Genomic DNA, 57,671 nt, shown 5'->3' with positions numbered 1-57,671 from the left:
GTTATTTCTTCACTAATAGGAGATTTGGTTCGAATGGAACTACCCAAATCGCCAGACAGTAGGTTACCCATAAACATGCCGTACTGTTCGTATATTGGCTTGTCTAAACCAAGTTGTTCTCGTAGAGCATCTTTCGTCTGCTGAGTTGCCTTTTCACCGAGAATCATTTCAGCTGGATCTCCGGGAATGGCATGTATAATAAAAAATACAATAATGGTCATACCAAGCAGTACTGGAATGAGCATGAGCAGTCGCCTTATTACATAAGCCGCCATCAGAATTCACCCGCTTTTCAATAATGAGACAGGAGCAGTAGGTAACGACCTACTGCCCCATCTGAGTTCGTAACTATTCTATCGTAATATTCGCGTAAGTTTCCGATCCTGTTGGAGATGGTGTGAAGCCTTTTAGCCCTTTCTTAGCAGCTAATAATGGTGTTGAGTGAACGAGTGGAATCCAAGGCGCATCTGCTTTGATAATTTCTTGTGCTTTCTTATATCCCTCAGCACGTTTCGCTTGATCAGGTTCTGCCTGAGCCTTAGATAAGAAGGTATGAAGCTCCTCATTGATATAGAAAGAATAGTTATTGCTTCCGATCGTTTCCTTATCTAGAAGCGTGTATAAGAAGTTATCCGGATCACCGTTATCTCCTGTCCAACCTAGCATGAATAGATCCTCTTTCTCACCCTTCTTGGCGTCATCAAGATAGACTCCCCATTCAGGTGACTCAATTCTTGTCTTGATTCCAATCTTAGCAAATTCAGATTGCAAGTATTCAGCAACCTTCTTGCCATCTGGCATATAAGGACGTGATACTGGCATTGCATAGAATACGAGTTCTTTATCATAACCGTTCTCATATCCCGCTTCTTTCATAAGCGCCTTGGCTTTGTCTAAATCATATGGATAATCTTTGACTTGGTCATTATAGCCAAGCACTGACGGCGGCATTGGATTGACCGCTGGAATTGCTAGACCGCTATAGAAAGCTTTAATAATAGATTCCTTATTCACAACATGATTAAGGGCTTGACGAACTTTGGCATTATCAAATGGCTTCTTTTTCGTGTTAAAACCAACATAGCCTACGTTAAATGCTGGGCGTAGAATTTTCTGTAGGGCTGCATCTTTTTCTACTTCACCCAAAGCACTTGGGTTCACATCCTCCATCAAATCGATCGTTCCAGCTTTTAATTCATTCAGTCTAGCGGTGTTGTCTGGAATGGATTTGATGATCAGTTTATCCATCTTCGGTAAACCCTTGACCCAATAATCTTTGTTTTTCTCAAGAGTAATGGCTTCGTTACGTTTCCACTCAACAAATTTATAAGGTCCTGTTCCAACTGGGGACTCCTTATACTTGTCTTTCTTCTCCTTAATGGCTGTCGGACTGCCAATACCAAAGAATGTCATGGCGATATTCTGTAAGAAAGGGGCTTGTGGTATGTTCATTGTGAACTCAACTGTTAACTCATCAATAGCTTTTACCTCTTTAATCGCACGTGTACCTTCATTTCCAAACATACTGTCGTAGTATCCAAACACTTCCTCAGCTTTGGCGTCAAGGAAGCTGAATTCACCCTTTGGATTTGACCAACGATTGAAGTTAAACACAACTGCTTCTGCGTTAAAGTCAGTTCCATCATGGAACTTAATTCCCTTATGTAGCTTGAACGTATACTTTAAGCCATCGGGAGCAACTTCAGGCAGCTCAGCTAATCCTGGAATGACTTCTGTCGTACCTTCCTTGTACTTCAGGAGTGTCTCCGTAATCTGGTGGGCTACTTTCGCTGATTCACCATCAGTTACTACCGAAGCATCAAGTGCAACGGAATCGCCTCCGCGTCCTACTACTAATGTGTTTGAACCACCGCTACCTCCGCTTGAGCATGCCGACAATACCACAGACATGACGAGTACAAGCGATAAAGCTGTAAATTTCCATTTTCTCACTTCATGACCCCCCCTATTAATAAACTCATCTATATTTATATAACGATTAACTAACTGAATATTCAATTAATTAGTTATATAGATGACATGCTACTGTATGCCTAGCTCCAAGCTCTTTCCACTCGGGACGAGCGGTCTTACATATATCCATTACTGACGCACAGCGTGTATGAAAGGTACAGCCTTGCGGAGCATTAGAAGGACTAGGTACATCCCCTCGCAGAATGATTCGCTCCTTTTTCACGTCTGGGTCAATACTCGGAACTGCTGATAGAAGTGCTTGGGTGTAGGGATGCTTAGGAGATTCATATAAGCGATCCTTGTCAGCTAGTTCAACTAGCCTGCCTAAATACATGACACCTACTCGATCACTTATATGCTTCACGACACTTAGATCATGCGCAATAAAAATATAAGTTAGATTAAATTCCTGCTGAAGCTCCTGCATTAAATTAAGCACCTGCGACTGAATGGATACGTCTAGCGCAGATACAGGCTCGTCTGCAATGATCAGCTTGGGATTAACTGCGAGCGCCCTCGCAATTCCGATGCGCTGCCGCTGACCACCCGAGAACTGATGGGGGAAACGCTTTGCGTAAGAAGCATGCAGCCCCACAACCTCTAGTAAATGCATAACACGTTCTTTACGCTCTTTGGCATTACCTATCTTGTGAACAATGAGTGGCTCTTCCAATATTCGTTCTACGGTATGCCTTGGGTTAAGCGAAGCGAATGGATCTTGGAATACAATCTGCATATCTCTACGCATCCTGCGAAGCTCTTCAGAAGACATCCGCGTAATATCCTGACCTTCAAAAAGCACTTGCCCTTCCGTTGGTTCAATCAATCGTAGAATTGAGCGACCTGTCGTTGATTTACCACAGCCACTTTCACCAACAAGTCCTAATGTCTCGCCTTTCTTTACAGAGAAGGATACATCATCAACAGCCTTGACCTGACCAATTTCCCGACTAAGGACACCGCCCCTGATCGAGAAATATTTTTTTAAATGGCTCACTTGAAGTAGATCCTGTTCCACGGCCATCCCTCCTCATTCAACATGCATCCAGCAACGACTTTGATGTCCTTCATCTACTATAACCAGTTCTGGCATACTAGTGTGGCATCGATCCATTACGAACTCACAGCGAGGCGCGAATCGACAACCCTGTGGCATATTCCTTGGATTAGGTACATTACCAGGTATCGAGTACAACTTATCTCGCGTCACATCCATACGTGGCACAGATTGAATCAATCCTTGTGTATAAGGATGTTTCGGATTCTTGAGAATCGTACGAGTCGTCCCCTCTTCTACAACCTTACCAGCGTACATAACTACAATACGATCACACATTTCGGAGACGACACCTAGATCATGAGTAATCATCATAATGGCTGTGCCTGACTCTTGATTTAGTTGTTTCATAAGATCTAATATTTGGGCTTGTATCGTGACATCGAGCGCAGTTGTTGGCTCGTCAGCAATGAGTAATTCAGGATCACAAGACATAGCCATTGCGATCATCACGCGCTGCCTCATACCACCTGATAGTTGATGCGGATACTCGTCCACAATGGCTTCAGGACGAGGAATCCCTACCTTACGGAGCATCTCAATCGAATGCTGCCTGGCTTCCTTCTTATTGAGGCCGCGATGTAAGCGAACCGTTTCACTAATCTGATTGCCGTTAGTAAAAACAGGATTAAGCGAGGTCATCGGTTCCTGAAATATCATGGCAATCTCATTACCTCGAATCTCTCGCATCCGATTCTCTGATAAATCCGCTAGATTCTCTCCCTTGAACTGAATGGAACCGTTTACAATTTTTCCTGGTGGATTCGGCACTAAGCCCATTACAGATAGAGACATAACACTTTTGCCACAACCGGATTCCCCGACTATTCCTAGTACTTCTCCCTTACGAATGTGGATATCGACCCCATCAACCGCTGGAACTCTACCACGATCCGTAAAGAAATGCGTCTGTAACCCTTTAATTTCTAGTAGAGGTTCTGACATATGGGCACCTTCCTCAGTAATTCGATTAACAAGAACAACCAATTTGACCATCCTAATCGACGAATGGGATTGAATCAATAAATTGAATAACCCAACAGGTTGTTATCAATTTGTAAAAATGTTTATTTTATAAAAATATCCCAAAATATGTATCAGTCCTTTCGTCTAGTTTATGGCATAATATCCCAATTAGTCAACTGTGAAATTATTTGTTACTAGGTTTTATAACCTGAGCAATATAGATTTTTTCACACAAATAAAAAGACTAGCGTTTTATTATATAATAAAGCACTAGTCTTAAATTCAATTAACGGCTTTGTGTAGATAGAATGGTTACAACACTGAATCCTGCAATAAAGGTTAAGATGCTTGATAGGATGAATCCAATGCTAGTAGGTAATCCAGGAAAAACAACTGCAATCGATCCAATAACTAATCCAATGATCACAGCATAAGTCATGTGACTAAAGTGCGCTAATAAATAACGAATCGCTTTGCTACTGAAAATAAAACCTACAATCACACCTGCACCAATGACTGCTATGATTGGAAAGTTGAGTGTCGACAAAGCATTAATAGCTGTAGGATAAACCCCAAGCAGTAATAATACGAATGATCCACTTATACCAGGTAGAAGCATCGCCATACTACCTAACCATCCAGCTAGAAACAACCCCACTCCCGTTAGAACTGAACTTAACGACGTAATCGGTTCACCCATTTTATCTGGACTGAAAAAGGCCATCGATGCAACTAGTGCAGCTGCAATAATCAGCAGCACAACATGTTGTGCTTTAAAGTTACGCTTCACATCTACTTGCTTAATCAGTAGTGGCAAGATCCCGATGATTAACCCAAGGAAAAAGAACTGTGTCGGCTCAAAATAATGACTTAATAAATAATCAATCAGTTTACTTAATAAGAGAAGAGCTGCCCCAACCCCTATGCCGAGTGGCACTAAGAATCCGATATGTTTCTTCCACTCTTTGCTGAAAAATCCACTTATAGCATCAAGTAAGCGATCATAAATCCCTAATATAACCGCGATCGTCCCTCCGCTTACACCCGGAATTAAATCACTGATCCCCATTACGATACCACGATATATATTTTTCCACTCCATGTTCGTTGAATGCCTCATTTCTTCTATTCACATGTTGTATATTGCAATTCACAAATGGTCAATACCTTTAAAACCTAAACGCCATCCAAAATCATAACCGCTTCACCGCTATCAATCTCACCATTCAACCGAAATCCGAAGGATTCATAAAGTCGCTGAGCGGGTATATTGTCATAATGAAGACTAAGTCGAATTGTATTACACTGATATATTCGTTTGATCCGTTCAATTAGATGTGGCATGATGGCTCTGCCGTATCCTTTACCTTGAAAATTATGGTCGATCATAAAGCGATCTAGCCATACATCGCCTGTCTCGTGATCAATGCCATACATGGCATATCCGATTAGCATACTCTCATCATACAAGCCTACTGATTGCCATTCTGGCTCAAATCTCGATTGCGCAACAGAATAAGCATTATCCTCAATGAAAGCCTCTTGATCTTGACTGACAGTAAGTACTACGACTGCACGCCAATTTTCTTCGGTTACTTCACGTATATGAAGCTGCATCTTTTCAACTCACCTTCTCAGAAACGGTTTGACTCTTTAAGCTTGGCTTTACTACTTTCAGTGTGACAAACAATACGCCAGCAAACACGAATAACGTAATGCTCATTATGACAACAGTTGCTCGAACGGATAGGATATCCGTCAATACACCACCCATAAATGGACCAACCATCATACCAACAGCATGAAACATGTTGAATAATGCATATGCTGATCCATATTCACCGCTACCATTACCATTTGAATCGACAAGTTGTCCTAGCGTTGGTAGGGTTGGTGATAACGTGAAACCTACCGCAGCACCAGCAAGGATCATTGCAATGATTAGCTGCCACAACGAATTAGAATAAACGAGCAGTGGAATCGTCACAGCGATACAAAGCAAGCCGATTAGCATGATGATAAATGGATTGCGCCGCGCAGCAAGCATACCTGATACAGGTGCAATTAATCCATAAGCAAGCGACGTAATTCCGAACAAGAGACCGATCATCATCGGCGATAAGGATAACCGCTCAGTCACATCGAGCGGTAGAATAGGTTCTAACAGCGTAAGCGTTGTTTCTGCGAGCAGAATTACACCCGCGATAAACAAAATAGAGCGATTACGTAATAGGCTAAATGTACCGCCGCTACCTTTATTCTCAGATATGTCTGCGGTTTTCTCACGGACAGGCTCTTTCAACAGCAGTACGACGGCGATAATATTGGTGACTGTAAGGATGGCTGCTACGATAAAGGGAAGTTCATATCCCCCTACTTCGAATAACCAACCACCGATAGGTGCGCCCAGCAGCGTTCCCGTCGAGATGCCTGTCAGAGCGATGCCCATCGCAGCTCCCCGTGACTTGCCGGGGAATACATCAGCGAGTAGCGCAAGAGCTGTTGTCCACGTTGCTGCTGCCGCCACGCCTTGCACAAAGCGCGCTGCAATCAGAGTAAACATAGAATCCGCGATTGCAAACAACAAAGTAGAAATCGCTAGACCGATGAGGCCAGCGATTATCGGAACCTTCCTGCCCGAGCGATTAGTCCAAGCTCCAAAAAACGGCGTTGTCACAAACAATGCGACCGCATAGACGCTAAATAAGATACCAATCATCGTCGATGATGGTTGTAATAGATCCGTGATATACGGGATGATAGGGATAATCAGACTATATAGCAGCGTATCGATAAACAATATCGAAATAACGAGAATAAGTCCGATCCACTTTGTTTTGTTCATATTCATACTGACTGACATGTTAGCACCTCTTCTAACCGATCTGTTTCCTTCTAACGAGGGTAATCATCGCCTTAACGATACTCTAACTCTATACTTTATCTTCATTCCTAGGCATCAGCCCATATAACAATACTTCTACAATAGATGATAAAGCTTGTGTAACGGATATATGATTTTTGAGAAAAAATCGCTGATCCAGCGTCGAATTCGTAGCGTCGATAATGAGTTTCATGATGAGGTTAACGTTCATATCTCGAATGATGCCTTCACGAATACCTTGCTCAATCAGCACACGCAGCGTGTTCCAATCATCCTGAAGCGCATCGTTCACCTTCGTCCATTGCTCGGGGAAGTAACGTTTAAGCTGATCCAATATTTTGAGATCATAAAGTTCGTAATGATTCGGTAGTACAGTCATTACACCTTTAATTTTATCTATAAGTGATAATTCAGGATCCTCAACGATCTGAATCGTTTTCTCATCTGCTTCCCGCAATGTTTGCTCGATAATGTTATCCAGCACTTCAACCTTAGATGAACAATGCTCATATAAGGTACGTTTACTGATTCCAAGTCGGCCAGCTAGATCGTCCATTGTGAACTTGATTCCTTTATCATGAATTTCTTCAATGACTGCCTTCGTAATTCGATCTCTCATTATCAATCCTCCTAAGAATGTTTGAAGGTAAACTTCACAAGCATTTCCACTTGTAAACTATAAAAACAAAAATAGTTTTTTCAGTTACAACTCAATTGTATACCTTCTATTCCGATAAAATCAAGCTTTCCTGAATTACACTTATGATGTAGGTGAGCCATTTGGTCCTAAGAACCGCAGACCAGAGAGAGTGTATCGTGTATCTATTCACAAACTAAAAAGACGTTCATTTTGCAGAATGAACGTCTTCTTAGCAAGGCTATATTTTTACTATATGAGTAAAGGATTGGTTAGGTATCATAACAGTCCGTTCTCAAGAAGTACCAGAGAGGAGTCTAGGCATCCTTCATCCTTCATAAGATTCCAATCTCCCTATTGATCGCTTGCTTCTTGGCAAAGAACAGCCTCCGAGTTTGCGTTCCATGACAAGTACAAGCTATCAATTAGGGCTTGAAGTTTCTTATCAATTTGACCATTATCATATGCAGAACCTCTTTACTTGCAGTAGTGTGCTGGAGTTCACTACCACTTCTAGAACCTTGTCCTTAATTCGGTACAATAGTCGAATACTCATCAACAAGTGACAGCTCGTGAACACATCAACTAGCTTGTGTGCCCGCTAACTTCCCCCTTTTCAATAGAACTCAACTTCATGTTACCTTACTATACTATAAAGGATTTGTATGTGAAGTAATTTACAGAGTAGTTACAATTTATAATTAAAGTAAAATTAACGCCTCTACTTAGTTAGCTTTGACTTCATTGCTGCCACAAAAATACACGCCCAGCCTGCCAAGAACGCAACCCCGCCAAACGGCGTAATGGCACCGATAATCCCAACCCCCGTTATGCTAAGTACATAAAGACTTCCAGAGAATAATAGGATACCTGCCATTATCAGCCAACCTGCTGCAGAAACTAGCCGCTGATTACCAAGCCGATCTGCTAATAACGCAATTGCGATAAGCCCAAGCGCATGCATCATATGATATTGGATACCAGTCTCATAAACGGTTAGCATTTTGGGGCTAATACTTTCCTTCAAAATGTGTGCACCAAATGCACCAAGAGCAACAGACAAGAAAGCATTTGCACTCCCTAGCATTAAAAAACGTCTAAACATATCATTCACCTCATTAAAATTATATAAGCCAAGGTTTAACCTGTGGTCTTAGAAGCGATCTCCAATTTTTTTGTAGATATCAGTCTGTCTCTTTATACAGTAAGACATAATTTCCTGACGATACATTTCTTTAATACTCTTAAATTCTAATGCATAGCGTATTCGCTTACTATCCATCCATGAAGTGTTAACGATCTGTCCTGTGAATGGAACTATAATTTTCTTCTTGGGGGTCTCAATCTCAATTTCACCCTCCAGCGTATCTCCCATAGTAAATGGTTCCATATTAAAGCAATGGAATGCAACGCCTCCACCGCTGATATCATCGGTTACAAACTTCACCTTCTGCTTCTCATCTTCTTCTGTTCCCATCTCGAACCACAAATCTAGTGTAGCTGGCACGCGAAAATAATGCCTTCTTTGAACCTTCTCCACTTGATTCGGTTTAGGCTTAGGTAGCACGAATCGGTTATCCGTGAAAGCTAGCTTCGTCTGATAGACATATCGATTGTTCTTATCATCAAAGAAATAGACTGATACTTGCTGCACACCAGTAGGTACAAGCAGTTCATCTTGGTTTGAAGGATGCTGAAGTCTCAATTCTTGATCCGTAACTTTGAGAACGAGTGTCTGATACATGGTTCCTTCACTTGTTTCAATTTCTAATAGCTGATTATTCCATATAGGATCTATTTTCATACTTTTCTTCCGCCCTCTCTGAAAAACTATCTATAATGCTCGACTTATGGCGTCTATTACCATTTGCTTCTGAAATGGCTTTCAATCATTATTTTTGCCATTACAATGTCTACTCCTTTAAGTGACGCTAGATATATTGTGACTAAAGACCTAATTTAGATAATTCAATTTTATATATAACAGAATCAATTTTCAATGTTTGTTTTTTAGGAAAAGCCATTAATAGCAATATTCTCTACTTAAAAGTAGAAATCATGATAAAATAATTCGGAGTATTCAAACCTACTATTGATACAGAAAAGAGGATTTGTCGTGCATACCAAAAGCAATCAAACTACTGGATTTATCCTTGGTATTGGATTAACACTAGCAATTGCGATCGCCGCTAAGTTTCTTGCTAAGCTACCTTTCTTTAGTATAATGGGACAGCTCGTTATCGCCATTCTGATCGGAATCATATGGAGAGCCACACTTGGCTTACCCGCCCGAGCAACTGCAGGCATTACATTCTCTAACAAAAAACTGCTTCGCGTTGGTATTATCTTACTAGGAATGAGACTTAACCTGATGGATATCTACAATGCCGGTTGGAAAGTATTTATACTAGCTGTCCTTAGCATTGTATTTGCCTTCTTCGTTGTATATGGATTAGCCAAATTATTTAAGGTAGATAAGAATCTTGCGGTTCTTACTGCTTGTGGTACTGCGATCTGCGGCGCAGCCGCAATCGTTGCTGTAGCACCGCAAATCAAAGCCAAAGATAATGAAACCGCAATTGGAGTAGCAACCATCGCTATTCTAGGCACATTATTCACACTTGCTTATACATTTCTATACCCTTTCTTAGGGTTATCACCAGCAGGATACGGCATATTCTCAGGTGCTACACTACATGAAATCGCGCATGTTATTGCTGCTGCTGACCCCGCTGGTAAAGAGGCTGTCGACCTTGCTGTTATAATCAAGCTTACACGAGTTGCACTGCTGATCCCGGTAACGATCTTAATCGGAATCTGGGCAAGCAAGTGGGAGCGTGAGGGGTCTGAATCGAAGGCTCAAGACAAGCCATCACTCATATCGATTATGCCATGGTTCATCTTCGGATTCTTAGCAATGAGCGCAATTAATTCGCTTGGCATTTTCTCTGCTGCATTCGCTGATAACGTAGTAGTAATTTCCTATATGCTACTTGCAATGGCTATGGCTGGTCTTGGACTGAATGTTGATCTCAGCGCGTTCAGACGTCTTGGGCTTAGAACATTCACTGCTGGACTGATTGGTTCAATCCTGCTATCCATTTTCGGATTCATCATGCTATACATTCTACAGCTTGCATAGCCCATTTCTATTCGTATAATAGAATTAGATTCACTTAGGAAGGATGATACAACATGCCACAATTACTTATTAGGGGAATCAAGCCTGAGGATGTTTGCAAGATCAGCACGAAGCTCATTCAAGAGCTTGCGGATATTTGTGAATGTGACACAGAGAACATTATTTTGGAATGCATACATTCGACATCGATCTATAATGGCCAAATCGTTGAGACATTCCCATTCATTGAGGTTGCTTGGTTTGAGCGTGGAGCTAAAATACGTGATCAATTTGCCACTGCGATTACGAGGCATGTCATGTCCATTGACATACCAGAAGTTGAAGTAGCCTTTAGCGTATTTCGTGAAGATAGCTATTACATAAATGGCGAACGTTGTTTATAAATAAACACACAAAATCCCTGATCTTCTGAACACCAGGAAATCAGGGATTTTATTATAACATTAAATATCTTCCGACCCTTGTAACTAAATATATACTGAGCAAAAGCAAGATCAAATGGTTTATAATCGAACTATAAATCACAACATTCTAATTACATATACATCAAGCATATGGAGGTCTAAAAAAGATGAATTTTAATTTTGATGAGATAGTTGACCGTTCGAATACCCATGCATCCAAGACGGATGCCAAATCGTTGTTTAGTATTCCCAAAGAAGCGATCCCTATGTGGGTAGCAGACATGGACTTTAAGGTTCCTCCTGCGATTTCAGAAGCGATAATGAATAGAGCAGCACATCCCATATACGGCTACAATCTAAAGCCAAGTAGTTACCATGAATCTATTGTCGACTGGATGCAGCGCAAGCATGATTGGACGATCAAGTCTAATTGGATTATCAATGTACCCGGTGTAGTACCAGCTCTACATTATGCTGTTAGAGCGTTCCTAAAGGCTGGTGACAAGGTTATTATTCAACAACCTGTCTATCCACCTTTCATGGATGTAGTAAAATCAAACGGCTATCAGCTCCTCAACAATGCGCTCCAGCTTAAAGATGGTCGTTACACAATTGATTTTGCTGATTTCGAACAGAAGGCTAAAGATCCGCGTACGAAGCTATTCATTCTTTGTAGTCCGCACAACCCTGTAGGTCGTGTATGGACGAAAGAAGAGCTTACCAAACTCGCCGATCTTTGCATGAAGAATGATGTGCTTATTGTGTCTGATGAAATTCATCACGATTTAGTGCTACATGATCATAAACATATCTCGACGGCATCTCTATCACCGGAAATTTCTAAGATCACCATTACATGTACCGCTCCTAGCAAAACTTTCAATATAGCGGGATTGCAAGCAGCAAATGTCATTATCGAAGATCCGAAAATAAGGCGTGAATTTGCACTTGAAGTAAGTAAATCAGGCTTCCATGAGCTTAATGCATTCGCAATCGTTGCGGGTGAAGCTGGCTATCGTCATGGAGAAGAATGGCTCGAAGCATTAGTCACGTATATCGAAGCGAATAAACAACTCGTGATGCAATTTGTGAAGGATAAGCTTCCTATGTTAAATGTGATTAATTCTGAAGCAACTTATCTCCTCTGGATTGATTTCAGTAAACTGGGATTAGGTAATGTAGAGCTTGACCATTTCTTACGACATGATGCATTACTCTGGCTAAATTCAGGTTATACTTTCGGTGAGGGTGGCGAGGGGTTTGCGCGGATGAATATTGGCTGCTCCAAGCTAGTCGTCGAAGAGGCACTGAGTAGATTGGAGCAAGCCATTAAAGCAATTAATCCATAAACTGATGATGAAATTAATTCGTAACCGTTCGATTACTAACTTCTAACTCAGATGTACAGTATTTACAGCGGGCGGCTTTGACCGGCACTTCGGATAAACATTGCGGACATTCTTTGGTAAGTGGCTTCGGCGTTTCTGCTGGAGCCTCTTTCTTTCTAAACCGTGCCAGTTGTTTGAGCACGAAGAAAATGGTGAATGCTACGATTAGGAAATCGAGCATCGTGGAGAGAAATGCCCCATACTTAAATACTGCTGCATTATCATCTATAGCTTTTTGCAGCGTAGGGTACTCCTTCCCATTCAATGCTATAAACATATTTGCGAAATTAATTTTACCCATCAACAGACCAATTAACGGCATGATTAAATCATTAACAATTGACGTAATGACTTTGCCGAATGCACCTCCAATAATTACACCGACTGCTAAATCGATCATATTGCCCTTAAAGGCAAATTCTCTAAACTCCTTTAACATCTTCAGGTCCTCCTATAAAATAATTAAATATACCTCTATTATTCACATAATACTTGAATTCTAATAGGGTTACAATTTCAATATTTTACTAGATTGTAATAGTTGGCTTTTTACTCTAACTGTATTAAGATAAAATACGCTGAATAAATATACATCTATATACATCAGGAGATTAACTAACTATGGAGACAACTCAGAAAACCACATACTCAATCAAAAACCTACTATTATTTATTATCCCGTCTTTATGCGGCATTCTGTTATTTATGATCCCAATTAAGTGGAATGGTCAAATCACGATTCCAGTTGCTCTTTTTTCCAAATCGGTTCAGGATTTTCTCAGTGATTCAATCCCTACTATAATGACTATTCTCATCATTCTGGCATCCATTGGAAGCCTATTAGCTAAGCTGTGGAAGCCTTCTTTTATCATTAACAATCCCTTTATAAACAGCTTACTTAATGTAGCTCCGATCTGGGTAGTCGTACGCGTTCTAGGTTCCCTATTTGCAGTATGCGTATTGTTTCAAATCGGACCTGATTGGATTAGATCGGCAGATACGGGTGGTATGCTACTCTTCGATCTATTGCCTGTCTTATTTGCGGTATTTTTATTTGCTGGTATGTTCTTACCGTTATTACTTAATTTTGGACTGCTCGAGTTCTTCGGTGCACTCATGACCAAAATTATGCGTCCCTTATTTAAATTACCAGGGCGATCTTCAATCGATTGCATGACATCTTGGCTTGGTGATGGAACAATCGGTGTGTTGCTAACTAGCAAGCAATACGAAGAAGGATACTATACGAAACGTGAAGCGGCTATCATTGGTACGACTTTCTCAGCGGTATCGATTACATTCAGTCTTGTTGTACTCTCAACTGTTCATTTAGCCTATATGTTCGTTCCATTCTACTTAACTGTACTAGTAGCAGGAATTGTTGCTGCAGTGATTATGCCGCGTATTCCCCCTTTATCCAGAAAGGCGAATACGTATTATGAGAAGACAGGGCAAACCGATAAAGAGATCATGCCTGCGCATATGAATTCGTTCCAATGGGGTCTAGACAAAGCTGTTAACAGAGCACAGAAAAGCGCCAACCCTAGTGCGCTTATCAAAGAGGGCGTGCATAACGTTCTTGACCTATGGATTGGCGTAGCACCTGTCGTGATGGCGGTGGGAACGTTCGCTCTGATCGTTGCCGAATATACACCGATCTTCAAGTGGCTAGGAATTCCGTTTGTTCCACTATTAGAACTGATGCAGATTCCAGAGTCTGTTGCTGCTTCACAGACACTTGTCATTGGATTTGCTGATATGTTCCTCCCAACCGTCCTTGCCAGTTCAATTGAAAGCGAGTTAACACGGTTCGTTGTCGCTTGTGTTTCAGTAACGCAGTTAATTTATTTATCTGAGGTTGGTGGTCTATTATTAGGCTCCAAAATACCTGTATCCTTCAAGGACTTGGTATTTATCTTCATTCTACGTACACTTATTACTTTACCTGTGATCGTATTGATCGCTCACATGCTATTTTAAAATAAGCAGCATACCTCATCCTATTGGAAGGGGAATGCTGCTTATTATTTATATCATTAATCACCACTCGATTGATGACGATCGATCACGCTGCTTACCTTCACGAATATTCAAAGTGAGAATAAAACAAAGCAGTAATAAGACCAGCATCAGGTATACGGCATTGATCCAGGTCTCACTTTCACCTTTAATAAGCTGCATAGCGGCAATCACAATTACACCACCCAAATTACCTGTAAGCATCATAAGACCTGTTGCTTCTCCTGCATGCTTCTCCCCCGCTAACTGCTCTGTATAAGATAACAGCAATGCATAACCAGGCAAGAATACAAATCCGAGTAGAGCGCTTACAAGAAGTAGGATAGAATAGCTTGTTGCTGTACACAGCAAATATACCAGACCAATCGCAAATAGTGAGCTTACCCATAAGAAAGGCTTGCGTCTTCCTATTTTATCAGATATGCCTGGGATAATACTCGCACCAATGATACCGCCGATAATCAACATCCCACCAATCAGACCCGCCTTTTCAGCATCAATACCATTTGGTTTGAGAATCAGCTCAAGCCAGGAGGTTAAACCATTAAAGAATCCCATCGATAATAGAGCAATGACAGCTATTAATAGGAGCTGCCGATTACGAAGTAATGGAATATAATCACGCCAACTGATGCTGTTAGCCTCTGTTTGGTTATTGGCTTGATTATTTTGTTCATTAGGGTAAGCAACTAGCCAGAATATGCCCGCTGATATGACTGTGATTGCTGCAAAAATAACCATCGTCAGCTGAAATCCCGTCCAGTTCACAAGTAACGGTGTCCCCGCTAATGCTAATGCCATCCCAGCGAACATCCCTGCTGTTCCAATCCCTGTTGCCATTGCCTGCTGCTCACGACCAAACCAGTCTACAACTAGCTTCGAAATCCCATTCAGGACATAGGGCTGACCTATTGCAATTCCAATCTGACCTAGCATCAGTATGATAAAGCTTTGATCAAAAATACGCACACAAGCAAAGACAGCCATGATCATTCCACCTAGTCCAACTCCAAACCGATAACCACGCCTATCAATGACAATCCCTGCATGTATCGATAACAACACATAAATCAGTGGGAATACAATTAACAATAAGTTAATATCCCCCTCTGTCACGTTGTATTTAGATTCTAGCATGCTTATAAGGGGAGCAAAATTGAGCCACAGCATTTGGCTTATACCAGCTAACAAAGTAAAGCCAAATAGGACAGACCAGCGATTGGAGAAACGATGCTTCACAGCTGAACGGTTCAATACGATACCCCCTAGTAAATTGGTTAATTATGACAATATTTCGACACTTAGATGAATTATCCTTTTTATCCCAAATAAACAAAACAGTTTCATTATCTCCGCTAACAATAGTTTCCATAAAAAAAGCTCCACCGTCCTATTGGAACGGAGAAGCTGTCTTTTCAGTTTGTATATGGGAAGGCTTGCTTAGCCATGCCTCTGCTTTCTTACTAATAAACCAGGAAACAAGTGCAAAAATAACAATATATACGAGCTTGAGCGGATTTTCGATAAACTGTGTTACGTCATATCCTATGAAAGAAGCCATAAATACCATAATCGCTTTACCGAATAAGATGGCGAGGAAGAACGAACGAATTGGCATAAGTACGAGTGCAGCAGCTAAATTGATGACAACAAAAGGTCCGACAGGAAACATGCTAAGCACAAATACGTAATTAAAAGCATTCTTACGTATCCATTCCATTCGTAACTGCACCTTAGGCTTCTGAGCCCACCCTTGTATGAGTCGATGAGATCCAATTTTGCGTACGATCAGGAAAAAAACCATACAGCCGCTAACAATCCCGATTAGGGAATATAGAAACCCCAGCCACAGCCCATAAGCAGCAGCATTAGCACCAATAATAACTATAGTTGGTAAAGGGGGGACAAACGATTTAAGGAACGTAATAAAAATCCCAGGAAAAGGTCCATACGACCGATATTGCTCCAGTAAAAGCTGGATTGTATCCTCTGTAAAAAGCGATTTTATATCCATGATGTCCATATACAGGAAACAAACCTCCTAATGAATTTCATTCTCGATAATAGTATAACAGGAATGAAATTATTATAAAGAAGTTTGTCAACTATTACTTGCCAAATTATTCAGCTTCTTTCTATACTCTGTCGGTGAGCACCCCTCAAATTCGGAAAAGCATTTACTAAAATAACTTGCGCTAACAAAACCGACTTCTTCTGCAATTTGCTTTACCTTCAAGCTAGGATCTGCAAATAACGGTTTAGCCTTGGTAATACGCAACCGAGCTAAATATTTGACGAAGGTTAGATCAGTTACCTGCTGAAACCTCGCATTCAAGTAGTGCGATGAGGTACGCATTTGCTTGGCAACCTCATTCAACTTGATATTATCCGCGTAATTCTGTTCCAATTGCTGCATCGCACGTTCTACCATGCGTTCACCACTATCTCTTAAGCCATGATGCGGCAACAAGGTTTCTCCATGCTTATACAATTGTTCCGTCCATTGAGGATCGCAAGGATCGATATGGCAGCGCATTGCACTTCTAATAAATTGTGCGATGGCTTGCATAGTTGGATTCGGAATATTATTCAAGCCTTGTCGAATCAAATGACTCTGTAATTGATCTACGTTATTCATATAGGACATATAATTTTTATCTAAATAAGTATGGCTTATTTCAACCAACATTTGACCAAGCGATAATAGCCACTCTGATTCGTGTGGGTCTAACTGCTCTAGTGTCCAGTGTCTTTGTACACCTCTTGTAACCCGAAGGGCACCAAAATGAGATACCACTGCAAATTCATCCTGGAGTCTCTTGATTGAAGGACAACGATTTGTGGAAATCAATGTTACAGCAATTTGATGATGCTGTCCCTGAGTGAGCAATTCTTCTAATGCACCGATCAGTTCACTCATCACACGTTGACCAACCTCGTGTTTGTCACGATTCCATGCGCCTACTAGCGCTGTCTCTCCATCAGGCAACTTAAATAAAGTGGTATAGAAGGAATCGGATTGTGCAAGCTCGATCTCCTTCTGAAGTTGCTCCATTAAACTGTTCTGTAGTGCTGACCGCTCTGGCTCATCCAAAAAGCTATCAACAAACAGCTGTATCCCCCAGAACTCAGCTTGATGTACAAAAGCCTGTTCATCCTCCATAGAAGGATCCATAATACCTGAAAACATTGAAACGAGCGTATGCTCGAATTGTTTATGTGATCGTACACATTTCTCTTTGACTGAATTCCCGGCATGCAACAAGGCTGCTTCTAACTCTTGTGCACTTGGAGGCTTTAATAAATAATCAGATGCACCGAACTTGACTGATTCATGTGCACTATCATAATCAGAGAATCCACTGAGAATGATCCATTTAGTTGAGGGAGAGAGTTCCTTCCCTATCTTCATCATCTCAAGTCCATTATGCGTCGGCATCAGATAATCAAGCAGCACAATATCCGGCTCTCGCTCTTGCAATAGCCGGATTAATTCTTGCTCATTATCAGCTTCACCACATATTTCAAAAGGATGCGCCATTTCTTGGATCATGCTCACTAGACTAATTCTAGCCAGGTCCTCATCATCTGCAATTAGAATTCTCATCCCTACACTTCTTTCAGCCTTATTTGAATGAGTTTCTCATAAGAAGTAAAACTTCCATAAAGTCCCGAAGGGACAAGAATAGCATCACATGCTCTCGATTTCAAGTCTATCCTGAGTTCTTCTTATATCCAAACCTTGGATAGCCTCTTCAAGTAACCATTATGAGGGTTATATTACCCCAAAAACGACATAAATTTGAACATATCGTTCACATTTCTGTAGAGATCAAAAAGCGACAACGAGTTAACGCTGTCGCATATTAGAATCCGATTTAAATACCAGCGTAAATCCCCTTACATCGGTAGCTTAAGTAAGCACAGCGGCTTGGTTCAAAGCTTCAGCGGAAGTCGCAACCATTGAAGTTGAATTGCTGATCTCTGAGATCACAAGTGTTAAATCCTTGATTTCTACCTCTACACGCTCGGCTTCATTCATACTTTGCTCTAGCGAACCCATAATGCTATCAAACATTTCCTTAGTCTCCAAAGCCTCATCCTGTCCATGGATAACAAGCTCTTGTACATTCTTAATGGCTGTTACAACTTCAGCTGTGTATCTCTCAGATTGGGAAATAAGCTGATTAATTCTGCCTACTGTTTGTTTGGTGGATTCAGAAAGCTTCTGTACTTCATTTGCTACTACCGAGAATCCAAGCCCATATTCACCAGCGCGTGCTGCTTCAATGGCTGCATTCAAGGATAGTAATTTGGTTTGATTCGATATCTCTTCAACAGCTGTTACAATCCCTTTAATCTGATTGGATGAGTTTGTAAGACGAGTAACCGATTCCTTCATTAATTCAGAACTATCATGAATGAGTTGAATACGAGATTGTAAATCACTCATTTTACTCGTACCTGATTCAGCAAGCTGCTTAGATTCTCTAGCTTTGTCTGAACTATGTATGACAGATTCATTCATATGAACACTACTTCTCACTAAATCTTGAACAGATAGATTCGTACGTTCCGTTAAACCGACCAGTTCTTCACTAACGGACGTAATTTTCCCTTTTAGCTCCTGCTTTATGGCATTGTATTGCGACTCGCGAAGCTCGGTATTCTTACTTTCATAAGCTTCAAGCACCAGCTGTTGTTCAAAGTTAAGCAGCTTCGTTAAGGATTTGTCTATAGCTAAGCATTCATCTCTACTGGAGATATGGTGAGACAATAAATCAAGAAATGTATTCTGTAAGTTCTGAAAAGCACCCATATACCAGCGAGGTGCAAGCCCAATTCGTTGATGGACCTCCGCAATACGTATTCGTTTGTTAATAAACTCATCATCAATACTTCCACTAAACAGCTCGATAAGATGCTGACGTAATGTCTCTCTTAGCCGTTCCACCGTACTATGATCCGTAATGATGACTCTCAATTCCTCTACATCGATAACTGATTTATAGAACGAATTAACCGTTTCATCAATATGCTCCAGAATAAAGGGTTGGATGGTATGGAGCAGCTTCAGATCTTCCTCTGTAAGATCTATCATATTCAACTGCTCAGTAAACTTACGCTCAAGATTTACAGCAATCGATCCACTCCTAGCCTGAAAATCATGAATCGATTTCATAGCACCCGGTATATTTGAGCTATTCATTGAATGTTTAGCCTGCGTATTCCCCATGAGACGTGTAATAAAGTGAAATGGGCATTTTGACAAAAGTAATCCCTCCGATTTTATGTTAAGAATAGACAGCTTCGCTATCCTTATATGACTGTGATGTTCTGCACGATTACTAAACAATAAGTATACAATAAACTAGAACATAATACACAAGGCATAAATATCTGTAAATAAAATTAGTTATATTATTTTCATAAAAAACGTAATAACAAGCATATGTGACCCTATTGTTACGGCTAACCCGCTACAACTATTTGGTATGCCTAACCAGCAATAATAGACAGTTCTCCTATGGAAAGGAAAACTGCCTATCGACTCGCTTCTAATTAATGATTTAAGTTCTAATTAACGATTAAGCTTCACTATGACTCATGGATTCATCCTTGATGAGAAGTTCATTCTTCTCCCAACTCACAAAATGGTCATCCCAAACCACGTGGCATCGATCTTGTTCAACCTCGACCACCGTACCAACACTTCCGTCTAATGTGAATATCACCAAATCGCCAACTAGAAACATATACATTACCCCAATCTAAAGATGATTCCATGTCCACCCTTTGGGTATTCCCACTTAATATTTTCGTGCGGGCAGCCAATCCGGCAGCTCCCACATTCGTGACAGCCTTCATATCCCACATGCATACGAATGTCTTCCCATTTGTACACTTCTGCTGGGCAGAAGATCGTACACAGCTTATCAGGACAACTCGTTGCACAAACGTCAGCATCAAGAACATGAAGATGGGAATTCGTATCGGCTTTAAATCGAACCAAGTACTGCTTCTCTTCTATCGTCTGGCCTTTGGGCTGTTCACTCATTATTTCATCACCTTCCAAGCGCGATATAAATCACGAGCAATTTTGAATTTCTCCCCCGCAGATCCGATGTCACGCCAGATTTTGCGCTGTTTATCCTTCTTTGGTGTACCATCAACTGTGAACATTTGACTAGCTGCCTTGTTAACCATCGGAATATATTTATTAAAATAATGCGGGAATTTCTCAAAGTGATGAGTTGAATCTTTATACTTCTTAAGATCTGATCCTACAAAGCTTCCCATTAATTCCACTCGATAACTATCCAGCATACGCTCAGTGAAATCATTCGCTTGCTTCGCTTCCAATATCGTGTTTGCTGCAAGCACCCCAGAAGTCATTGCTAGATTCGAGCCTTCTCGGTGAATCGCATTCACCATTTGCGCAGCGTCACCAACAACGAGTACACCGTCTCCAACAATCTTCTGCATGGAGTGGTAACCACCTTCAGGTATCAGATGCGCTAAGTATTCCTGTTGCTCACTACCCTGAATGTATTTGCGAAGCATTGGATGCTGCTTCACGTAATCTAACAGCTCATAAGGCTTGATTCGGTGTTTGATAAGTCCTGACAACATTGCACCCACACCAATATTTAAGCTATCTTTGTTCGTGTAGAGCCAAGCTGTTCCTAGAATACCTTTGGTTGAATCTCCAAAGATCTCAAACGTACACCCTTGATTGCCTTCCAGATTGAAGCGATCTTCAATAATCGTTCGATCTAGCTTGAGAACTTCCATAACAGAGAGAGCAGCTTCATCTGTGCGAAGCTCCTTACGGAAGCCTAGCGATTTAGCAAGCAATGAATTAACACCGTCCGCAAGAACAACTACATCTGCATATACGTCACCGTCAGGGCGATCCGTTCTAACTCCAACGACGCGACCATCTTCAAGAATACATTCAAGCACAACGGTTTCGTTAAGGAGCAGTGCCCCTTGCTGAACTGCTTTATCCGCAAACCACTGGTCGAATTTGGCGCGTAATACCGTGAAATTGTTATATGGCTCTTGATCCCACTCTAATCCCTTATAACTGAAGGTTGCTGCTGATTCTTTATCTAATAACATATAGCGTTGTTCGGTAATATGGCGTTCGACTGGTGCCTCTTTGTAGAAATCCGGGATGATATCCTCCATCATCTTCCTGTACAAGACCCCACCCATCACATTCTTGGAGCCTGGGTATTCCCCTCTTTCGATTAGGAGAACATTCGCGCCACCCTTAGCTAAAGTATATGCACATGAAGTTCCTGCAGGTCCTGCTCCTACCACGATAACGTCAAATTTTTCAGCCATATTGCACCTCTCCATGTAAGGCTTTCTCAAAAGCTTCCATCAGCATCGGCACGATCTCGAATGCATCACCAACGATGCCATAGTGACAAGATTGGAAAATAGGAGCCAGTGGATCCTTATTAATGGCAATAATTAACCCTGAATTCTGCATGCCAACAATATGTTGTATCGCGCCTGATATCCCGATTGCAAAGTAAATCTTGGGGAGTACCGTTACACCTGTCTGTCCTACCTGATGATGATGATCTACCCAGCCCGCTTCAACCACGTCTCGACTCGCACCAACCATCGCGCCAATCTTACCTGCAAAAGCATGGATCAGCTCAAAGCCTTTCTGACTGCCTAAGCCTTTGCCACCAGCTACGATAATATCCGCCTCATCTAATCGAATCTTAGGTGTTGCCACACGTACAACCTCAAGTACTTTTGTTCGCAAATCATCTTCTTTGAGCGCAACGCTCTCTTCAATGATTTCACCAACCTTAGCTGCATCTGGTACAAGCGCTTTCATCACCTTGGAACGCACCGTCGCCATTTGGGGACGATGGTTCTTACATAGAATAGTCGCCATGATATTACCACCAAAGGCTGGACGGCTTGCTTCAAGCAGTCCATTCTCTTCATTCACATCTAATATTGTGCTATCAGCAGTAAGTCCTGTTGCCAAATCAGTTGCGACAGCACTAGCCAAATCCTTCCCTGTTGAGGTCGCACCATAGAGAATAATTTCGGGCTTATATTTCTCCGAACACTCTATAATCGCTCTCATATATGTTTCTGATCGATATTCTTTAAAAATAACATCATCGTATAAGTAGACAATGTCCGCACCATATTGAATTACTATCGATGCAAGTGGTTTAACCCCATCACCGACTAATACACCCGCAAGAGGAACCCCACGCTTATCAGCGAGCTTACGACCTGCACCAAGCAGTTCAAGTGAAACTGAAGCGATTCTACCCTCATTCTGCTCAATAAACACCCAAACTCCGCAATACTCCTCCATATTCACGCTTTAGCCTCCTTCACATCGAACAGTTCTTTCTTCTCTAGAAGAATAGATAACAGTCGTTCGACTTGCTCTGATGAAGATCCCTGCAGCATTTCGCCGCCTTTAGGCTTCTCAGGGGCCCATATTTTGGAGACGATCGTTGGTGAGCCTTTGAGTCCAAGCAAGCTACGATCAATATCTTCTAGATCATTAGCCGACCATATAATTGGTTTATAGCGGGCTGCTCTGAGCATATTCGGTAAAGTAGAATAAGGAATTTCATTGATCTCCTTCTCAACAGATAGTAGACAAGGAAGACTAGAATGAAGAACCTGATGCCCATCCTCTAGTTTACGATGAATAACAATGAAGCCTTCTTCTTGATTAATTTCAACTACTTTGTTCACGCTAGTAAGCGGTGGGATATCTAATCTACGTGCAATCCCAGGTCCAACTTGACCGGTATCACCATCTATCGTCATTTTGCCGCAGATTACAAGATCAATAGGCTGTATTCTAGCAATCTTCTGTAGTGCCATCGTTAACGAATAGCTTGTCGCAAGTGTATCCGCACCGGCAAAGAAACGATCCGTAATTAAATAGCCCTCATCTGCACCAATCTCCACACATTTCTTAATTGCTTTCACAGCAGGGGGTGGACCCATCGTTAATACCGAAACTGTTCCACCATATCGATTCTTCAAACGTACCGCTTCTTCTACCGCATGTGCATCATACGGGTTTAAGATTGCTGGTGCACTGGAACGATCCATTGTGTTTGTTTTGGGATTCATCTTGATGATCTTCGTATCCGGCACCTGTTTAATACAGGCAACAATATGAAGCATTTAGCATCCTCCTAAAAGTTTTGATTTAACAAGAGCGATAGCTCGAAGAGCAAAACTACCTCGGAAGCATACGCTATAAATTGTATGGTTAAGCTTTGATAAGATCCTATACCCCCTGTCCAATTTAAGCCTAATTTTGTAATGATCAGCGTTAACATTCAGGAAAATAACTGTGAGAAGTTGTTCAAAAGTGTCTTGGGTGAAGGTTGTTAATACGGGAGGTAAAATTATGCAGAAAAGTAATTATATACCCGTTATGATAACATTGTACCTACTAAATGTATACAGGTTCTAGCAGGGTGAATATTACAAAATTAATATAATTTTCAGAGCGCCAAAAAGAGAGGGGGCTTCCCCCCCTCCATCCCCTAAGGATTATTTAATGATCTCGATTTTACCAATCAACGGCAATGACTTCACACGCCCACCCGCAGCATTGATGATGCCAATAATGACAAGTACGAGTACGAATAAATTACCTAGAGGTGAGATGATGAACCATCCTATAATCGGAATGATCGTTCCAACAATATTCACAGCAAGCGCAGTCAAAAATACAAGAAGGCCTTGATTAGCATGATACATAGCAAATTTCGAGTCTCTTGCTACAAGCAGTGGAATAAAGAAAATGATGTATGCAAGAATCGCTATTGCTTTATTCTTCTCCACATCATCCTGCTGTACTTGATTGGAAAAATTATTATCCATTTAGATTGATCACCTTACCTTATTCAATAGTCGTTATAGACAAGAAAACCCTTCTACATATTATGTAGAAGGGCTTCTCAGTAGAACATTTTGTACTCATTACGAAATTCCATTTGATTACCGGTTGAGATTCATTAAATTGCGCAATAGCGCCTCACGTTCTCGATCAGGAACCTCATTCTCTTCTATACCCTGAATATCAAGCTTTTTGACACGAATTTTATAAGGTGTACTCGCTGTGGAATTAAATGTGTTCACTATATTAGGATCTGGTTTTACATTGTGACCTAAACCTGCGAACATGGTGATCAACTGCTCCGTTGTTGGTGCAGATCCTTCTGTAAGATCGATAAGACCGCGTAACATCTTGGATTGTCCACTACGGATGACTTCAAAATGTACAATACATTCCATATTGAATTTCTCACACTCCTTATGACGGTCAGACAGATAATCTGACTTCCAACTTTAAATGCTAAGAATTCTATTATACCAATGAGTATCACTTAACACATCCTAATAAGTCACACTAAATCATGATAACCTCTGGTAAAGTCATCCAACAGCCTGAAGGACGTAATTTAGGATGAACAAAATCGTAATACCATATAGCAAAAGGGGAACTTCCTTAGCTTTACCAATAGTGATTTGAATAAAGGGATAAATAATAAATCCCGCGGCGATCCCATCAACAATGCTAAAGGTTAGTGGCATGATAGCCATAACTAAGAAGGCTGGAAACCCCTCAACAAAGCTGCCAAAATTAATATGCCTAACACTTTGGATCATAAGTCCGCCGAGAATAATGAGTACGGGGGCAATAGCACTATCGGGTATTAGCTTAATTAATGGGATAAAAAACAGAGAAACCAGAAACAAACAGCCTGTTACAACTGCAGTTAGACCTGTTTTGCCACCAACTGCTATACCTGCTGCACTTTCAGCCGTGGATACACTTGGACTTGTCCCGAACAATCCTGCCAACATACATGATATCGCATTCGCACGTAAAGCACGCGGGAATTTCTCTGGCTGCTTCAGAATGCCTAGAAATCCGTGGATTAATCCAACGTTCTCAAACACGATAACAAGAAACATTGAGAATGTAGCTGACCAGAAAGCGACTGAAGCTATTCTTGCGAATGACATAGCACCAAACACAGAGGTATAGGTACTAAACGAAATACCTGTCTGGTTTACAGGAGAGCCCACTACCCCAAATACAGCAGCTAATAACGCTCCAACCACCATCCCAATCAATAAGCTACCATTGATCTCCCGTATGAAGAGAAATAAGGTGAGTAATAAGGTCAGAACAGTTACCCATACCTGTGGACTTGCTAAATCTCCGAGCGCTACGAAGGTCGTCTCGTTTGGTACAACAAGCCCTCCCTTCTGTAAGCCAATGAACGTTAGCAGAAGTCCGATTCCCGCAGGGATAGCTTCCTTAAGTGACGCTGGGATGGCATCCAGAATCAAGGATGGTAAGCGAGTGAATGCAAGTAAAGTGAATACTAACCCCGAAATAAATACGGTCGCGAGTGCTTCCTCCCATGATAGTCCCATTGAATGTACGAATGTATAGGAGAATAACGCATTGATACCCATTCCTGGAGCAAGCACAATGGGTGCATTTGCCCAGAGTCCCATCAACAAACATCCAATAACAGATATAAACACTGTCGCCATAATACCTGCGTCCATTGGAATACCAGCATCTGCAAGGATCGAGGAATTAACCACAACAATATAAATTATCGTAATGAAGGAAACAAGACCAGCTAGTGCTTCTTGTCTAACCGTAGACGCATGACCCTTGAGGTCAAACAACTTCATTTGGCGCATTCGAATTAATTCCTCTCTCCGACCATACACTAAATTTCCTTTATTTTGGCAATAGTGAAGACTGAATATACACATAGGCTTTCTATTTGTTTCCTTCTGCTTTAGTACCTCTAGGAAATGACTTAATGAATGCTTTTCTTTTGGAAATTACCACCGAGCACTTCTGATACATGCTCAATTGCAATAAATGCCTTCGAATCAATTTCATGCACGATAGATCTTAATTTGGCTAATTCCAAACGAGTTACAACACAATAAATCATTTGTGTATCTTCTTTCTTGTAACCGCCCTTAGCATATATAAATGTTGTGCTGCGACCTAATCGATCCATAATCGCTTCAGCAACTTCTTCGTATTCACTCGTAATAATGGTAACAGATTTGGATTCATCCAAACCTTCAACCACGATATCAATCACTTTAAAGGCTATATAATATGCAAGGATCGAATACATAGCTGAATCCCATCCGAACACAAAACCAGCCGCAATAAAGATAAACACATTGATGATCATAATGATTTGACCAACAGGCATCCGTATTTTTTTTGATAATAATATAGCCACAATCTCAGTTCCATCTAAGGAACCACCAAACCGGATTGCAAGCCCCACCCCTGCTCCAAGAATCATCCCACCAAACAATACAACGAGAAGCTTCTCACCTGTAAAGGCAGATACATCATGAAGAAAATAAGTCGTTATCGACATAATCGCGATCCCATACAAAGATGAAAATGCGAATGTTCTACCAATTTGTTTAAGTCCAAGCAGTAGAAAAGGAGCATTAAGAATAAATAGAAATACGCCGAGGGGGAGTGAGGTAAGTTTGGATAAAATAATCGATACCCCTGCAATTCCACCATCAATAAAACTGTTCGGCACCAAAAACAATTCAAGTGCGACCGCCATCAAAACGGCACCTAGTGTGATAAATACAAATTTCTTAAAATATTCCAGTTTTGTCATTCTTTTGTGTTGTCGGGCCATCCATCTACCTCCAAATTATGATTTTTATTGATCCTAATATTTACTATAGTTAAAAATATCATTAGAATCAATATTTAATCACACTATTCTTATGTAAATAGCCACTAATTAGTGAATTAAAGCACGATATGTTATGATAGAGATCTAATTGATGAGGAGGTTGGTATAGGGTGGTCTATCAAGCTAATCAAAATCGTTATACATCAATGAAATATAATCGTACTGGACGTTCAGGCATCAAGCTTCCAGCAATTTCACTTGGATTATGGAATAATTTTGGCGGTGCAGATACATACGAGAACGGCAGAGCTATGCTGCGCAAGGCTTTTGATTTAGGGATTACACATTTTGACTTAGCCAACAACTACGGTCCTCCACCAGGATCTGCGGAAACAATGTTTGGTCGTATGCTTCAAACTGATTTAGCCCCTTACCGAGATGAGTTAATCATTTCAACCAAAGCTGGTTATGGCATGTGGGAAGGTCCTTATGGGGACTTTGGTTCCAAAAAATATCTTGTAGCAAGCTTAGATCAAAGCTTGAAGCGAATGGGTCTCGATTATGTCGACATCTTCTACTCGCACAGGCCCGATCCAGAGACACCACTTGAAGAAACAATGGCAGCGCTTGATTTAATCGTACGTCAAGGCAAAGCATTATATATCGGATTATCCAATTACTCAGCAGAACAAACTGCTGCTGCAATTAAAATTCTGAACGAATTAGGCACACCGCTACTTATCCATCAACCTAAATATTCGATGTTTGAGCGCTGGATTGAAGATGGTCTGCAGGATGTATTAGCAGAGAATGGGGTTGGCAGTATTGCGTTCTGTCCACTGGCGCAAGGCTTGTTAACGAATAAGTATCTAACTAATATCCCGACAGATTCTCGCGCAATGAAATCCACGATTCCTTTCTTGAATGAGAAGGACATTACAGCTGAGCGAATTTCCACAATCAATCAGTTAAATGCTATTGCTGAGGAACGTGGTCAAAGTCTTGCTCAAATGGCACTCGCTTGGGTACTGCGTGAGGGACGAGTTACGACTGCATTAATCGGCGCAAGTCGTGTTAGTCAGATTGAAGAGAATGTAGCTACACTTAACAATTTGGAGTTTAGTAGTGAAGAGTTAGCTAAGATCGATGCTATTCTAAAATAAACCTATTAGGAGGGCATCCATTCCATGGGTGCCCTCCTTTCATTTATATAGACCCGGTCTATTTATGTCCGAGTCTATTTTCCAGTGCATTGTTCGCTAATAGCTGAATTGTCATATCATCCATAGGAGGGTTATGAAGCCCCGCTCGTACATCGCGGTAATAACGTTCTAATGGATGTTTACGGTACAGGCTTTGTCCACCTGCAATCCGCATCGCTAGATCTACGATAGATATGGCATGGTTTGTAACAACATGCTTAACAGCTGCTAGTTCTGTTGCTAGCTCCTTGTCCGCTCTGTTCTCATCGTATTTTTTAGCTACCGCATGTAGGAAAGTCCTCGCCGTAAGCCATTCAAGCTCCATTTGACCGATGAGTCGCTTCGTATTCGGCACATTAGCAATCGGACCAATCGCGCTATTCGGACTATATGTCCCAGCATAATCGAGCGCATAATTCCGCGCAGCAGTCGCTATTCCTAGATAACAAGCTGGAATATGCAGCATCCATCCTGCATTCTTATTCTTACCACCGTTCTGCGCTGGCTCTTGTAAATTCCCAGCCTCAGGTACGAATACACGATCAAGAACTAGATCATGACTAGCTGTCCCTCTCATACCTAACGTATCCCAGGTTTCCACAAAGGAGATACCGGCTGATCGACCTTCCACTAGAAAATAAACAACTGCATCTGTATCTTCAATAGTTGCTGATACAATAATAAGTTCAAGTGCAGAACTCATCGTCGTAAATGTTTTGCGACCGCTTAGCTCCCAGCCGCCACTTACTCTGCGGGCTATCGTTTGTGGCTTTCCACCTCGTGTTGGACTGCCTGTTGCTGCCTCTGACGCTGCTCGATTAATCAACTTCTTCTCTTCCACTATTTCACGGCATACCTGTGCAAATAACTCTTCATCCCACGGTCTCATGATCGATAAATCCATCACAACCGATAAGTGCCAGCCTACGGCTAGTGCCGTTGAGGCGTCGCCCTGAGCAAGTCTTTCTTGCAAAACGACCAGCTCAAAGAGAGAAATCTCTTCTCCTCCATAGCATTTGGGAACTGTGAGAGCTAGATAACCCGCTTCTTTAAGAAGCCTAAAATTCTCATAAGGAAAAAGACCTTCACGGTCGATCTCCTCGGCTCCTTCAGCAAATTGATCCGCTAATTTACCTGTCATGTCTAGAAGAGTGGCTAAACGTTCACGTTCTAATGATATACCCATTATTTTAGCCCATCCGGTAACCAGTTTGGATTCGAATCGATAGCATCTTGCACCTTAATGGGAGCTGGAATAAGCTTAATTTGGTAAAAGGTATCAGCTAGCTCTTGCTGACCTTTAATGACCAGATCATCAATTTTTTGCACGCCGTACGTTCTCCTTTCGGTTGCTAACTTTAGTGAAGCTTCATCAATTTGTAGCTCGGGTGCGAGTAATTTCGCCACATCCGCCGGATGCTTATTCGCCCATTGGTTAGACTTCTCTAATTCTTCTAGAATTAGCTTAACAAGCTCAGGCTTCTCCTTTGAAAATTTCTCTGTACTAAAATAATATGTGCGATTTTCTGTAATTCCTTCACCATCAACTAACACTTTGGAATTCCCTGCCTGCTCAAGTACCGCATAGAACGGTTCCCAGAATCCAAGCGCATCAATTTTACCTGATTCAAAAGCGACTCTGCCTTCCGAAGCATCTTTATAGTAGAGTGGTTCAATATCCTCGTATTTAAGTCCATTCTTCTCAAGTGCTTTAATGAGTAAATATTGCTGATTGCCACCTTTGGTTACGGCGACTTTCTTGCCCTTCAGTTGTTTGACATCTTGTATAGGTGAATCCTTAGGCACCAGAATCGCTACCCCTCTAGGGTAAGGGGATTCAGCAGCAATATATTTCACTGGCTTGTTCCCTGCTTGCGCAAGCACACCCGATCCATCTGATGCATGCCCGAAGTCAATGCTGCCTGCCACCATCGCTTCTATTAACTGATTGCCTCCTGGGAATGGTAGCCATTCCACACCATATCCAGCTTCTTTTAACCGAATTTCTAATGTACCTCGTGCTTTTAGTATATTAATGGTATTAAACTTTTGATAACCAATTTTGATTGTTGGCAGCTTAGCATCTGTTCCTGGAGTTACCACCGATGCATCTTTACTTTGAGCCCCGCAGCCTGCAAGCATCGCCATTAGAATCGTTAACGCAAATAATGATTTACTTTTTCGTCTCCAGTTTTGCATCATCTACCACTCCTTATAATTGTAAATTGTGATAACGCTCCTTTATATCGAATAGCTCACCTTCTGGGTGTTCACCACTTCATCTTCCTTCTCTTTGATCATCACTCGGTCCAGAATTAATTTCTCATAATGGGCAAAGCCACTATCTCGCTCACGTGGGCGTGCAAGATTAATCGCTACATCCAGCGTAACTTTACCATGCTCAATTAACAGCACACGATCTGCTAAGGCAACTGCTTCACTCACGTCATGGGTGACCAGAATACCCGTGAAATGCTGTTCACGCCATAGCTTCTCAATTAATTGCTGCATTTCAATTCGTGTCAGAGCATCTAATGCACCAAGTGGTTCATCGAGTAGCAACAACCTTGGCGCTCCAGCCAGTGCTCTCGCTAATGCTACACGTTGCCTCTGTCCTCCTGACAGCTCCGTAGGCCACATTCTCGCTCGACTCGAGAGTCCCACGGTTTGCAGTGCTTCCCGCGCTTCAGCTTTGGAACCTGATTTCACACCTATTCGGACATTCTCTTCTACCTTCTTCCACGGAAGCAATCGAGAATCCTGAAACATGATCCGAACATCGGGATGAATACCGTTGATAACGTGGCCGTCAAGCAGTAGGTTACCTGTACTTGCTTTATCCAAGCCTGCAATTAATTTTAGCAAGGTGCTTTTGCCACAACCACTACGACCTACAATCGCAATAAATTGCCCTCTCTCGATGCTCAAATCAATTCCATTAAGCACAGCTTGATCACCATAAACCTTCGTGATTTCTTGCAGCTTAAGAGCAACACCTATTTGCGAATCACTCATCTCGATTAGCCCTCCTATCAACGTGACTTATGATTTATGAATGCTCGGATGCCACTTAAGCCAGCTTCTCTCCATCCACTTCGTCAATACATCCGAAAGCTTACCAAGTAGTGCGTATAGAAAAATACTGAAAATTACAATATCCATTTGCAAAAATTCTCTTGCATTCATCGCCATATACCCAATGCCCGAATCAGAAGCGATTGTTTCTGCAACGATAAGCGTCAGCCACATAATTCCGAGCGCATAACGCACGCCAAGTAGAATGGAAGGTAAGCTGCCTGGGAGAATAATCATTCTGAACATAGCTACTCGTTTTAATCCATATACCCTACCCATCTCGATCAAGCCGGTATCAATTGAACGAATCCCATGGAATGTATTGAGGTAAATAGGAAAAAATACGCCTAGTGCAATCAAAAACAGTTTAGGAGATTCCCCAACGCCTAAGAAAATCATGACCAAGGGAACTAAAGCAAGGTGAGGAATGGTCCGGATCATTTGAATCGATGTATCAGTTAATCGTTCCGATAAGCTAGAGATTCCATTCAGCAGACCGAGTAGAAAGCCAATTCCCCCGCCTATCAACAAGCCAATCAGCGCCCTACGTACACTTATACCGATATGATGAAGCAAGCTTCCGTTCTTCGCATATTCCACAGCACCCACCACAACCTGTGCAGGTGTCGGTAGTATCCTACTTGAAATCACCTGAAACTGAACAAGAAATTGCCATACGATTAACAATAAGACAGGAATAATCCATGGAAAGATGAAGTTCAAGCTTGATTTGAATTTGTTCATGTGATCCGCTAACCACCCCTTTACTCAATACATTATTATTCCGATATAAATAGTATGTTTTAATTCAACATAACTTCCTTAGTTTGGATTTGTCAACAGAATTTTCTGATTAATGAAATTAAACAGGCTATTACAATCGATCTAGCTGACATCACCGTTATCTATCTAATACAACATAAATTGACAATATTCAATCACACATGTCATATCTATGCCAATCCCCTTATAGTATAATGAATTACCTTCACTTATGAAGTGCGAAATAATAGCTTTAATCACGCTAGTTTTAACATGATCCACCCAATAAACAAGTCAAACCATAGAAATGGAAACTACATGACCTCAAAAATTGCTTGGATTACGGACAGCACTGCATTTATTACCGCTGATTTAAAGAATAATCCCGATGTATTTGTTATCCCATTAGGAATTGTATTTGGCAATCAAGTTTATAACGATGGAATTGATCTAACGACTGATGAGCTATATCATCGTATTCATGAGGAGAAGGAGGTTCCCAAAACCTCGCAACCACCAATCGGCGTATTCGCAGAACTATTTGAGAAACTAAGTAAAGAATATGACTGTGCCATTGCTATCCATGTATCCGATAAATTAAGTGGTACATTAGCTGGATGTAAGGCAGCAACCGATCTCGCACCATTCCAAGTTGAGGTTGTTGATTCAAAGTCCATGTCTTATGCCATTACAACCTTAATCTACAAAGGCATGGAGCTTGCCAAGCAAGGTCTTGATTACCAGGATATTGCGAATAAGTTGAGGCTAGAAACTGCTAAATCGGAGAATTACATTGTATTAGGCAGCTTAGAGCAGTTCTATAAGGGCGGAAGAATGAGTGGCACGAATTACTTACTAGGATCTCTACTGCGCATTAAGCCCATAATTCAAATCAATTCCGATGGAGCATTCGTGTTATCCGAAAAAGTACGCTCTGAAAAAAAGGCCTATTTACGAATGATTGAACTATTTAATAAATCCTTTCAGAAAAATGCGATTCACCAATTGCAAATTATGCATGGAAACGTTCTAGACAAAGCGGAAGCACTAAAACAAGCTGTACTTGCCCAATTCCCCAATGTGGATATATTTATAGGTGAAATTAGTTCTACCATTGCGGTTCATGCTGGTGAAGGCACCTTAGCTTTTATTTGGAATAACGAATAATCTAAACCATAAATATAACAAAAGTCCGAGTCATAGTTGAAATTCAACTGACTCGGACTTCTTTCATTTCATTAAACTAAATCCATAATTAAGCTAAACTCACAATTGCCTTCAAAGCGATATCAACTCCACGCTCTACAGCCTGCGAGACAGCATCCGTATGCGGATCGTATTCACCAGCAAGATCGCTATCTGCATAGCCATCGATTGCAAGAATCGCACCAGCGCGTACTCCTCTAAGGGACGCGACTACGTACAATGCTGCGATTTCCATCTCTACTGCTACTGCACCAGCAGCTTTATACTGCTTGTGAGGCAATTCTACTACACCTGTGAAGAAAGCATCTAGACATACTGTGATACCTTTCTTCACAACTCCTGGTTTACCTGATGCCGCAACAGTCAGTGCATCGACAACACTGCTGTCTGCAACTGCCGGGAAGCCGTTTGGCACAAGCTGCTTGGTAAGACCTTCTTCACGAGCTGCTGCTACGCTGATCACTAAGCTGCCTGCAGGAGCTTCTGCTGTTAAAGAGCCGGCTGTACCCACTCGAATGAGTGTTTTTACACCAGCACGAATGAGTTCCTCGAAGCATACTGCTGCACCAGGGCTACCAACACCATGACTGACCACAGCAAGGCGTACACCTTCATACTCTCCGACGAATGTACGGTATTCACGGGCAAAGGATAATTCCTTGGCATCCGTTAACTTACTTGAAATCGCTAATGCTCTACGTGGGTCACCACATACGATGGCTAAAGCAGGTATATCTTCTGATTCAACTTGTAGAATTGGCATGTACATATATGATCATACTCCTTCGTGATCCTAATTCTGGTTAGGATACCTTTTATGGGATAGGATAACTTTTTATCTGGAGCTGCTGCTCTTTTGTGAGTCTAATGAATTACCTTTCTTGCGTAAGAAGAATAGAGCGAACAAGGTAACGATATATGGCACCATCATTGTAAACTGTGAAGGCATGGATAGGCCTTGCAGACGAATACTAATCGCATCCATAAATCCAAAGAACAAGCTGGCTGCCATTACACCAAGCGGATTGGACTGCCCAAGCATCATCGCTACCAGAGCAATAAATCCACGGCCATTCGTCATCCCTTCAGAGAACATCGTTAGTTGTCCAAGTGATAGCTGAGCACCAGCGAGTCCGCATAGAACACCTGACATCATAATAGCTCCGTATTGATAGCGTCGCACGTTAATCCCTATACTTTTGGCAGCAACTGTATTCTCCCCTACAGCTAGTAGACGGAATCCAGAAACAGTACGGAACAAGTAAAAATGCATCACAATGACAATGACGAATGTTAAATATACAAGCGGTGAGTGACCTGATAGTATGTCTCCAACCACAGGGATATCCTTGATGATTGGAATATGCAATTCCGGCAAGCCAACCATATTACTATCCGAATAAGCACCTTTTACCTTGAAAATGGCGCGTAATAGGAAAGCTGTTAGTCCAAGCGCAAGGAAGTTCATCGAGATTCCGACGACGATCTCATTCGCTTTCAAATGAATACTGACAAATGCAAAGAGCAGTGAATAGACAACAACACTTATGATCGCAAATAACACAGCAAGCCATAGATTACTAAACAGGTGGTTACCTAGAATACCAGCAAAGGCACCTACAAGCACAAAGCCTTCGAGACCGACATTAAATACGCCAACTCTAGCACATAACAAGCCACCCAGTGCTGCTAATAGAATAGGTGCGACCATTCGAATAGCCGAGTTAAATAAAGAGAGATCAAACAGCTGTTCCATTTGCGCGCCTCTCTTTCTTACGTTTAATAAAGTTATAAGTTAGTTTAGCAGATACGAACACAATAATTACCGCTTGAATCACACCTGCAATTTCCATTGGTACTTCTGTATTTCTTTCAATGCCCATGCCACCTGTTTGAAGTGCAGCAAGGAGCAGCGCAGCAAATACAGTTCCGATTGGATTTGAGCTTGCCAGCAAGGCTGCCATGAGCCCTGACCAAGCATACGAAGGCACTGTCAGCGCACCATCAATGAATCGGTACTGCATACCAAGTACTTCGATTGATCCTGCTAAACCTGCAAAACCACCACTAATGAACATCGCTGCGAGTACCATAGGAACCCTTTTGACTCCGCCATATATCGCAAATTGAGGATTACTACCCGTCATGTTCATCTCATAGCCATAAACGGTATTCCGCATAACCCAAGTTAACACGATAGCTGCGATAATGACGATGAAGATCCCTGCATGCAGACTTGATCCAGCAAACAACTTAGGCAGCCATGCACTTTGGTCGATCATTGGTGTCTGTGCCATCGCTGCAGAACCTGTTGTATCTCTAAATGGTTTAGCTACTAGGTAGCCAGCAAACAGAACAGCCACATAATTCATTAGCAATGTCGTTATCAGCAAATCAATTTTGAATTTCGCATCTAGCCAGCCTGCGAATGCCGACCACAATCCACCTGCCACGATACCTGCAACAAGTGCAGCAATAAGCTTCAGCCAGCCTGGACCAGGTAAATAAAGTGCAGTTAATGCAGCAGCAAGGCCGCCGAGCACCATTTGCCCTTCTGCACCCATATTGAAGAAACCTGCTCGGAAGGTAAGAGCTAGACCAAGACCTATGAGCATAATTGGAATAGCCCGGGTTAATGTATTCGTAAAGAAGTAGAAGCTGCCGAAAGCACCGTTCCACATCTCTCCGTAGGTTTGCATTACAGGCTCACCTAGTGAAGCAATAGCTATAGCACCGATCACAAGACCAATGACTAATGCAACGAGAGGATGTACAAGCGATTTAGCTTTATGTTTGATTGTATTCATTCACGCTTCCCCCCAGCCATTAACAAACTAATTGCTTCTTCTGTTGCTTCAGCATTACTTAATTCGCCAACAATACGTCCTTCGAATATAACCAGAATACGATCAGACAACTCTAGCACCTCAGATAGTTCGGAGGATACAAGTAGAATGGCACCTTTATTCTTGCGTTTCTCTTGCAGCTGAGAGTGAATGAACTCCATTGCACCGATATCTACCCCACGAGTTGGTTCTGCTGCTATCAAGAACGGAGTTTGATGCTCTATTTCTCTAGCAACAATAAGTTTCTGTATATTACCACCTGAAAGGTTTTGCGCTTTTGCATCTATGGATGGCGTTCTGATATCGAACTTCTGAATCCAGTCACTAACCATTGAATTAAGTTTCTTACGCTGCAAAATGCCACTCTTTGACAGCTTACGCTGAAATCCCATCAGCCCGTTTTCTTGCAACGACTCATTGCCTGCGCATCCCCACTGGTAACGATCCTCAGGAATATGTGCTAAGCCCGCCTCACGGATTTCCCTCGGAGCCTTTCCTGTAATATCTTGACTCTGCAGTGATATACTGCCTTCATCTGCTCGGTGCAAGCCGCATATACTCTGAATGAGCTCCGTTTGTCCATTGCCAGAAACACCTGCAATACCAACGATTTCTCCCTCATGGACAGTCAAACTTACCTGATCAACGACAGGTTTACCACTACCGCCTTTGATTGTTAAGTTATTGACTTGAAGCACGGGTTTCCCCTGCATTGGTTCATTACGAGTAACTGCAGCTAGTTCCCTTCCCACCATCAGACGGGATAGTTCTTCCACTGTCGTATTTACTTTGTCTAGTACACCAGTTACTTTACCGTTTCTTAGTACCGTAATTCGGTCCGCAACCTCCATCACCTCATGCAGCTTATGTGTGATGAGAATGATGCTTTTCCCTTGCTTAGAAAGTCTTTTAATAGCATCAAGTAACTCTTTGACCTCAATCGGAGTAAGAACTGCTGTAGGTTCATCGAGTACAATAATCTCGGCACCTCTGTATAGAACCTTCAATATTTCCATTCGTTGCTGCGTTCCTAATGAGCATTCACTAACTCGCTTCTCTGGAGGAACTGGCATTCCGTAGGTAGTACTCAATTCACTAACGATTTGATTGGCTTTCTTGCGGTTGAACTGCATACCCTTAGATGGTTCCGCACCAATTACAATATTCTCTGCAACAGTAAAAGACGGAAACAGCATAAAATGCTGATGTACCATACCAATCCCGTTATCCATAGCGTCACTTGGATTATGGAACTTCACTTCTTGTCCACGAACACGAATTGCCCCCGAGGTAGGCGCTTCCATTCCATAGAGAATTCGCATAAGCGTTGTTTTGCCGGCACCATTCTCACCAACAATCGCATGAACTTCACCTGCTTGAAGTGAAAAATCAATTGCATGATTGGCAGTGAAATCGCCATACTTCTTCGTAATATGCTCCATTTGCAGCAACATTCTCAGCATTCTCCTCTCTAATAATCAAAATATACCACTAAATTCAAAATAAACCGACTGCCTCAGAGAAGCAGCCGGTACCGATGTAGATTACATTACTGTTTCAGTGGGTCTTTCAATACTAATTTACCTGAAACGATATCATCATTGATTTGCTTCAATTTAGTAATAGTTTCTTTAGTGATGAATGGGTTAAGAGCTGTAGTTGTTTCGTGAGTTACGAATGGAACACCAACGCCTTTTTCTTTAAGACCGTAATCGATCATGCCTGCTTTGAACGTTCCGTTTACGAAATCTTTAATAGTTTCATAAGTAACTGTATCTGCACCTTTTAACTGTGATAATACGATGTGCTCAGGGTCTTTACCAGTATGATCGACATCTTGTCCTGCTGTAAAGAAATTCTTTTCTTTAGCTGCTTCAAATACGCCAAGGTCACCTACTGCAGATGCTCCTAGAATGAAGTCAGCTCCTTGTGAATTTTGTTGAATTGCCATTTCTTTAGCTTTTGCTGGGTCAGCGAAGCCACCAACATAGCTTACTAAGTATTTTGCATTTGGATTCGTAGCTTTCAGACCTTCTTCGAAGGATACTGTCCATTTCTTAATCATTGGAATATCTACTGCTGCAACAACACCTACAGTATTTGTTTTTGTAGATAAGCCTGCTGCTGCACCAAGTAAATAGGATGATTCGAATTCACGGAATGTAACACTACGAACATTTGGTAGATCAACTACAGTATCAACGATTGCAAATTGTTGATTTGGGTTTTCAGCAGCTAGCTTCTTAAGCGCATCTTCTGCTTGGAATGTAGCTGTGATGATCAAGTCATATTTATCGGCAACTGCCGCTCTTAGGTTCTGTTCTAACATATTAGGGTCTGTTGATTCAATTGTTTTCACTTTAACGCCGAATTCTGTGCCTGCTTTCTTAGCACCTTCGTCCATTAATTGAAAGAATGGGTTAACTCCGATTTTCTCTGGAAGTACAATTGCAACTTTCTTATCGGATTTAGGAGCCTCTGTTCCCGCCGGTGTAGCAGTTCCAGCCTGTGATTCTGTAGTCGTTTTACTTCCGCAACCTGCAACGACAACTAACATAATAACACAAACAAATAACATTAATTTCTTCATCGTGTTCTCCCCTTTTACATCTAGTTTTACCCATATAAATCCTATCGGTTTAGAGAGGTTTTGTCAATCAAATTTGAAAAATTAAACTACTCATTTATCCTACTCATCTAACCACTTCATTAGTTTAAGCTAAATCTTCGTAAAGGTAAAGTGATATTTAGCATAAGTTGTCGATTTTTATCAAAAAAACTCATTTTAGACAAGAAATATCCCCGATTTCCGAACATTAGAATTAAAAGAGTGAATTAAAATTCGTGTATTCATCTGTTTAAGTAAAAATCCATCATAATTTTATACAGAATTTTATATGTAGTGAATCAATTTCATAACTCATTAAAATGATGAAATTGATTCGTAGTAACAAAAAAGGCAAAGTCCCCCATTACTCGGTACTTTGCCTTCCATTCAAATCAATTAACCTTAGTAACTTACTTCTTCGGTGCTTCTGTAGCTGCTGGTGTAGCCGCTGGTGTTGCTTCCGGTACTGCTGGTTTATCTAGTTTATTCACGATTGTAGCTTTCGATTGAATTTCTTGCATCCATGCAGGAACTTTTTTGCTAAGCTCTGCATCCACTAAATTCTTACGAATTTCTTCTTTCTTCTCTTCAAATGTTGGAGTTACTGCTGCTTTCTTATCCGTAACTTTAATAATATGGAAACCAAATTGCGTTTGTACTACACCACTGATTTCTCCTACATTTAGCTTAAATGCTGCATCTGAGAATTCAGCAACCATGTCAGCACGTCCGAAATATCCTAAATCTCCACCTTTATCCTTCGTAGCATCTTTATTCTTTTCCTTAGCTATAGCGGCAAAATCAGCGCCATTCTTAAGATCCTTCAGGACCGCTTCCGCTTCTTCTTTCGTATCGACTAAAATGTGAGAAGCTTGTACTTGTTCTGGGATTGCGAAGCTCTCTTTATTCTCATTGTATGTTTTCTGAATATCTTCATCTTTAATCGTTATGGTTGGTTCTAGAATTTTGCGGATTTTCAATTCAGTTCTAAGTTGATCCTTCAAATCACTAACGCTCATTCCACTTTGAGCTAAAATCATATTGAATTGCTCTTCTGATGGATAGGTTTTAATTAGTTTAGCAAGCTCAGCGTCAACATCCGCTTCAACAACCTTAACTCCTGCTTTAGTTGCTTCTTGCTCAATTAATTTATCATTGATCATGTTGGTAAGAACTTGTTTACCAATTCGGCTAGACATGTATTCATTAAGCTCATGTCTTGTGATTTTCTCTCCGTTGACACTCGCAACTTCCTCTTTACTACCTGTAGGGTCCATGAAAAGTACGATTACTAATGCAACAACCGCAACAATTGCAATGACCCATGGTAAGAACTTCATGATCCCACCATTACTTGATCCCTCAGTTTGTTCGTTGTCTTGAGCTACTAGGTTTGATTCAGTAGTAACAATATCATCTGTATTTGTATCGATAATTTGTTCTGATTCTACTGTAGCGCTATGCTCAACTTCCGGTGTGCTAATTTCGTCTGTTGTATCTACCTCTGTTGTATCTACCTCTGTTGTACCCGCCTCTGTTGTTGCATTCTCTTGTGTAGCTTCATCCGAAGTTGTTTTGTCATTCTTCAATACTTCATCTTTGTCAGACATGCTTTCATTTCCTCCTATAATTCGATTAGCGTATTTATAAATCAACTTCTAATACTATAGCAGACTTAGGAAGTCTGAACCTTAATATAAGATTAATTATTCCCACATTAGCAATTGGTAAAATTAGATTATGAATTATTACAACACCACTTGCAATACGAACGTAACACTGTTACGATATTAGTGTAACAGTGTTACGTTCGTATTTTGTAAAGGAGACTCAGCTATGGGAGAAGAATTGATTTCGAAGAAGGACTTGCTCGAACTAACGGGCATCTCCTATGGTCAGCTATACAGATGGAAACGCAAAGACTTAATACCCGAGAACTGGTTTATTCGTAAATCTACCTTTACTGGACAGGAGACCTTTTTTCCTAAACATAAAATTCTTGCTCGGATCGATCAAATCATTCATATGAAAGACGGATTATCACTTGATGAGTTATCCGACATGCTCTCACCTAGTCCCTCAGAGACAGCTTTATATAAAGAAGAGATTTTGAAGCGTGGGATCGCTACAAAAGTATCACTCGATTTTCTAGTGGAGCAGCTAGGTGATGCTGAGGTTTTCGCATTTGATAAAATACTGTTTGTCTACGCCCTTGATAAATTACTACAGACTGGCGATATGAATTTCGATGAAGGCAAGATTCTTTTGAAGGTACTGAATGAACACTACAAAAAATTTGAAGATAAGAATTGCGAATTAATTATGATCCGGAAAATGGGTATTTCGACTTTTCTACTACTTTCGAATCCTAATGAAATTTACTTCGAGACCGGAGTCAAAGTTGTTATGCGACTGAATCTAGGCAACTGTATTCAAGAACTGAAATTAAATCTTATGTAAGGAGAGGAGTCCCACATGATCCATTCAAATAGTAATGATCTTCATATTTCAGGTATGGGTAAAGCTACTGGAGGCACTTACAACAATGTACAAATCGATGGAATGACAACTGTGAACGGTGATATTGAATGTCAAACATTCATCAGCAATGGCAAAAGCACTGTGAACGGCAACATCAACGCAAACTCACTGTCCATTAAAGGATTGAGCAAAATTGAAGGGAATATTCAAGCAACGAAAATGCAAATCGATGGCAGTGTGAAGCTTGATGGCAATCTTAAAGGAGAACAAATCAACTTAAATGGCATGGTTAATATTGATGGTGACTGTGAGGCGGAGGAATTCCTTGCGGACGGTGGATTTACAATTGATGGGCTACTAAACGCTGGTCACATAAACATTAAGCTTCGTGGCAAATGTCGAATAGAAGAAATAGGCGGCGAAAATATTGTCGTAACCAAAGAGAAATCAGGTACATCCTTCAATATTATCGGCTCTATCTTCCCCATCCACCTCATAACGGATTCGATCGAGGGTAACAAGATCCAGCTTGAATTCACCAAAGCCGAGATCGTGCGTGGAAATGAAATTATCATTGGACCTGGCTGTGAAATTGAAACAGTTGAATATAAATCCAGTCTTTATATAGATGATACTGCAAAAGTAGAAACCCATAGACAAATTTAATTAGTTCAATGTCATAGGAGGTAGAATAAATGGATAATCAAATCAGACATGATCTCAAAATAAATGGATCAGGATCGTCTACTGGCGGTTTCTTCGATAAGGTTAAAATTAATGGAGATGGAAGAATCGGTGGTGATATTGACTGTTATAAATTCACTACTAATGGTTCCTCACAAACACATGGTAATGTCAAAGCGGATCAAATAAGTGTGAACGGTACAGCGAACTTCAATGGTAATATTCAATCCGATAAAATGTCTATTCGAGGGCAAAGCTATATTAACGGACGTGTATCAACCAAAGAAATTAATATAAGTGGAGCGCTCAATATTAATGAGAATATCGTTTCGGAATTTATGAAGATATACGGGTCCATAGATGTTAAAGGGGATTGTGAAGTGGAGAACTTAACTGCAAGAGGTGGTTTTACCATAGGTGGACTGCTCAATGTGGGAACGATGGACCTTAAGATTAATTGGCATTGCATGGCCAAAGAAATTGGCGGTGAACGAATTATTGTAAGAAGAAATACTGGCCTGGATATGGCTTTCAAATCGTTACTACGTATGTTTAAATTCATTCCAGATCCCATGCTTATAGCGGATAGCATTGAAGGGGATGATATCTCACTCGAATTTACCAAAGCCTCTGTAGTCCGCGGGAACAACATTGAGATTGGACCTGGCTGTGAAATCGATCATGTGGAGTATCGCGGCAGATACCATCAAGCACCGGATGCTAAAGTGAATAGCTGCGTTCAAGTATAAAGAACTACTTTTATTCTGATTGAGGAGAAACAATTACTGTGAAGAAAAATAATACAAGTTTTGTAGTGGCAGGTTTGCTGCTAGGCATTCTAATGGCTTCGATGGATAATACCATCGTGGCAACAGCCATGGGGACGATTGTCTCAGACCTTGGCGGACTCGATAAATTCGTATGGGTTACCTCCGCTTATATGGTAGCTGAAATGGCATGCATGCCGATTTTCGGTAAATTATCCGATATGTATGGACGTAAGCGATTCTTCATATTCGGGCTAATTGTGTTTCTATTTGGCTCGATTCTGTGCGGAACCGCAGATAGTATCGTCCAGTTAAGCATCTATAGGGCAATTCAAGGAATTGGTGGCGGAGCTTTAGTGCCGATTGCCTTTACGATCATGTTCGATATCTTCCCCGCTGAGAAGCGCGGCAAAATGAGTGGACTATTCGGAGCCGTATTTGGCTTATCCAGTGTATTTGGCCCACTTCTTGGCGCATTCGTCACAGATCATATGGGTTGGAATTGGGTTTTCTACATTAACATCCCCATTGGCTTGTTAGCACTATTATTTGTCGTCATTTTCTATAAAGAATCCATCCAGCATGCAAGTCAAAAAATTGACTGGTGGGGTGCCATTACGCTCGTCGGCGCGATTATATGCCTGATGTTTGCACTCGAGCTTGGAGGAACTAAATATGCTTGGGATTCAAGCATCATTCTCGGGTTATTTGCCATCTTCGCTGTACTGCTCGCAATTTTCCTATACGCAGAAACAAAAGCGAAGGAACCTATTATTTCGTATAGCATGTTTAAGAATCGATTATTTGCTGCAAGCAACATTGTAGCGTTATTATCTGGTGCTGCCTTCATCGCGATTGCTGTATACATTCCAATTTACATACAAGGTGTACTAGGCGGGACAGCAACTAATTCAGGATTAATTCTGCTGCCAATGATGCTTGGAACCACTGTATCTGCACAAATAGGTGCACTATCTTCCGCTAAAATCGGCTACCGAAACGTGATGATTATTTTCAGCATTATTTTTATGATCGGTATTGGTCTACTAGCCACTCTAACGACAGATACCTCACGCTTAATGGTCACGATCTATATGATCATTGCAGGACTCGGCATTGGCGCTTCCTTCTCTGTACTCGGAATGGCAGCGATCCATCACTTTGATACCACACAACGCGGTTCAGCCAACTCGACAATCGCCTTCCTACGTTCGCTTGGTATGACGATTGGAATTACAATCTTTGGCGTTATTCAGCGGAATAGCTTTACATCGAATCTAGGAGATGCCTTTGCAGGATCTGGCGGAGCTGCGCCGCAAGGCGAAATGTTCAATGATCCACGCAAATTACTCTTGCCCGAGACACGTGCTCAGATGCCTAAAGAAGTCGTTGATACGATTACAGACGCTATGTCTTCTTCCATCTCTTATACATTCTTGCTTGCACTTATACCGGCAGGACTTGCATTCCTATTTACGTTCTATATGAGTAAAGAGCGATTGTTGTTAGGACATGCAGAGACAGAAACAAGTTCACAAGCTGCCACACATAAAGAAACACCCTGACGAATCGTCAGGGTGTTTTTTCGACTAAATCGAATTACCATTTATAAGTCCAGTACTCTTCATTTGCGAGCATGTTCATAATCGCAGGATTTTGTTTCGCATCAGCTTCACCCATCATAACCGCAGTTTGGGACTCATGCGCTTTGAGAGCAGCAATTTTCTTATCCAAGACAGAGCTAACGTCGATGACTACATCTGGATCACCCATCTCTTCACGACAGGTTTTACTGAATGCTTTGAGATAGAGCGTCGGACGCTCAGCTTCAGGCATACGACTAACTGCTAGTATTGTAGCCGCTCCAATTGCATTATGATCAGGATGTACCGCGTGCTTAGAATCAAAGGTAACCACGAGAGACGGATTTGTGTCGGCTATAATCGCACCGATTCGATCTGCGACCTCTTCGATGTCTTCGAATTCTACCGTTTTGTCACGGTAGCCTAACAGACGCAAGTCTTCAAGACCTACTGCTGCGCATGCATTCTTAAGCTCCACAAGACGCAATGCCGGCATCGTTTCACGATTAGCAATGAGCGGCATGCCCATGTTACGACCCATTTCACCAAGTGTTGCACATGCATAGGTCACAGGTATTCCCTGCTCACGCTGCATAGCAATTAACCCACACACACCGAATGCTTCATCATCCGGATGTGCTAATACGACAAGTATATGGCGTTCCATTATTAACAGCTCCTTCCTCAGAATGGTCGATGGCTTAATTCAAGGGCAACTGCTAATCTACCCTCTGAATCATATCCCGCTAGTAGCAAACGACCTTGATTATCTAATTCATAGTGAGTTAAGCCTTCCGCATAAATCCAGCCTAAATCAAGCTTTAGTCCTACACGATAAGCCTCATCACCTAATATTGTACCTCTTGTAAATCGAACTAGGCCGTTGCGAATGTACGCGCCAACCGTCATTTTCTTCTCATCATTATGAGTCGCATATGCACCATTGGTCGTCTCTAAATGAAGATACACATCTTGATTAGCAAAACTATTAATTGCTTTCTGAACTTCTTCAATCTGAATGTGTTGCAAAATAAAGACCCCCTTAGAAGCATCTATGATAAATTTCACTCTTACCATAATGATTATATACTAAATTACTAAAAGTAAGAAGCAGAGACTCTTTAATCCACACATTTATTGAGTTGCTAAAATATGTAAGAGGAGTGTCCGAGAGGGCTGTTAGTTAATGAACTTCAAGTGATCCGAGTAGTTTTAAGTGTACTTCGTGCAGATGAAAAGCTAAGATCCAGTGAACTAAATACATTTGAATGCATTTCGTGCATTCAAACACCAAGATCCACCGTTCTAGCTACACTTGAATGCACTTCGTGCAATCAAACTGCTCAAAAACACAAGTATCATGCGATTGGAGTTGATTTGAATGTACGAAATACAGGCAAATATTGAAAATAAGTTTTTGGAGTCCATTTGATTGCATAATATGCAGGCAAACCAGTACAAACATAAATTTTACGCAACAAAACAGTGGATAATGCGCATTTCTTAAAATAGGACGGTTAGCCCCCTATAAACAGACTATATTATTGAAAGAGAAAATTCCGGTTTAATTAGGGGGCCGTGGAATTGATACACTTGAATTTTATAATCTTAGGATATATTCCAAATATAGAAAGCCTCCATCCCATACACAAAGGTACAAGAAGGAGACTCTAGTTAAATCGTATAGGAAGAAACGGTTTCACCGTCTTTAAAGAACAGATGAGTTTCCCGTTTCTAAAGTTCAAAAGCTAAGCTATCAACCTAAACCTAGAACGCCCAATTTCCGTTACGGAAGATTGGTTCACGCTTACCATCCTTGGTAACTCCATCAATGTTCGTTTCCGCAGATCCGACCATGAAGTCTACATGCGTAAGGCTTGTGTTCACACCACTCTTAGCAAGTTCTTCTGGGGACATTTCTACTCCGCCCTTGATATTCGTTGGATACGCTCTGCCTAGTGCAAAGTGACAGGAAGCATTCTCATCGAACAGCGTGTTATAGAAAATAAGGTTGGAGAGTGAAATCGGTGACTCATAAGGAACAAGTGCAACCTCACCTAGACGAGCTGAACCTTCATCTGTTTCAATCAAGTGCTTCAGTGTTTCGTAACCTTCTTCGGCTGTAAAGGAAACGACTTTCCCTTGCTCGAAGGTTAGCGAGAAACGATCAATAACTGTGCCACCATAGTTAAGCGGCTTCGTGCTGCTAACAACACCGTTCACACGATCTTTGTGCGGCATTGTAAATACTTCTTCAGTCGGCATATTCGGGCTGAATCTAATTCCTGATTGGCTTACAGCTCCGCCACCTGCCCAGACATGTCCTTCTGGTAGACCAACGGTTAGATTCGTTCCTGTTGATTCATATACAAGCTCTGTATATTGCTTTTCATTTAAGAAAGCAGACATTGTCTGTAATTTCTCGTTGTGTTCTTTCCAAGCTTGAACTGGATCAGGCAAGTCAACACGCGTTACTGAGAAAATAACATCCCATAATTTCTGGATCGCAACTGCTGAATCTTTTTCTTCTGGGAAAATCTTAGCCGCCCATTCCACTGAAGGAATAGCAACGATTGACCAACATACTTTGTCAGCCATCATATGGTTGCGATATTCTTCTAGTGCCATTGATGCTGCTTTGTTCGCAGTAGCAATACGCTTAGGATCAATGTCTGTTAGCAAATCAGGGTTCGGTGCAAGAACATTCAAGAATGCTGCCCCACCTCTAGCTAACTCTGCTTTACCTTCAGCCATCCATGCCGGATATTCAGAGAATACTTCTTCAGGTGCAAGGCTATATTTGGTATGCGTGATTTCATCATCATTCCAATCAACAATGACATTCTTCGCTCCGCCTTCATAAGCCTTTCTCGTAATCTTACGTACCAGATCCGCTGCAACAATCGGTGCTATAATAACTAATGTCTGTCCTTGTTGTATGTTGACTCCTGTGTGTACCGCAAGCGCTGCATACTTATCCAAATTCTGTTCAAATTGATTCATCATATGCCCTCCATCTTATTGATATGTATTATTTAACCCTTAATTAAGATCATACACTACCTCAGTACGATTATAAACTAGTGTGACTATTTAACTATTTTATTGACCGCTGGTTCATTTATATGATTAATACAGCCATGTAAAAAATAAGCATCCTCTGCTATACGATTAGCGGAGGATGCTTTGTTTACAATATTCCAATTGATGCTCATCTATACTTCTTTTCTCTGAAAATACGTTAACCCAGAGGCAAAGAAAATAACAAAGCTACCTAGTATCACATAAATCAAAGTCTCAAATGACACATTCATTGCACCGAAACTATCGGGATTGTATGGCATCATGGCAAGCATGGGTTGTGCCCAAGGATACCAGGGACCATAGTCAGCTGAGTTCACAATTAACATATTAGGTATCGTGAATACAAAGTTAAGTGCCATAGGAGCCGCGAAGCTGGACCAAGCAATCGATACTGTAAGCTGCAGCGCAATTAAAGGCAATACGGCTACCATGCCGCCAATTCCACTGCGTAACATCATATCCCAAGGGACTGCCTGCGTAAGTCCTTGGATTTGTCCTGCTGCAAACACACCGCCAAAGAAAATCAGCTGTGTTAGTACAAGCAATATGACGACGATCACAAATTTGGCTAAATATAGATGAGTACGGGACATTGGCAAGGCAAGTAGTTGCTTCCATCCTCCGTCTCCATGTTCGTATCGACAGACAAATGCAGAGAATACACCTGTTAATAGCGGCAGAAACAGCATGGCATGGATAAACACCATCTGACTTAGCAATATGCCCCAATCGGAATATCCTAGATCAACTAACCCTGAGAAAAATGCCAAGATCGGACTTACAAAGATCAGCAGCCAGATATTCGATTTGCGTAATTTAAGCCACTCCGATTGCAGTACACGGTTAAATGTCTTCATGCTATTTCACATCCCGTCTAATAAAGTCGAACACACTGCAAGCCAGTAAAAGGACACCTATACTTACCCCTGCTATTACGGAGTATTCGGGTATATTCGCTTCATTGATCAAGAGCGGCCATTTCCAAATCATCCAATCCGGGAGCGCCATCGCAAACATAGATACGATCGTGCCCACAATACCAACCGTCAGTGGAATCGCTTGATTCTTCATCGTAATTGAAAGCCATAATTGCAAGGCTAGAATCGGCAATCCTGCAAAGAGAGGATAGAATGATTTTTGTAAAACGTCTCCTATCGAGAAATCAGTCCCAAACTTAAGTGCAAGACCGAGCCCAATCGATCCCACTGCAAGTATGCTGCATGATACAAGCATCAGGAATGTGTTTAGAATAAACTTAGCTAAATATACGTGAAATCTTGAGACTGGCAGCGCAAGTACTTGCTTCCAGCTATTCATTTGATGCTCGATGCCTGCGATCATAGATGCCAAAATCGTCGTCCCGAACAAGATAGCAGGTACGCCTAGAAAATGAATGTTTTCAAGCAAGGCACCCCACAAATCATCCTGATATTGGCTTACTAACCAATCGTATCTTAAGCCAAAATTAGCTGCCTGAAGCGCAATTACGCCAATAGGTCCTAGAAAAACGAGAAACCATATCGCTTTTCGCCGTATTTTGATAAAGTCTGCTGCAAGCACTTGGGCGATCATAGACTTTTCCCCTCCCCGATGAGATCAAGGAAAATATCCTCAAGCGAGCTTTGAATCCCCTCTGCTCGATACACGGAGTGTCCTGCATTAACGAGATATTCAATGATACGAGCGACTTTATCATCAGAGACTTGTTCGATAAGCAGCGAATTATCCTGCGCATTCAGCTTGGCATAACAGCCAACAGAAGCGATTGTCCGAATTGCTTTGTCCGGCTCGCTTGCCACAATCCGAATTCCACTCTTCGCCTGGTTCCGAAGCACTTCAATTGAATCCTGGAATAGCATCGATCCATTCTGGATAATACCTACTCTTGTCGCCATTTGATCGATTTCACTGAGTAAATGACTGGACACGAGAACTGTAATTCCATGCTGATCAGGAAGGCTCTTGATGAGCTCCCTCATTTCTTGTATACCAGTCGGATCAAGTCCATTCGTTGGCTCATCCAGTATAAGCAGCTCAGGATTGCCAAGCAGCGCTGTTGCAATTCCAAGTCTTTGCTTCATCCCGAGTGAGAATCCCTTAACAGGACGATTAGCCTCTCCTGTCAGACGAACCAACGCAAGCACTTCATCAATTCTGGATTTAGGCACGTCAATAATACGTCTTACCGTCTCCAAATTCTCACGTGCTGTTAAATGACCGTAATAGGATGGAGATTCGACTAACGAACCTACCTTACGTAGAATGGCCAGCTTATCCGTTCGCAAATCACGTCCAAAAACACGAATTTTACCTTGCGTAGGCTTGATTAAGCCGAGCAGCATACGGATGGTTGTCGTTTTCCCCGCTCCGTTCGGTCCTAAGAAACCGTATATATCCCCTTTATTAATTTGCAAATTTACATTGTCTACTGCTTTACGCGATTTATAACTTTTAGTTAATTCCGTTGTATGTATTACGAAATTTTGCATCTCAATCACCTCTGCTACTAATCATAGCTAGCGAAGTTTAAAACGAAGGATGCTTCAAGTTTAATTTTCGTTTAATTTTGGTGCATAGAGATAAACGGAGGTTCCTTCCTCTGTGCTGGCAATTTCCCACTCCAGCTTCATTTCCTTTACCATCAATGCAATAATTGTCAGTCCAATCCCGGCACCTTTGTCACCCGATGTTGCTCTCATGCCAGGCCCTTTATCTTCAATAACGACAGCAATATGCCCCTCGTGCTGAACGGTACGAATACCAACATATTTTCCTGCCCTTGCATGTCTCATAATATTCTGGAACAGATTATCGAGGATGCGAGTTAGCCACAGCTCATCTACAATCCAATAGAGTGCGGTATCAGATAATTGCACGTTGATCTCGAAATCATCTTTTTCAAAAACAGGATACCAGCTTGCCGCTGCTGTCCGAACCGTTCGAAGCACATCCACCTTCACCATGTTCAACGGATATTTACCCGCAGACAAAAGCGTATACGAAAGCAGATTCTCGATTAGCTGCGTAAGATAGTCAGCCTTGTTTTCAATGATATCAAGCGATTCCTTGCCTTTGATCGAAACGGTTTGTTCTTTGCGCAAAGAGTAGGCATGCCCACGGATCGTCGTTAGTGGCGTACGCAAATCATGCGATAAGTTGGCTATCAGCTGTTTGCGCAGCTCTTCCTCTTCCTGCTCCCGCTTGCGGCTATCTGTAAGCTCATGAATCATATGATTAAACGATGTCTCGAGCTGTGCGATCTCATCTCGTTTCTTCACAACAACGGGTGCTGGAATACCCGTTTCATCGACAACACTCATTGCTGTCTGCAAACGAACCAGCCGCTTGCGGATTTTCATGAAGAATAGCCATGAGACAAACACAAACAATCCTAGGATAATCAGGAAAATACCTGAGAGTAACCCTGTATTTATATACCCATTATCAGCTACCATAAGTGATCTTGGAATCTGAAGTACCATAAAGCCCTGCTTTGAATCCTTGCCGATCAGAGCAACAGTCGTAAACGGATCTCTGTCATAGCTTTTTTTCATAAATTGAATGGTCTCTGTTGTGTCCCATTTATCGGGTAACGGAAGTGATTCGGGTATACGTAATTGTGTTGTGCCTGCTTGATCGACCCAAAAAATATTAGCCTTTGTGTATTTAGCTGCCAATTGCTGAAGCTGCTTATTAATGGTCTCGGAAGATGCGCCACTTAGCTTTTCTGCCTCTTGATGCCACATTTTTTCGATTTCATCGCCATGCGCATATATGTTTTCAATGTTTTCATGTTTGTCATTCTGGGTTAACAACATCGGAGCATTATACAAAATAAGCGTGATCGGCATAACTAAAGGCCATATGGCAAGTCCGATCATAATAATCAGCAAGTATTTAGCAAGCAAGGAATGACGAAATTTCATTTTCATGATTTCACCCTGTAGCCAATCCCACGAATCGTTTCAATAATCACTGGATTTGCTGGATCCTTCTCGATTTTCTCGCGTAGATGGCGAATATGCACCATTAACGTTTTATCACCTTCTATGTAAGGGTCACCCCAAACTCCCTCATAAATTTGTTCCTTCGTCAAGATTTGATTCGGATGCTGCAGCATGTAGGAAAATATATGGAACTGCTTGCCTGTCAGTATAATTTCTTCATCGGTTATCGTATCGATTATCCGATTCTCATTTAAATAAATGTTCAGGTGATGAATTTGAGTTAACGCAGGTGACAGCTTGCCAGATCGTCTTAGTAGAACATCCACTCGCGCTGCCAGCTCCTCAGGGTGAAATGGCTTCGTCAAATAATCATCAGCAAAGTTTAATCCATGAAGCTTGTCCTCAATAGAGGTTCTTGCGGATAGCATCAGAATAGGCGTAGTAGGGCATTCCTTCTTCAGTCGTTGCCCGACAGTAAATCCATCGAGCCCAGGCAGCATGACATCTAGGATAACAAGATCGATCCCTTGCATCTGCTCTACCGCACCCTCACCAGAAGTTAGCCAAGTGACTTTATAGTCTCGCTCTATTAAATCCTCCTGCACCCACTTACCAATCTCCAGATCATCTTCTATATATAATAGGTTCTTAGTCATCCGTTAACCGTTCCCTTCCATCATCTTTTCCAAGGATATTATACCATTTCAGATTACTGAGAGTAGGTAGTAGAAAGAAAAAACGACTACATGAAGCTGGACTATCCAACTCCATAAGCCGTTTTTATATGTAATTATAGGTTCTATTCCTTCAAGCCGCCTGAGGTTAAGCCTTCGACTAAGAACCGCTTTAGCGCAAAAACAATAATCAGCGGTGGAACTGAGGCAAGCACACCACCAGTAGCAACCATTCCATAATCAACTGCATTCTTACCACTGAACTCTGCGATCGAGACGGAGATTGTCTTGGCATCTAGTGATGAGGTGAATAGTAGACCATAGAAGAACTCATCCCAAGAGAGTAAGAACGCTAGAATAGCAGTTGCAATCAAGCCAGGACGCACGATAGGTAACATAATCCACCATAACACTTGTAATCTGGAACAACCATCTACCATTGCAGCATCATCATATTCTTTGGAGATAGAGCCAAAATAACTTTGCATGACCCAAATAACGAAAGGAATGACAAATGTAGAATGTAATAGGACAAGTGCCGCTTTACTATCCAGTAACCCTAAGTTCGTCAGAACCGTATATAGCGGAATCACGATCACAATCGAAGGAATCATATAGGTAAACAAGAACATATAAATGAGCTTCCGGCGGAATGCAAAATGATATCTTGCAGAAGCATAAGCAGCTAGCCCACCGACTACAAGCGCTATTAACGTCGTACATATAGCAATAATCAGTGAGTTTATCATGGCTATGCGGAATGTAAAGGCGATATTATTATCGGGATTAGTTGCAATATCCGAATAACGAGCAAACGTAGGGTCACTTGGGAACCACTGTAAGGGTGTAGTCGTCAAATCCATTTGATAAGAGATCGAGGATAGGATCAGCCATATAAACGGAGCAAGCGTACAGAGGGTAATGAATATAGCAAACACATACTGAAAGAGTGCCAGCCATTTGTTTTTTCTCATGCTACGCTTCCTCCCGCTTCAATAGCCTGACATATAATAAAGTAAGGATTGCAATCATACACCCGATAAAATAGGAAATAGAAGATCCCTGCGAATAATCCATATTATTAAAAGCACTTAAATAAGCTTTATAAGTAAGTACCATCGTGCCATTGGCAGGCCCACCTTGGGTAAGCGCATATATTAAATCAAACACCTTGAATGAATCCATCGTTCGCATCACGATAACAACTAGAATAGTTGGCTTCAAGAATGGTAGCGTTAGCGTAAATAACCGACGAAACATCCCCGCTCCATCTACCATTGCAGCTTCATAGACAGACTTGTTCACAAGTTGTAGAGCAGATAGGAAAAAGATAACAGCTAACGGTGTCATTTTCCAAATATCCGCAATCATCACCATATGAATCGCAGTCCATGGCGTGCTAAGCCAGGATTGATATTCCCCTATTATTCCTAGCTGCGTCAGGAGCGCGTTCAGCGCCCCATATTCAGCATGATAGATAGATTTCCACATGGCTGCATTGACGATTGTAGGTATAGCCCAAGGAATAATAATAATCGTCTGTAGAAATTTTCTACCTCTAAAGTTCTCATTCAACAGCAATGCGATCATAAGGCCAAGCATCGTCTCTGCAATGACAGTTACAATGGAGAAATAAAATGTTCGAAAGACCGAAGCCCAGAACTCTCCATCACCAAACATGATCGCATAATTGGCAAGACCGACAAACTCACCCTTGGTATCGGAAGTTAGCCTCATATCCTGCAAGCTATAGATAAACGTTTGTACAAGTGGGTACAGGACAATACCGAACACAATTAATATAGCTGGCAATATTAAAACAAGCGCAAATCTTCGCTCTCCTCTATGTGGCATATTATCACTCCTTTCTGATCACATAGGGAAGGTCGCACTCCATCCACTAACCGCTTATTTTGCACTAAGCTCTTTCGCTTTACTGGATATAGACTTTATCGTGTCATCAACTGTCTGTTGACCTAACAGCGCTTTCTGAACACTCACTTGAATCTCTGTTGAAAAATCGCCGTACCACGGTACCTGTGGACGATTCACCAGATAATCATATTGCACCTTGGAAGCCGTAACGACATCCGGATTTGTTGCTATGACATCCTTGTCATCGAGTAAGGACTTCCATATAGGAAGTGCATTCTTAGCATATTTCTTCTGCGTTACTTTGGATGATAAATACTGAATGTATTTCCACGACTCATCCGGATTCTTACTTCCTTTGGTAATTGCTAATCCCATTCCACCATTGACGGATGCACTCTTAATCTGCCCATTACCAGGACTTGCAGCGATCCCTACTTTACCCGTTACTTGTGACTCTTTGGCATCATTATTCGACATATTAAACATATAAGTCCAATTGAGTGCAAAAGCAGCTTTTCCGCTCGAAAATACCCCACGTACATCTTCTTCTAGGAATTCTGTTGATTTGGGATTGGAAATGCCACTCTTAACGGAATCCACCATGAACTGGATCGCTTGCTTATTCGCAGCACTGTCCACGTCCACCTTACCATCTCGAACAAAGCCACCACCGAACACCTCAGTAAGCGATGTGATATCACACACTAATGCTTCCGCCTGCTTCCAGCTCCACACGATAGGAAACTCCGCTATTTGCTTCTCTTTGATAACAGTAGCTTGCTGAGCGAGTTCATCCCATGTCTTAGGTGGTTCATTGAAGCCAGCCTGCTTCAGCATGTCTTTGTTGTAGAATAAATACTTCGTATCATTCAGCCAAGGCATACCGTATAACTTCCGATCATATTCAACAGCTGAAAGCGCCCCCGCAAAAATTTCCTTGCGATCTGAGTCAGGCAGCTTGTCACTAACTTCCTTAATCATGCCCGACTTAGCCAGCTTAGCGGTCCATGGGGCATCTATTAGAACAACGTCATTACCACCGTTCGGGGCAGATGTAATAATCTTCTGTTCTAACGCTTCGTATGGTACAAAACTAGCTTCCACTTTAATATTCGGATTCTCTTTCATAAACTCTTGCGTAATCGAAGTGATGTCCTCTTCACTGTAGCCTGCTTGCTTCATAAAAATCGCGTTTAACGTAACCTGTTTATCAGAGCCTCCCTTACCCTCTGTACTACATCCCGCCATCAATCCAACAGTTAATACGGAGCAAATGATTATTGAAAGTGTTTTTCTCATTAAGAACATCCCCCTTAGAATTCTTGAATATATTGAAAAGCAAGTCCAACAGCTCCGATTCCTCCGGCGTCTTCACCAAGCTGTGCAAGTCGAACCTGGCAAGAAAGAGGTGTATAACGACTAACAATTTCATGGATCGGAGCTATGATCGTTTGCATCGAACTTGATAGCCCGCCACCGATGACGACGATTTCCGAATTCAATAAGCTTACACAATTAGCAATTACGACAGATATTTCAACGACGAAATCGTTTACAATTTGGATTGCAACTGGATCTTCACGGTTGTATTGATCAAACAAATTCGCAGTTGAACCCATGTGAACATCAAGCCCCGTACCTGCAACTTTTCTCTCGAACAGACCAAATTCATTTAGGCTATGCATCCGACCCTCTAATACATCTTCCTTTCTAATAAAATAGCCGATTTCACCAGCAGCATAAGAATTGCCACGAATCAATTGTCCGTTCGCAATAATGGCGGAGCCTAGGCCCATACCAATCGTGATAAATAGCATGTCACTAGTCTGTTTACCAGAGCCAAGCCACTTCTCGCCATAAGCTGCACAATTCACGTCATTCTCACAAAAAACAGGAAATGGAAACTGAGGTGCCAGCGCTTCCTTCAATCGAACATGATTCCAACCTAACGATGCGGATTGAATAGCGATTCCTTGTTCACTATCCATAATGCCTGGTATGCCGATTCCCATGGCAATGATATGTTCACTGGAAATGGGTGATGCTGCAATAAATTGCTCAATAAGTCCAGTGAGCTGATCCAGATTGTTCGTTGTGTCAGTCTTGTGCTTCCAGATCAGATTACCATCCAAATCGGTGATAACAAGGATGGTCTCTTTATCACCAACCTCTACACCAACTCCATAGGCGAATGCAGGCGAAAATCCAAGCTTCATCCCCCTTCGACCACCTAGATTCGTAGAAGAACCGAATCCGGCTTCATAAATAATTTTCTTACTCAGCAGTTCATCGACAATTGTAGAAACAGTAGAGCGACTTAAATTTACCTGTTTAGCCACTTCTGCTCTTGAGATTGGCTGCTCTGAACGAATGGTCTCTAGTACAAGTGTCCGATTGATACTGCGTATCGTATCTAAATTGCCAACTTTTCGCATAAGCCCTCTTTCCACTAAATTGCTTAAGTTAATTAGTTAGTTTGTTTGTTTGTTCTCTGTTAAAACTATTGTACTTACGTACTCTGCAAATTATGTTCACCAGAACAAATATAGTAATCAATCAAACAACTGCTTAACCTCTACTTAAGGGTTTCGAGCTTAATCGGGCTTAAGAAATTCGTAAGATTGCAGTAAGAAATAAGAGAGTATTGATCTCTATAATAGAGTTATCGCTGACAAGACAGACATACTAAGGAGAGTAGGTGAAAATGATGACTGGTTCCAATAGGAAAGTGATGCTACAGTCTACATGGATGGTTTGGGAGAGGATCTTCGATTTTGGCATGAGTTTTTGGAGAGAATCTGTATATAAATATGGCATTTGTAAGCTAGTTATCAGAAAGCATTCAGGCAAAAGTATTAACTGTCACGACGGACATCGTATTCATGCAGGAGACTGGATAGGCGAGCTCCATCTAGACAACCAACAGGTGATAGAGCTTACCCGTTCGCTAGGAGCAGACAGAGCAGGTGTAAGGACAGCAAGAATGCTGCGGGATGCGATGAAACAAATTCGCTATGATCTTGAAGATAATCCGAAACTAGCTGATGTCAAAGCTTTAACGGGAATTACATTACTCCATCGAGGCATTATTCATGGATTAGGCTTTGAACTGCATCCTATTGAATCGAACTGGTCTCGTAGATTTCTGAAAATATACCTTCGACTCTTACTTCGTGTATTACATCCTCAAGGTAAACAACGCGTCAAATCCGCTGATAAGAAGCTTAATCCGATGTTCCTCATTATTAGTAGAGAAGCTCTAATCGAGCGCTGGACGCACAACAAATTCAGAATGAATGAGATACTTGAATAAGGGCTAGGTTAGACAATAATAGGTTAGACAATAAAAGAATCTCCTGTTTAAGGAGATTCTTTTATTATGTATCTATTTAGATAGCAAACCATTTTACTGCTCTCGTATTAGCGAACCATCCAACCGCCGTCAACACATAGAATATGACCATTCACATAATCAGACGCCTTGGATGCAAGGAAAACTGCTGTTGCTGCCAAGTCTTCTGGCGTACCCCAGCGAGCTGCCGGTATGCGATCGAGAATAGCTTTGCTGCGCTCTGCATCTGCACGAAGCTGCTCGGTATTATTGGTTGCCATGTATCCTGGAGCAATAGCATTCACGTTAACCCCTTTGCTAGCCCATTCGTTAGCCAT

At 41.5% G+C, this 57,671-nt stretch carries 59 protein-coding genes (1 of these 59 running past the window's edge); 12 read left to right on the top strand and 47 right to left on the bottom strand.

Annotation, left to right across the window (positions count from 1 at the left end; translation table 11 throughout):
- The 10 genes from AC1DOK_RS17915 to AC1DOK_RS17870 all read right to left on the bottom strand — a co-directional run.
- On the bottom strand, positions 1-275 hold the start of the coding sequence (locus AC1DOK_RS17915) for an ABC transporter permease (RefSeq protein ID WP_477555676.1). It extends 730 nt beyond the left edge of the window; 275 of the gene's 1,005 nt are visible here — the first part of the coding sequence; its start codon is at positions 273-275; its stop codon lies beyond the left edge, outside the window.
- Between the two features lie 73 nt (positions 276-348).
- A complete protein-coding gene (locus tag AC1DOK_RS17910) occupies positions 349-1,911 on the bottom strand; it encodes an ABC transporter substrate-binding protein (RefSeq protein WP_477555767.1) in 1,563 nt (520 codons plus the stop codon).
- Positions 1,912-2,023: 112 nt separating this feature from the next.
- Positions 2,024-2,998, bottom strand: coding sequence for an ABC transporter ATP-binding protein (locus AC1DOK_RS17905; RefSeq protein ID WP_477555675.1), 975 nt, complete (start codon positions 2,996-2,998; stop codon positions 2,024-2,026).
- A gap of 6 nt (positions 2,999-3,004) precedes the next feature.
- Complete coding sequence (locus AC1DOK_RS17900) at positions 3,005-3,976, bottom strand: ABC transporter ATP-binding protein (RefSeq protein WP_477555766.1); 972 nt, start codon at positions 3,974-3,976, stop codon at positions 3,005-3,007.
- Between the two features lie 307 nt (positions 3,977-4,283).
- Positions 4,284-5,099 carry a DUF368 domain-containing protein gene (locus AC1DOK_RS17895; protein ID WP_477555674.1) on the bottom strand — a complete coding sequence of 272 codons (816 nt, stop codon included), beginning with the start codon at positions 5,097-5,099 and terminating at the stop codon, positions 4,284-4,286.
- A 74-nt stretch (positions 5,100-5,173) separates the two neighbouring features.
- Positions 5,174-5,614, bottom strand: coding sequence for a GNAT family N-acetyltransferase (locus tag AC1DOK_RS17890; protein ID WP_477555673.1), 441 nt, complete (start codon positions 5,612-5,614; stop codon positions 5,174-5,176).
- Positions 5,615-5,618: 4 nt separating this feature from the next.
- Entirely contained in the window at positions 5,619-6,860 is a 1,242-nt protein-coding gene (locus tag AC1DOK_RS17885) for an MFS transporter (RefSeq protein ID WP_477555672.1), read from the bottom strand.
- Positions 6,861-6,930: 70 nt separating this feature from the next.
- Positions 6,931-7,500: a TetR/AcrR family transcriptional regulator gene (locus tag AC1DOK_RS17880; protein WP_477555671.1), complete on the bottom strand. Its 570-nt coding sequence runs from the start codon at positions 7,498-7,500 to the stop codon at positions 6,931-6,933.
- A gap of 739 nt (positions 7,501-8,239) precedes the next feature.
- Positions 8,240-8,623: a DUF423 domain-containing protein gene (locus AC1DOK_RS17875; RefSeq protein WP_477555670.1), complete on the bottom strand. Its 384-nt coding sequence runs from the start codon at positions 8,621-8,623 to the stop codon at positions 8,240-8,242.
- A gap of 48 nt (positions 8,624-8,671) precedes the next feature.
- Complete coding sequence (locus AC1DOK_RS17870; RefSeq protein ID WP_477555669.1) at positions 8,672-9,322, bottom strand: flagellar brake protein; 651 nt, start codon at positions 9,320-9,322, stop codon at positions 8,672-8,674.
- A gap of 288 nt (positions 9,323-9,610) precedes the next feature.
- Here AC1DOK_RS17870 and AC1DOK_RS17865 point away from each other — a divergent pair, with 288 nt between their 5' ends.
- From AC1DOK_RS17865 to AC1DOK_RS17855, 3 genes are all read left to right on the top strand, one after another.
- On the top strand, positions 9,611-10,660 hold the full coding sequence (locus AC1DOK_RS17865) for a YeiH family protein (protein ID WP_477555668.1): 1,050 nt from the start codon (positions 9,611-9,613) through the stop codon (positions 10,658-10,660).
- A 53-nt stretch (positions 10,661-10,713) separates the two neighbouring features.
- Positions 10,714-11,043 carry a DUF1904 family protein gene (locus AC1DOK_RS17860; protein WP_477555667.1) on the top strand — a complete coding sequence of 110 codons (330 nt, stop codon included), beginning with the start codon at positions 10,714-10,716 and terminating at the stop codon, positions 11,041-11,043.
- 188 nt (positions 11,044-11,231) lie between these two features.
- Positions 11,232-12,413: a MalY/PatB family protein gene (locus tag AC1DOK_RS17855; RefSeq protein ID WP_477555666.1), complete on the top strand. Its 1,182-nt coding sequence runs from the start codon at positions 11,232-11,234 to the stop codon at positions 12,411-12,413.
- Positions 12,414-12,426: 13 nt separating this feature from the next.
- Here AC1DOK_RS17855 and mscL read toward each other — a convergent pair whose 3' ends face one another.
- Positions 12,427-12,891: a large conductance mechanosensitive channel protein MscL gene (gene mscL, locus AC1DOK_RS17850; protein WP_477555665.1), complete on the bottom strand. Its 465-nt coding sequence runs from the start codon at positions 12,889-12,891 to the stop codon at positions 12,427-12,429.
- Between the two features lie 182 nt (positions 12,892-13,073).
- Here mscL and AC1DOK_RS17845 point away from each other — a divergent pair, with 182 nt between their 5' ends.
- Positions 13,074-14,432 carry a YjiH family protein gene (locus tag AC1DOK_RS17845; RefSeq protein ID WP_477555664.1) on the top strand — a complete coding sequence of 453 codons (1,359 nt, stop codon included), beginning with the start codon at positions 13,074-13,076 and terminating at the stop codon, positions 14,430-14,432.
- Positions 14,433-14,492: 60 nt separating this feature from the next.
- Here AC1DOK_RS17845 and AC1DOK_RS17840 read toward each other — a convergent pair whose 3' ends face one another.
- From AC1DOK_RS17840 to AC1DOK_RS17780, 13 genes are all read right to left on the bottom strand, one after another.
- Positions 14,493-15,725: an MFS transporter gene (locus AC1DOK_RS17840; RefSeq protein ID WP_477555663.1), complete on the bottom strand. Its 1,233-nt coding sequence runs from the start codon at positions 15,723-15,725 to the stop codon at positions 14,493-14,495.
- Positions 15,726-15,861: 136 nt separating this feature from the next.
- Positions 15,862-16,485, bottom strand: coding sequence for a TVP38/TMEM64 family protein (locus AC1DOK_RS17835; RefSeq protein ID WP_477555662.1), 624 nt, complete (start codon positions 16,483-16,485; stop codon positions 15,862-15,864).
- Positions 16,486-16,572: 87 nt separating this feature from the next.
- Entirely contained in the window at positions 16,573-18,078 is a 1,506-nt protein-coding gene (locus AC1DOK_RS17830) for a response regulator transcription factor (RefSeq protein WP_477555661.1), read from the bottom strand.
- Between the two features lie 306 nt (positions 18,079-18,384).
- Complete coding sequence (locus AC1DOK_RS17825) at positions 18,385-19,680, bottom strand: protoglobin domain-containing protein (protein WP_477555660.1); 1,296 nt, start codon at positions 19,678-19,680, stop codon at positions 18,385-18,387.
- Between the two features lie 379 nt (positions 19,681-20,059).
- Positions 20,060-20,233, bottom strand: a complete 174-nt coding sequence (locus AC1DOK_RS17820; RefSeq protein ID WP_477555659.1) for a hypothetical protein — start codon at positions 20,231-20,233, stop codon at positions 20,060-20,062.
- Positions 20,233-20,529: a ferredoxin family protein gene (locus tag AC1DOK_RS17815; RefSeq protein ID WP_477555658.1), complete on the bottom strand. Its 297-nt coding sequence runs from the start codon at positions 20,527-20,529 to the stop codon at positions 20,233-20,235. The genes AC1DOK_RS17820 and AC1DOK_RS17815 overlap by 1 nt, the downstream gene beginning before the upstream one ends.
- The gene (locus AC1DOK_RS17810; protein ID WP_477555657.1) at positions 20,529-21,824 is read right to left on the bottom strand and encodes an FAD-dependent oxidoreductase; all 1,296 of its coding nucleotides are present in this window, start codon (positions 21,822-21,824) and stop codon (positions 20,529-20,531) included. Before AC1DOK_RS17810 ends, AC1DOK_RS17815 begins: the two co-directional genes overlap by 1 nt.
- Positions 21,817-22,839 (bottom strand): electron transfer flavoprotein subunit alpha/FixB family protein, encoded by a 1,023-nt coding sequence (locus AC1DOK_RS17805; RefSeq protein WP_477555656.1) that lies wholly within the window; start codon positions 22,837-22,839, stop codon positions 21,817-21,819. The genes AC1DOK_RS17810 and AC1DOK_RS17805 overlap by 8 nt, the downstream gene beginning before the upstream one ends.
- Positions 22,836-23,666: an electron transfer flavoprotein subunit beta/FixA family protein gene (locus AC1DOK_RS17800; protein WP_477555655.1), complete on the bottom strand. Its 831-nt coding sequence runs from the start codon at positions 23,664-23,666 to the stop codon at positions 22,836-22,838. The genes AC1DOK_RS17805 and AC1DOK_RS17800 overlap by 4 nt, the downstream gene beginning before the upstream one ends.
- Before the next feature lie 375 nt (positions 23,667-24,041).
- Complete coding sequence (locus AC1DOK_RS17795; protein ID WP_477555654.1) at positions 24,042-24,374, bottom strand: magnetosome magnetite crystal formation protein family; 333 nt, start codon at positions 24,372-24,374, stop codon at positions 24,042-24,044.
- A 117-nt stretch (positions 24,375-24,491) separates the two neighbouring features.
- On the bottom strand, positions 24,492-24,788 hold the full coding sequence (locus AC1DOK_RS17790) for a hypothetical protein (protein WP_477555653.1): 297 nt from the start codon (positions 24,786-24,788) through the stop codon (positions 24,492-24,494).
- Between the two features lie 141 nt (positions 24,789-24,929).
- Positions 24,930-26,219, bottom strand: a complete 1,290-nt coding sequence (locus AC1DOK_RS17785) for an NCS2 family permease (RefSeq protein WP_477555652.1) — start codon at positions 26,217-26,219, stop codon at positions 24,930-24,932.
- Positions 26,220-26,341: 122 nt separating this feature from the next.
- Positions 26,342-27,208 (bottom strand): YitT family protein, encoded by an 867-nt coding sequence (locus tag AC1DOK_RS17780; RefSeq protein WP_477555651.1) that lies wholly within the window; start codon positions 27,206-27,208, stop codon positions 26,342-26,344.
- A 170-nt stretch (positions 27,209-27,378) separates the two neighbouring features.
- Here AC1DOK_RS17780 and mgrA point away from each other — a divergent pair, with 170 nt between their 5' ends.
- Complete coding sequence (mgrA, locus tag AC1DOK_RS17775; RefSeq protein ID WP_477555650.1) at positions 27,379-28,371, top strand: L-glyceraldehyde 3-phosphate reductase; 993 nt, start codon at positions 27,379-27,381, stop codon at positions 28,369-28,371.
- Between the two features lie 58 nt (positions 28,372-28,429).
- Here the strand turns inward: mgrA and AC1DOK_RS17770 are convergent, their stop codons facing one another.
- The 4 genes from AC1DOK_RS17770 to AC1DOK_RS17755 are packed head-to-tail and all read right to left on the bottom strand — an operon-like array spanning position 28,430 to position 32,229.
- On the bottom strand, positions 28,430-29,596 hold the full coding sequence (locus AC1DOK_RS17770) for an acyl-CoA dehydrogenase family protein (protein WP_477555649.1): 1,167 nt from the start codon (positions 29,594-29,596) through the stop codon (positions 28,430-28,432).
- Positions 29,596-30,612: a sulfonate ABC transporter substrate-binding protein gene (locus AC1DOK_RS17765; RefSeq protein ID WP_477555648.1), complete on the bottom strand. Its 1,017-nt coding sequence runs from the start codon at positions 30,610-30,612 to the stop codon at positions 29,596-29,598. The genes AC1DOK_RS17770 and AC1DOK_RS17765 overlap by 1 nt, the downstream gene beginning before the upstream one ends.
- Before the next feature lie 39 nt (positions 30,613-30,651).
- On the bottom strand, positions 30,652-31,425 hold the full coding sequence (locus AC1DOK_RS17760) for an ATP-binding cassette domain-containing protein (protein ID WP_477555647.1): 774 nt from the start codon (positions 31,423-31,425) through the stop codon (positions 30,652-30,654).
- Between the two features lie 27 nt (positions 31,426-31,452).
- Complete coding sequence (locus AC1DOK_RS17755) at positions 31,453-32,229, bottom strand: ABC transporter permease subunit (protein WP_477555646.1); 777 nt, start codon at positions 32,227-32,229, stop codon at positions 31,453-31,455.
- A 336-nt stretch (positions 32,230-32,565) separates the two neighbouring features.
- Between AC1DOK_RS17755 and AC1DOK_RS17750 the strand changes: the two genes are divergently transcribed.
- On the top strand, positions 32,566-33,414 hold the full coding sequence (locus tag AC1DOK_RS17750; protein WP_477555645.1) for a DegV family protein: 849 nt from the start codon (positions 32,566-32,568) through the stop codon (positions 33,412-33,414).
- Between the two features lie 88 nt (positions 33,415-33,502).
- On the opposite strand, the gene AC1DOK_RS17745 is transcribed toward AC1DOK_RS17750, so the two are convergent.
- The 6 genes from AC1DOK_RS17745 to AC1DOK_RS17720 form a co-directional block, all read right to left on the bottom strand.
- Entirely contained in the window at positions 33,503-34,222 is a 720-nt protein-coding gene (locus tag AC1DOK_RS17745; RefSeq protein WP_477555644.1) for a nucleoside phosphorylase, read from the bottom strand.
- Between the two features lie 66 nt (positions 34,223-34,288).
- Positions 34,289-35,209, bottom strand: a complete 921-nt coding sequence (locus AC1DOK_RS17740; protein ID WP_477555643.1) for an ABC transporter permease — start codon at positions 35,207-35,209, stop codon at positions 34,289-34,291.
- The gene (locus AC1DOK_RS17735) at positions 35,193-36,260 is read right to left on the bottom strand and encodes an ABC transporter permease (protein ID WP_477555642.1); all 1,068 of its coding nucleotides are present in this window, start codon (positions 36,258-36,260) and stop codon (positions 35,193-35,195) included. Before AC1DOK_RS17735 ends, AC1DOK_RS17740 begins: the two co-directional genes overlap by 17 nt.
- A complete protein-coding gene (locus AC1DOK_RS17730) occupies positions 36,257-37,753 on the bottom strand; it encodes an ABC transporter ATP-binding protein (protein WP_477555641.1) in 1,497 nt (498 codons plus the stop codon). The genes AC1DOK_RS17735 and AC1DOK_RS17730 overlap by 4 nt, the downstream gene beginning before the upstream one ends.
- Before the next feature lie 95 nt (positions 37,754-37,848).
- Entirely contained in the window at positions 37,849-38,889 is a 1,041-nt protein-coding gene (locus AC1DOK_RS17725) for a BMP family lipoprotein (protein ID WP_477555640.1), read from the bottom strand.
- A 428-nt stretch (positions 38,890-39,317) separates the two neighbouring features.
- Entirely contained in the window at positions 39,318-40,517 is a 1,200-nt protein-coding gene (locus AC1DOK_RS17720) for a peptidylprolyl isomerase (protein WP_477555639.1), read from the bottom strand.
- Between the two features lie 226 nt (positions 40,518-40,743).
- On the opposite strand from AC1DOK_RS17720, the gene AC1DOK_RS17715 reads away from it, so the two are divergent.
- From AC1DOK_RS17715 to AC1DOK_RS17700, 4 genes are read left to right on the top strand one after another with little or no spacing between them, the layout of a single operon-like run.
- Positions 40,744-41,367, top strand: coding sequence for a YhbD family protein (locus AC1DOK_RS17715; protein WP_477555638.1), 624 nt, complete (start codon positions 40,744-40,746; stop codon positions 41,365-41,367).
- A 15-nt stretch (positions 41,368-41,382) separates the two neighbouring features.
- Entirely contained in the window at positions 41,383-42,054 is a 672-nt protein-coding gene (locus AC1DOK_RS17710) for a polymer-forming cytoskeletal protein (RefSeq protein WP_477555637.1), read from the top strand.
- Positions 42,055-42,083: 29 nt separating this feature from the next.
- Positions 42,084-42,821, top strand: a complete 738-nt coding sequence (locus AC1DOK_RS17705) for a polymer-forming cytoskeletal protein (protein ID WP_477555636.1) — start codon at positions 42,084-42,086, stop codon at positions 42,819-42,821.
- A gap of 32 nt (positions 42,822-42,853) precedes the next feature.
- The gene (locus tag AC1DOK_RS17700; RefSeq protein ID WP_477555765.1) at positions 42,854-44,404 is read left to right on the top strand and encodes an MDR family MFS transporter; all 1,551 of its coding nucleotides are present in this window, start codon (positions 42,854-42,856) and stop codon (positions 44,402-44,404) included.
- Positions 44,405-44,438: 34 nt separating this feature from the next.
- Here the strand turns inward: AC1DOK_RS17700 and bshB2 are convergent, their stop codons facing one another.
- Both bshB2 and AC1DOK_RS17690 read right to left on the bottom strand, forming a co-directional pair.
- Positions 44,439-45,092, bottom strand: a complete 654-nt coding sequence (bshB2, locus tag AC1DOK_RS17695; RefSeq protein WP_477555764.1) for a bacillithiol biosynthesis deacetylase BshB2 — start codon at positions 45,090-45,092, stop codon at positions 44,439-44,441.
- Between the two features lie 14 nt (positions 45,093-45,106).
- Positions 45,107-45,451: a YojF family protein gene (locus tag AC1DOK_RS17690; protein WP_477555635.1), complete on the bottom strand. Its 345-nt coding sequence runs from the start codon at positions 45,449-45,451 to the stop codon at positions 45,107-45,109.
- Between the two features lie 168 nt (positions 45,452-45,619).
- Between AC1DOK_RS17690 and AC1DOK_RS17685 the strand changes: the two genes are divergently transcribed.
- The gene (locus AC1DOK_RS17685) at positions 45,620-45,829 is read left to right on the top strand and encodes a hypothetical protein (RefSeq protein ID WP_477555634.1); all 210 of its coding nucleotides are present in this window, start codon (positions 45,620-45,622) and stop codon (positions 45,827-45,829) included.
- 360 nt (positions 45,830-46,189) lie between these two features.
- Here the strand turns inward: AC1DOK_RS17685 and AC1DOK_RS17680 are convergent, their stop codons facing one another.
- The 10 genes from AC1DOK_RS17680 to AC1DOK_RS17635 form a co-directional block, all read right to left on the bottom strand.
- Positions 46,190-47,425: an aminopeptidase gene (locus AC1DOK_RS17680; protein WP_477555633.1), complete on the bottom strand. Its 1,236-nt coding sequence runs from the start codon at positions 47,423-47,425 to the stop codon at positions 46,190-46,192.
- A gap of 212 nt (positions 47,426-47,637) precedes the next feature.
- Positions 47,638-48,363 (bottom strand): ABC transporter permease, encoded by a 726-nt coding sequence (locus AC1DOK_RS17675; protein WP_477555632.1) that lies wholly within the window; start codon positions 48,361-48,363, stop codon positions 47,638-47,640.
- A 1-nt stretch (position 48,364) separates the two neighbouring features.
- On the bottom strand, positions 48,365-49,078 hold the full coding sequence (locus AC1DOK_RS17670) for an ABC transporter permease (RefSeq protein ID WP_477555631.1): 714 nt from the start codon (positions 49,076-49,078) through the stop codon (positions 48,365-48,367).
- Entirely contained in the window at positions 49,075-49,995 is a 921-nt protein-coding gene (locus AC1DOK_RS17665) for an ABC transporter ATP-binding protein (protein WP_477555630.1), read from the bottom strand. Before AC1DOK_RS17665 ends, AC1DOK_RS17670 begins: the two co-directional genes overlap by 4 nt.
- A gap of 60 nt (positions 49,996-50,055) precedes the next feature.
- Entirely contained in the window at positions 50,056-51,438 is a 1,383-nt protein-coding gene (locus tag AC1DOK_RS17660; protein ID WP_477555629.1) for a HAMP domain-containing sensor histidine kinase, read from the bottom strand.
- The gene (locus tag AC1DOK_RS17655; protein WP_477555628.1) at positions 51,435-52,109 is read right to left on the bottom strand and encodes a response regulator transcription factor; all 675 of its coding nucleotides are present in this window, start codon (positions 52,107-52,109) and stop codon (positions 51,435-51,437) included. Before AC1DOK_RS17655 ends, AC1DOK_RS17660 begins: the two co-directional genes overlap by 4 nt.
- Positions 52,110-52,252: 143 nt before the next feature.
- A complete protein-coding gene (locus AC1DOK_RS17650; protein ID WP_477555627.1) occupies positions 52,253-53,101 on the bottom strand; it encodes a carbohydrate ABC transporter permease in 849 nt (282 codons plus the stop codon).
- A gap of 1 nt (position 53,102) precedes the next feature.
- Positions 53,103-53,981, bottom strand: coding sequence for a carbohydrate ABC transporter permease (locus AC1DOK_RS17645; RefSeq protein ID WP_477555626.1), 879 nt, complete (start codon positions 53,979-53,981; stop codon positions 53,103-53,105).
- Between the two features lie 54 nt (positions 53,982-54,035).
- On the bottom strand, positions 54,036-55,301 hold the full coding sequence (locus AC1DOK_RS17640; protein WP_477555625.1) for an extracellular solute-binding protein: 1,266 nt from the start codon (positions 55,299-55,301) through the stop codon (positions 54,036-54,038).
- 14 nt (positions 55,302-55,315) lie between these two features.
- Entirely contained in the window at positions 55,316-56,437 is a 1,122-nt protein-coding gene (locus AC1DOK_RS17635) for an ROK family transcriptional regulator (RefSeq protein ID WP_477555624.1), read from the bottom strand.
- A gap of 269 nt (positions 56,438-56,706) precedes the next feature.
- Here AC1DOK_RS17635 and AC1DOK_RS17630 point away from each other — a divergent pair, with 269 nt between their 5' ends.
- On the top strand, positions 56,707-57,315 hold the full coding sequence (locus tag AC1DOK_RS17630; RefSeq protein WP_477555623.1) for a YkoP family protein: 609 nt from the start codon (positions 56,707-56,709) through the stop codon (positions 57,313-57,315).
- Positions 57,316-57,422: 107 nt separating this feature from the next.
- Here the strand turns inward: AC1DOK_RS17630 and AC1DOK_RS17625 are convergent.
- Positions 57,423-57,671 (bottom strand): SDR family oxidoreductase (locus AC1DOK_RS17625; protein WP_477555622.1); only part of this gene is annotated, 249 nt, incomplete at its 5' end.

The organism is Paenibacillus sp. P5_B5, from assembly GCF_056400365.1.
This window is presented reverse-complemented; position numbering and strand designations above follow the sequence as displayed.

Coding starts and splice junctions, on each gene's coding strand:
- AC1DOK_RS17630 (WP_477555623.1), top strand. CDS start 56,707: ATGATGACTGGTTCCAATAGGAAAGTGATGCTACAGTCTACATGGATG.
- AC1DOK_RS17905 (WP_477555675.1), bottom strand. CDS start 2,998: ATGGCCGTGGAACAGGATCTACTTCAAGTGAGCCATTTAAAAAAATAT.
- AC1DOK_RS17710 (WP_477555637.1), top strand. CDS start 41,383: ATGATCCATTCAAATAGTAATGATCTTCATATTTCAGGTATGGGTAAA.
- AC1DOK_RS17730 (WP_477555641.1), bottom strand. CDS start 37,753: ATGTTGCTGCAAATGGAGCATATTACGAAGAAGTATGGCGATTTCACT.
- AC1DOK_RS17750 (WP_477555645.1), top strand. CDS start 32,566: ATGACCTCAAAAATTGCTTGGATTACGGACAGCACTGCATTTATTACC.
- AC1DOK_RS17875 (WP_477555670.1), bottom strand. CDS start 8,623: ATGTTTAGACGTTTTTTAATGCTAGGGAGTGCAAATGCTTTCTTGTCT.
- AC1DOK_RS17755 (WP_477555646.1), bottom strand. CDS start 32,229: ATGAACAAATTCAAATCAAGCTTGAACTTCATCTTTCCATGGATTATT.
- AC1DOK_RS17645 (WP_477555626.1), bottom strand. CDS start 53,981: ATGCCACATAGAGGAGAGCGAAGATTTGCGCTTGTTTTAATATTGCCA.
- AC1DOK_RS17885 (WP_477555672.1), bottom strand. CDS start 6,860: ATGTCAGTCAGTATGAATATGAACAAAACAAAGTGGATCGGACTTATT.
- AC1DOK_RS17835 (WP_477555662.1), bottom strand. CDS start 16,485: ATGGATATAAAATCGCTTTTTACAGAGGATACAATCCAGCTTTTACTG.
- AC1DOK_RS17745 (WP_477555644.1), bottom strand. CDS start 34,222: ATGTACATGCCAATTCTACAAGTTGAATCAGAAGATATACCTGCTTTA.
- AC1DOK_RS17705 (WP_477555636.1), top strand. CDS start 42,084: ATGGATAATCAAATCAGACATGATCTCAAAATAAATGGATCAGGATCG.
- AC1DOK_RS17735 (WP_477555642.1), bottom strand. CDS start 36,260: ATGAATACAATCAAACATAAAGCTAAATCGCTTGTACATCCTCTCGTT.
- AC1DOK_RS17670 (WP_477555631.1), bottom strand. CDS start 49,078: ATGATCGCCCAAGTGCTTGCAGCAGACTTTATCAAAATACGGCGAAAA.
- AC1DOK_RS17725 (WP_477555640.1), bottom strand. CDS start 38,889: ATGAAGAAATTAATGTTATTTGTTTGTGTTATTATGTTAGTTGTCGTT.
- AC1DOK_RS17810 (WP_477555657.1), bottom strand. CDS start 21,824: ATGGCTGAAAAATTTGACGTTATCGTGGTAGGAGCAGGACCTGCAGGA.
- AC1DOK_RS17785 (WP_477555652.1), bottom strand. CDS start 26,219: ATGCGCCAAATGAAGTTGTTTGACCTCAAGGGTCATGCGTCTACGGTT.
- AC1DOK_RS17720 (WP_477555639.1), bottom strand. CDS start 40,517: ATGTCTGACAAAGATGAAGTATTGAAGAATGACAAAACAACTTCGGAT.
- AC1DOK_RS17815 (WP_477555658.1), bottom strand. CDS start 20,529: ATGAGTGAACAGCCCAAAGGCCAGACGATAGAAGAGAAGCAGTACTTG.
- AC1DOK_RS17760 (WP_477555647.1), bottom strand. CDS start 31,425: ATGAGTGATTCGCAAATAGGTGTTGCTCTTAAGCTGCAAGAAATCACG.
- AC1DOK_RS17890 (WP_477555673.1), bottom strand. CDS start 5,614: ATGCAGCTTCATATACGTGAAGTAACCGAAGAAAATTGGCGTGCAGTC.
- AC1DOK_RS17860 (WP_477555667.1), top strand. CDS start 10,714: ATGCCACAATTACTTATTAGGGGAATCAAGCCTGAGGATGTTTGCAAG.
- AC1DOK_RS17910 (WP_477555767.1), bottom strand. CDS start 1,911: ATGTCTGTGGTATTGTCGGCATGCTCAAGCGGAGGTAGCGGTGGTTCA.
- AC1DOK_RS17825 (WP_477555660.1), bottom strand. CDS start 19,680: ATGAATAGCTCAAATATACCGGGTGCTATGAAATCGATTCATGATTTT.
- AC1DOK_RS17680 (WP_477555633.1), bottom strand. CDS start 47,425: ATGAATCAATTTGAACAGAATTTGGATAAGTATGCAGCGCTTGCGGTA.
- AC1DOK_RS17895 (WP_477555674.1), bottom strand. CDS start 5,099: ATGGAGTGGAAAAATATATATCGTGGTATCGTAATGGGGATCAGTGAT.
- AC1DOK_RS17830 (WP_477555661.1), bottom strand. CDS start 18,078: ATGAGAATTCTAATTGCAGATGATGAGGACCTGGCTAGAATTAGTCTA.
- AC1DOK_RS17870 (WP_477555669.1), bottom strand. CDS start 9,322: ATGAAAATAGATCCTATATGGAATAATCAGCTATTAGAAATTGAAACA.
- AC1DOK_RS17650 (WP_477555627.1), bottom strand. CDS start 53,101: ATGAGAAAAAACAAATGGCTGGCACTCTTTCAGTATGTGTTTGCTATA.
- AC1DOK_RS17665 (WP_477555630.1), bottom strand. CDS start 49,995: ATGCAAAATTTCGTAATACATACAACGGAATTAACTAAAAGTTATAAA.
- AC1DOK_RS17880 (WP_477555671.1), bottom strand. CDS start 7,500: ATGAGAGATCGAATTACGAAGGCAGTCATTGAAGAAATTCATGATAAA.
- AC1DOK_RS17900 (WP_477555766.1), bottom strand. CDS start 3,976: ATGTCAGAACCTCTACTAGAAATTAAAGGGTTACAGACGCATTTCTTT.
- AC1DOK_RS17765 (WP_477555648.1), bottom strand. CDS start 30,612: ATGATGCAAAACTGGAGACGAAAAAGTAAATCATTATTTGCGTTAACG.
- AC1DOK_RS17675 (WP_477555632.1), bottom strand. CDS start 48,363: ATGAAGACATTTAACCGTGTACTGCAATCGGAGTGGCTTAAATTACGC.
- AC1DOK_RS17800 (WP_477555655.1), bottom strand. CDS start 23,666: ATGCTTCATATTGTTGCCTGTATTAAACAGGTGCCGGATACGAAGATC.
- AC1DOK_RS17795 (WP_477555654.1), bottom strand. CDS start 24,374: ATGGATAATAATTTTTCCAATCAAGTACAGCAGGATGATGTGGAGAAG.
- AC1DOK_RS17845 (WP_477555664.1), top strand. CDS start 13,074: ATGGAGACAACTCAGAAAACCACATACTCAATCAAAAACCTACTATTA.
- mscL (WP_477555665.1), bottom strand. CDS start 12,891: ATGTTAAAGGAGTTTAGAGAATTTGCCTTTAAGGGCAATATGATCGAT.
- AC1DOK_RS17780 (WP_477555651.1), bottom strand. CDS start 27,208: ATGGCCCGACAACACAAAAGAATGACAAAACTGGAATATTTTAAGAAA.
- AC1DOK_RS17655 (WP_477555628.1), bottom strand. CDS start 52,109: ATGACTAAGAACCTATTATATATAGAAGATGATCTGGAGATTGGTAAG.
- AC1DOK_RS17820 (WP_477555659.1), bottom strand. CDS start 20,233: ATGTATATGTTTCTAGTTGGCGATTTGGTGATATTCACATTAGACGGA.
- AC1DOK_RS17740 (WP_477555643.1), bottom strand. CDS start 35,209: ATGGAACAGCTGTTTGATCTCTCTTTATTTAACTCGGCTATTCGAATG.
- AC1DOK_RS17660 (WP_477555629.1), bottom strand. CDS start 51,438: ATGAAAATGAAATTTCGTCATTCCTTGCTTGCTAAATACTTGCTGATT.
- AC1DOK_RS17640 (WP_477555625.1), bottom strand. CDS start 55,301: ATGAGAAAAACACTTTCAATAATCATTTGCTCCGTATTAACTGTTGGA.
- AC1DOK_RS17715 (WP_477555638.1), top strand. CDS start 40,744: ATGGGAGAAGAATTGATTTCGAAGAAGGACTTGCTCGAACTAACGGGC.
- AC1DOK_RS17855 (WP_477555666.1), top strand. CDS start 11,232: ATGAATTTTAATTTTGATGAGATAGTTGACCGTTCGAATACCCATGCA.
- AC1DOK_RS17635 (WP_477555624.1), bottom strand. CDS start 56,437: ATGCGAAAAGTTGGCAATTTAGATACGATACGCAGTATCAATCGGACA.
- AC1DOK_RS17770 (WP_477555649.1), bottom strand. CDS start 29,596: ATGGGTATATCATTAGAACGTGAACGTTTAGCCACTCTTCTAGACATG.
- AC1DOK_RS17790 (WP_477555653.1), bottom strand. CDS start 24,788: ATGGAATGTATTGTACATTTTGAAGTCATCCGTAGTGGACAATCCAAG.